Below are 57,145 nucleotides of genomic sequence, written 5' to 3'. Positions count from 1 at the left end.
GAGCGCCTCACCAATGCCCAGCGTCACGCCCGCCGCAGAGGCCGTCCCAATATCGCCGAGGCGAATTTCTCGCAGCGAGCGGATCAGGCCCACCACCGTCCCCAGCAGGCCCAGCAGCGGCGCCAAGGCAATCACCGCCTCCAGGATCTTATCGCCCCGGCGCATCGACGCCAGCTCATCATCCGCCGTCGACTCCAGCGCCAGCCGAAACACCTCCGGATCGGCATCTTTCAGGCGCAGAGGCGCGTAGAGAAACCGGCCAATCGGCTGCTCAAGGGACTGGCGCGCTAGCTCCGTCGCCGCCGTCCAGTCCTCCTCGGCCGCCGCCAAAATCCGCTCCACCAAGCTTTTCTCTTTGGTCAGCACACCAAACCAAAAATAAAGTCGCTCAATGATGGCACCCAAAGCCAAAACCGACAGCAGCAGCAGCGGCCACATGGCCACGCCACCTTTGATAAACAGATCTGAGATATTCACAGTCCTCTCTTTGCCTCCCTAAAGTCCTCACAGGTCTTGGCGGACCGACGGCGCAGCGAACCTGCCCCGCCCCAACGAGAAAATCGCTCAGCCAGTCTCGGGGGCCGCGCATAGTTCACTCTCCCAGAGCATCTTAAATTCTAGAGTGAACACTTAAGAAGGGGCGCTGACCAATTGCCCTTGGGCGAGGCTGTTGACGTCAGCTGCGGGGAGGAGGTGCCAGATTTAGGCCCGAGATTTCGCGGGAATGGGTAGAGGACTCGCATTGTTCGGAGGGGTTATCCACACCTGAAGAACTGCAATGGATTTGTCAAGATCAAAAGCAATGTGGAGGACACACCCCTATGAAATTTTCGCCTCAGTCGTTTTACAACTGGTACCGGGAAACGCTACGCAACCCCAAGTACCGCTGGTGGATTGTCCTGGGCAGTTTGTTTTACCTCTTCATGCCCTTCGACTTTTTGCCGGATTTTATTCCAGGGGTCGGTCAGCTAGATGATGTCGCCATCATGATGCTGCTGGTCTCAGAGGTGTCCCAGATGATGATCGAGGGCTTCAAGACTCGTCAGGCGACTCGCACTGTGGCGAATTCTGGGGTGTCTTCTCCCGATGAAGCGGTCGATGTGGAAGCAGAGACTGTTTCCTAGGGGCTAGCCCCAGGCGCTGCCGGGATGCCTCGTCTGTAGGGTTGCTCAATTTTGAGAACGTTTGTGTGGAATGCTTGGGGCGTGACGCTCCTACACCAACCTACCGGCATGGTGTAGGCTTCTCAGGCATTCCGAAGAATGCGTAGAACTTCCTTGGAGGTAACATCGGTGATAGAACCAACTATCGCGATGTTACCTTTACGGCGTTTTATCGTGGGGAACACGTCCAGCCCCACTCTTTTGACGTTGATAGCGGCGTTGACGTCCCTATCAACCAAAAGCTTTTCAGACTCATCCCAATAGTTGCGAATGGTCGTATCAGTGAAGATCACCTCATCCCGGTACGAGAGCAATTGAGAGGTGTAAGCGGGATTCTTCGCAATCACTACAGCCCCAGCTTTTTCAGCTATGTGTCCGAGGATTTGGAAGAATTGAGCGAAGGCGGCATCTGCCCAACTCAAGTTGAGTCCAGACTTGGCAGACTGGCCATTTGGAATGAAGGCACCCGTCTCATCTTGTTTGGGTGCATTGCGCCTTGATAGACCCTTAAGATTCAGGTCTTCATGAAAGAAAACTTTCTTGCCCGTTCTCACCAATTTGTGAGCGGTTTTGTATTGGAAGTCCTTACGGCATCTGGCAATCTTTTGGTGCTGCCGTCCCTCTCGTTTTGCTAGTTTGCGGCGGGCCTTGGAGCCGCGCTTCCGAGCATTCTTTTTCTGCGAGATGCGGGTCAGCTTGTGCTGGCTTTTCCGTAGCGCTTTGAGCGATGGCAGTTTCACCCCTTCCGAGGTGGCAAGGTAATCCTGCTCATGCAGCACCGCATCTATCCCTAACGAATTCTCCCAGGTTGGCAGAATCGAATCAGGGGTTATCGCTGGGACGGCTGGATCTTCGAGCCGCAGATTCACAAACCAACCATCGTTTTTCTTGATGAATTGAAGCTGCTTGAGAAGCGCGCCATCAGGCAAATGACGATGGGACCGAATCTTAATCAGTCCGATTTTCGGCACTTTGATATACAAATACCTGCCGCCAACCGAGCAGGAATGCAGCTCAAGGCCAGCTCCTTCAATCACCATTGAGCGATAGCGGGACTGGGGTTTGAATCGGGGTTTGCCGCTTCGATTGCCGTTGCTGTCACCTGCGACAAACCTTTCAAAGGCTTTATCAACTCGCTTGCAAACTTCTTGCAGGGTGTTTGCTGGAACGCGTGAAAAGTCCAGCGCTTCACCCGACCATTCAACCGTTACAGTCTCCTTTTTGAGTCCTGGCAGATACTTTTTCTGGTTGTAATAGTTCGGTCTGTCGCGCAATTTAGGCAGCGATGCAACCAGCGGACAAGCGTTGACGGGTGAGCGGTTCATCTCCCACCAATCAAACCTATCGCCCAGTTGGCGGTTGTACCAATACTGACAAATCCGCAGCCAGAGATTTAGCTCTAGTTTTTGGTCTGTGGTGGGAAGTGCTTTGTATTGGTAGGTGTATTTCATACTATGATTGTACCGCACTATGCAACACAATGAAGGCATGGCCAGTAAAGAATCTGTGAATATTCGACTACCCAAACATGAAAAAGAGAGGTTGGACCGATATTGCAAAACGGTTGGCAGATCCCAGACGGATGTGATCCGGGAGTTCATTCGTTCACTGCCCGATTAAGTTGGCTGCTCCGCTTCGCTCCACAGCCGCGCATTCCTCTCACGCCAAATCAGAGATTCTGGCGTGAGGCTCCTGCTGACCTAGCTGAAGCTGAAAATGCTTCAGGCTTTTTTTGGTGGGTTAGCGATCGCGAATGGCAGCCAAAACGCGATCGTGAATGTGGCCATTGCTGGCGACAATGCCTTGGTTTTGGCTGAGCTTGCTGCCGTGGGAAAATTCGAGGGGCTGGCCAAAGAGATCGCTCACGCGGCCCCCGGCCTCTTCGATCACAATGGCGCCGGCGGCATGATCCCAGATGTTTTCCCGGCGATCGCTCGAAGCGGGCTGGGGCAGGCGCAGATACAGATCGGCGTCTCCTCGGGCCACGGCGCCGTACTTGGCCTGACTGTCCATCCGAATGGGTTCCTCGACCATGCCCAGGCTTTGGGCGATCGCGGCTTGGCGGCTGTGGTCGCCATGGTCCACTTCGACACTTTCGATCAGGCGCAGGGGCTGGCCGCTGGCATTGACGTGGATGGGGTGGGGGTGTTCGTTGGCCAGGGCCATGGCTTGAGCGCCTTCGCCCCGCGTCGCCAAAAACAGCACGCCGCGATCGCCCTCGGGCTGCTGGGGGTCCACCGGGAGAGCCGGACAGGCCATCAGGCCCAAGACCACCTGTCCCCCCTCGATCAGGGCCAGGGCAATGGCGTACTGGTCACCCCGGACATAGCCCTTGGTGCCGTCGATGGGGTCGAGGGTCCAAAAGCGATCGCTGGGCTGGCCGTCGCCGCGGTTGATCCAGGCGGCCACCTGCTCTGGCGTGGCCGTCGGATCGACCATCTCGACATAGCGGGTCACCTGGGCCAGACGCTCCGCCATGGCGGGCTTCTGGAGCAGGGCCGCGTCTTCTTCGCCCACCACCGGGTCGTTGCGGAAGGTGGCGGCGATCGCCCGACAGATCACCGCCTGCGCCCCAAAGTCCGCCACCGTCACCGGGCTGTGATCGGCCTTGGTCATGGCGTCGGGGCCGCGATCGTGGCGAACCTGTTCGCAGAGGCGCGCGGCGGCCTTGAGGGCGGCGATCGCCACATTTTTTTCGTGTTCGTAGGCCATCGATGGGTCCTCCCGTTGCCAGTCTTTCCCCAAGATTGTCGCCACAGATGGCCGCGATCGCCAGTCCCTTCTCCTCGCCTGCCATGAGTTTCGCTTTGGGGCTAGGATCAAGAACAGTATTGCTTAGCGAGTCAATTCACCGAATGCAGCACAGCGTCTTGAGTCCAACGGTTGGTTGCCCGAGCAGCGAGATTGTCCTACGTCGTGGCGAGTGGGCATGGTAGCGTCATCCACGATTCAGCTTCCCAGCGTTGAAAGCGCCCTCGCCCTCGCCGGTTATCAAGAAGAAAATCTCAAAGTGCTGGCCCGCCAAACCGGAGCCACTGTGGTTTTGCGAGGCCAAGACCTCCTGATCTCCGGGACCGAAAAGCAAATCGAGCGCTGTAGCGATCTCGTTCGTGCCCTGGGCGACCTGTGGACAAGGGGCAAGGCTGTCAGCACCGTGGACATCTTGACGGCCCAGCACGCCCTCAACACCGATCGCACCGAAGAGCTCCAGGCCCTGCGCGAAGACGTGCTGGTGCGCACCCGGCGGGGCGAAGAGATTCGGGCCAAGACCTTTCGTCAGCGCCAGTATATCCAGGCCATTCGGTCCCACGACCTCACCTTCTGCATTGGTCCGGCGGGCACCGGCAAGACCTTTTTGGCAGCGATGCTGGCAGTCCAGGCGCTGCTTTCCAACCAGTTCGAGCGGCTGATTTTGACCCGTCCCGCCGTCGAAGCGGGGGAGCGTTTGGGATTCTTGCCCGGTGACCTCCAGCAAAAAATCAATCCCTATTTGCGGCCGCTCTACGATGCGCTGTACGAGCTGATCGACCCCGAAAAGATCCCGAGCCTGATGGAGCGCGGGGTGATCGAGGTCGCGCCCCTGGCCTACATGCGCGGCCGCACCCTCAACAACGCCTTTGTCATCCTGGATGAGGCCCAAAACACAACGCCCGCCCAGATGAAAATGGTGCTGACGCGTTTGGGCTTCCGGTCGCGCATGGTGGTGACGGGGGACGTCACCCAGACGGACCTGCCGAGCAATCAGGCCTCCGGGTTAGCAGTGGCTCAGCGCATTTTACAAAATGTTGACGGCATTGCCTTTTGTCATCTGACCCAGGCGGACGTGGTGCGCCACCCGCTGGTGCAGCGCATCGTGGCGGCCTACGAGACTTACGAGAAAAACGCTTAGGGGGAAATGGGGCGCGCGATCGCCCCTGAACAGGCGATCGCGGGGAGCACAAGCAGATTTAATTTGCTGGGTACTATTGCTTAAGCATTTGTAATTTTGTATCCTATGTAACAGTTTTGCGTGACGACTTGTGAAGTTGCGCGCTGTTGCAGCGGGTTGGAGTGCTTCGGCGATCGCCCGAGGAAACGCTTCGCACCGGCTGCCGTGACTGCTGTCCTGCCTACCCCCTTGCCTGTGAAACCCCATCAAACTGGCTCAAGGTCGCGATCGCTCCGGAAGTACCCGCTTGTGCGAGAAGTGCTGGAGCGCAGTTTCGCCAAATCTGCCCAGCGTCATCCTCTGACTCGCCGCACTCGCTTCTATCTCACCAAAATGCGCGGCGGCCGGGGGCGTCCCCCAAAGCTGCGTTTTCGCTATATTTTCTGGTCCTGGCTGGGGGCCTTCATCGGCATCACCGCCACCAGCTACCCCTCGGCCTGGGTCGGTGCCCCCCTGCTGATCGCGCCCTTTGGTGCGACCTGCGTCCTGATTTTTGGGGCACCGGACAGTCCCCTGGCTCAGCCCCGCAACGTGATCGGGGGCCACTGTTTGGCCACCTTGATCAGCTTGACCCTGCTGCACACCTTCGGGGCTGAGTGGTGGGTGATGGCGCTGGCCGTGGCGACCTCCATCGGCATCATGCAGATCACCAGCACGCTCCATCCGCCTGCCGGGGCGACGCCCCTGGTGGTGCTGATGTCCAAGGCGTCCTGGAGCTTCCTGTGGATGCCGGTGCTGCCGGGAGCGATCATCCTGGTGAGCTGCGCGGTCCTGTTCAATAACCTGGCGCGAGATCGGGTCTATCCCAAGTACTGGTTCTAGGCCCCGGCAAGCAGCCCGGACGTCACTTCAGGTAGGCGGGCCGGGCCTGCTGCTGGGCCTGGAGCTGCTCGTGCAGGGCGTCCCACTGTTCGTCCTCGATCAGATGAATCACCTGGTCGAGGCGATCGCGGTAGGCCCGGAGCGATCGCACCAAGGCCGCTTGGTTATAGCGTGCCATCATTAGCCCCAGCTCAGGGTTGCCGCCGCCGACTCGGCTCGTGTCCCGAAAGCCCGAGCTAGCAAAGCACTGGGCCATTTTGTGAACCAGAGGATCGCGCTCGCCTTCGCAGGCGGCGATCAGGCTGCCGCTGACCATGACCGGCAGGTGCGAAATCCAGGCCACGGCCCGATCGTGAATATCGGGGGCGCACTCGTAGACCTCCGCCTGGAGAGAGCGGGCGATCGCCGCCACGGTTTCGCAGGCGGTCGGAGGGGTCGTAGCGGTGGGCGTCAGCACGTAGGGCCGGCCCTCAAACAGACGCCGCTGGGCCGCCTCGACGCCGCTAAATTCGGTACCCGCCATGGGGTGACCGCCAATAAAATTGGGCCACAGAGGCGCGATCGCTTCCACAATGGGCGCCTTCACTGAGCCAACATCCGTCAAAATAGTTTCAGGACGCAAATGAGGACGCAGCGCCGCTACGGCAGGGGCGATCGCCTCAATGGGCGTACACAAAAACACCACCTCCGCTTGGGCCATAATGGCCAAGTCCGGACTCGCTTCATCCACCACGCCCAGCTCTAGAGCGCGATCGCCCGTCTCGGGCCGCCGACTCGATCCCACCACCCAGTGGCCCAAAGCCCGCAGGTCTAGCCCCAGCGATCCCCCAATGAGCCCTAGGCCGACAATTCCAACTTTCATACCGACGCCTCGCGATCGCAGCGATTCCTGATCCTAGCCCACGGACTGCTTTGCCTAGGCTACTGTCACAGTAGAGAGAATCGATGACGGCTAGGCCAAAGGGGTCCGCCAAGGGCGATCGCCCTTAGTGAGCACTAGGGCGCAAATCCCGTTTTTCCTGCCGGGCTGGGCAAAAACCCTGGCCAAAACTTGCGATAATTCGCCAACAACCGCTGGGACGTAGAAACGGTGTATGAAAGCTGAAGAACTTCTGAAGCGATACGGGGCTGGTGAGCGGAATTTTGGGGGCATGGACCTGCGGGAAGCCAACCTCAGCCGCGCCAACCTCAGCCATATCGACCTCAGCGGTGCCGACCTCAGCGTAGCCAATCTCAGCGGCGCGAATCTCAGCGGCGCGGACCTGCGAGGAGCACGCCTCAACGTCGCCAAGCTCAGCGGCGCCAACCTCAGCGGCGCCAACCTCAGCAGCTGCATCCTGAATGTCGCCAACCTCGTGCGGGCCGACCTCACCGGAGCTAACCTCAACCAAGCCGCCCTGATCCGCGCCGAGCTCATGCGAGCCGACCTCAAGCAGGCCACCCTCGACAGCGCCGATCTGGGGGGCGCCCAGCTCCAGGAAGCCCAGCTCCATCAGGCCAACTTCAGCCGCGCCAACCTGAGCGAAGTCAACTTTCACCGGGCGACCCTGGCCGATGCGGTCTTCGACCAGGCCAACCTGCGCGGGGCAGACCTCAACCGCGCCAATGCCACCCGCGCCAACTTCCGAAATGCGGAGCTGCGGCTGGCCAACCTGAGCGAAATCCTGCTGATCGGCGCCGATCTCCACGGGGCCAACCTGCGCTGGGCCAATCTCACCGGGGCGCGCCTGCGGGGGGCGGACCTGACGGAGGCCAAGCTCAGCGGCGCCGCCATTGTGGGGGCCGACCTGCGCAATGTGAACTTGACCCACGCCAGCTTGATCCACGCTGATTTGTCCCGGGCGAACCTGATCGGGACGGACTGGATCGGGGCGGAGCTGACCGGGGCGACCCTGACGGGGGCCAAGCTCCATGGGGTGTCTCGCTATGGGCTCAAAGTCGAAGATTTGACCTGTGAGTGGGTCGATCTGAGCCCCCAGGGGGACAACAGCCAGATTCAATACCTCTCTCAGGAAGACTGCCGACAGTTTTTTAACGAAACGCTGCCGACGGTGCAAATCACGGTGGATGCGCCCCTCGATCCCGATGCGGCGGTATCCCTGGCGGTGATCTATCGGCAAATCGCCCGGCGATCGCCCGTGATGGCCCATCCGCCCAGCATCCAGGTGGGCCCCCGGCGAACGGTGATCTTGTTTCAAGTCGCCAGCAACGTGCAGCTGTTTGCGACCGCCTACAGCGCGATTTTGCCCTTTGAGGACGCGGCGGTCACCCAGACAAATCTTCTGGAAATGGTGCGATCGCTCCAGGACGGCAGTGCAGAAAGCAACACCAAAACTCCCCCCGAAACCTTCAGCGAAGTTCTGCACCAGCTCGCCGCCCAAATCGACGGCGTGACCATCCTCGACAACCTGCCGCGCCTCGCCCAGCGGGGTGCCTTCTTCCAGACGCCCACCCAAACCATGCTGATCAACTCCAGCAACCAGCGCCTCACGGTCTACCACCATCCGGCCTTTGGCAAGCGCTTTATGAGCGAGGTCGAGGCCTCCCCGAACCCGACCGCCTCCCCCCTGCCGACGCCCCCACCCCAAAAAGCCGCTCCCTTTTTGCTGCCGCCCCTCAGCGTGACAGCCGACTTTGTGCGGCACTTCCACGACTTGTGAAGTTGCGGCCGCGCGCGATCGCAGTCAAAGCACTCGCCTGGAGTCCGCCACTTCCTCCGAGGGACGCGAGTGAAACTGCTCAAAAATGGGCATAACTAAAACCAAGTATGTTTTTTTAGCAAAAGCCTTTTTATTTCGCAGTCGGCGATCGCGCCCGAGCTGCCCTGTCCCCCAGCGGTCTGCTGTCTGAACTTTCTTTGCTCAGCGGTGATCCTTCTCTCGCCCAAGGCTGCCTGGGAAATCCGTGAAAATACGGCTTCCATCGAAGCTGTCAAGCACTCAATTGACGCTGGGTGTGAGAGCGTCGTAGGAATGGCAAGAGCACGATGGGCAACGGCTGGGGGAAAGGCTGGCATCAGCCTGGAAACGGGGCCTTTGGGAAAGCGATCGCGCTCAGCAGTGCGCAAAAAGCTTGCACTGGAGGCGATCGCCGAAGGTGCGGTTGGTGAATAGACTCAGTGCGTTCAGGGCATCCCAATGAACATCACGGAACTCTTGGATCGGTACGCGGCGGGAGAACGAAACTTTACCGCCCTAGAGCTTCGCGAGGCCAATTTGAGCCAGGTCAATCTCAGCGGCGCCGACCTGAGAGACATCAACCTCAGCATTGCCAACCTCAGCGGCGCCAACCTCAATCGGGCCAACCTCCAGCGGGCCAAGCTCAACGTCGCCCGCCTGAGCAGCGCCAACCTCAGCGGCGCCTGCCTCAACGAAGCCGTCCTCAACGTCGCCAACCTGATTCGAGCAGACCTCAGCGAGGCGCAGCTGGTGCGCGCTCAGCTAATTCGGGCCGAGCTCATCCGGGCCAACCTCTCCGAGGCCAACCTGCTAGAAGCCGATCTCACCGAGGCTGACCTGCGCGAAGCCCAGCTGCGCCTCGCCAACCTCAACGGCGCCAACCTCAGCGGCGCCAACGTTCAAGGGGCCTCCCTAGCCGCAGCCCACCTCGAGCAGGCGATGCTCCACGGCGCCAACCTCAACCGGGCCAGCCTGCGGGCTGCCAACCTGCGGGGCGCCGAGCTGCGCCACGCCAACCTGGGCCGTGCCAACCTCAGCGGCGCCAACCTCAGCGGCGCCAACCTGCGCTGGGTGGACCTCAGCGGCGCTGACCTGCGCTGGGCAGACCTCAGCGACGCCAAACTCAGCGGGGCCAATCTCATTGGGGCGAACCTCAGCCACGCCAATCTGCTCAACACCAGCTTTGTTCACGCGGACCTGACCCAAGCCACGCTGATCGATGCGGACTGGATCGGGGCGGATCTGAGCGGCGCTATTCTCACAGGGGCCAAGCTCTACGGGGTGTCCCGCTTTGGCCTGAAGACCGACGGCATGACCTGCGAGTGGGTCGATTTGAGCGATAAGGGCGACAGCAGCCACATTCACCACCTCAATATCGAATCGGCCCGCCAATTTTTTAATGCGGTGCCGCCCACCATCGAGCTGGAGGTAGATGCGGCGCTGGGCTATGCCGAGAACTTCGCGCTATCGGAGGCCTACCAGCGCCTGACCGAGCGCTATCCCCAGCTGGGGCAGCCTCCCAGCGTGGAGGTGTGCCGGCGCCGCACGGTGCTCAAGTTTCGGGCCAAGAGCGATGAGCATTTGCTGCTGCTGGCCTATGCCTTCATCATGCCTTTCAAGGATGGGGGAGCCACCCATCGCAATATCGAGATGATGCTGACGATGATGCAGGAGACGGTGGCCAACCGGCCCAAGGAGCGGGCTCACTTGCAGATGATGGAGTATCTGCTGGGGGAGATGGTGGCCGCCTTTGAGGGGGTGGAGATGCCGGCGCGGGTGTCGGAGCTGGAGTTTTTCCGGGTGCCGACGCGGGTGTCGATTACCAATTCCAGCGATCAGCAGCTGTTGGTGCATCGGCACCCGGATTTTGGCCGTCGCTTGATTTCGCCCCAGGGGGTGGTGGAGGAGGTGCTGGTGACGGCGCGATCGACGCCGATGGGCCAAATGCCTTCTGCTAATACGGTGCGGGAATTTTTGCAGGGGTTCTATTACCAGGAGCACGGGACAAGTACGCATCAGCGCTGAGGCGCAGGGCGATCGCGCTGGAAGGCCAGGAGAGCTCGTCCGGCCTTTCCGGGGGGTTTGGGTTAGGCTAGAGTCACGCTTCGGTGAAAAGTTGGCAGCGAGGCTGCTGCCTGGCTGAAGCGGGTCCCAGATCGTGGGTTGAGCGATCGGGGGCGATCGCAGACCGCGGCGCAGGGAACTTTGCCCTTGTGGGGTCTGTTCTATCAACAAAGTTTTTGCACTCCTTGCCATATTGCCGATCTGTGATTGAGGTAGAAGTTCATCAGCAATTGCGGGCTTTCCTGCGGGAACAGGGAGAGCCGTTTTGGCCCCATCACTTGACGATGGCTCGGCTGGTGGCGCGGGCACTGCGGCTTGGACGGAGTGCGCTGCTACAGGCGGAGCCGCCATCGGGGGGCTACGGTCGCTATCGCCTGAGCTATCTGATGCCGGTGCTGTGCTGGCCGGAGTCGGTGGTCATTGTGGCGCCAGAAGGGGTGCAGCAGCGGCTGCTGATGGTGGAGATCCCGCGGCTGCAGCAGTGGATCTCGAGCCCCAAGACGATCCGGCGGGGCGATCGCTGGCCAGGGGACGATTTTCAGGGACTGCTGCTGATGTCGCCGGAGGCGTGGCTGAGCGATCGCCTCGCCGCGCAGCCGACGATTCCAGACGGGATTCCGACGATTCTCGACGGGGCCGATGACCTAGAATCCTGGGCCCACAGCCATTTGACGGTGCAGGTCCAGCCCTTGGCCTGGAATGATTTGATGCTGGCCTGTCCGGAGCAGACGGAGCTGATTCGCGATACGCGGGTCTTTTTGACGCGATCGCTATTTCAGCACCCGAGCAATCCCTACGGCTGCCACCTGGTCGAGGCCCCCGAGCAGTCGGCGCTGGAGTACCTGCGCACCGGGCTGCCAGCGGTGCCGGGCGGGCTGCCCGAGGTTTGGCAGCGCTTTTGGCAGGCTTTCGCGGCGGCGAATTCGCTGCTGTGGGCAACGGTAGACCGACGCGCGGGGCAGTTTACGATCCAGGCCAGCCCGGTGGAGCTGGCGCCGACCCTGCGGGGGGTCTGGGAGCGCCAGCCGGTGGTGGTGATTGGCGGGGCGCTGGACCTGGAAGCCGAAGCGCCCATCTATCGCCAGCGCCTGGGCCTGGGCGAGCTGACGTGCATCAAGTTTGCGCCCGATCGCCAGACGGAGCTGATCCAGCTGTATTTGCCGGAGTCTGTGCCGATGCCCAACACGCCGGAGTACCAGGGGGCGGTGGTGCGCGAGCTGCGATCGCTCCTGAGCGCTAGCGCCGCGGCGCCCGGTCCGGCGGTGGTCCTGGTGGGCGATGTGCCCCTCAAGGCTCAGCTGGGGTCGCTGCTGGCCGCCGAGTTTGGGTCGCGGGTGCAGGTGGAGCGCACCTGCCTAGACGAAAAAGGAATTTTGGTGACGGGGTGGGAGTTTTGGCGTCAGCACCAGAGCGTCTTGCCAGCGCCGTCGCTGCTGGCGATCGCCGCTTTGCCCTTGCCCTCCCTGGAGCATCCCTTGGTGGCGGGCCGAGTCACCTACTACAAGCAGCAGCGCCAGGACTGGTTTCGGCTGTATCTGCTGCCCGAGGCCCTAGCAGCGCTCCAGCGGGCGATCGCCCCGGTGCGCGAGCGCCAGGGCGTCGTGGCCCTCCTCGACAGCCGCGTCATTCACCGCACCTACGGCCAGCAGGTAATGACCGCCCTCAGTCCCCTGGCGCGGATCAACTACCTCGACCCAACCCTGTTCACCCAGCCCTAGAGGCTTGGTCTCACGGCGTCCTGGGCGATCGCGGCAGATCTCGACACAGCGTGCGATCGCCCGGCTCCACAGTGGGATTGGTCCGCAAAAAATCGCCCACCCAGCCACAGGCATACTGCAACGGATCTAGAGACAAAATCTGATTGAGATCCCACAGCATCAGGGTTTGGTCATCGCCCGCCGACGCCAAGATCGGGGCCGTCGGATGAAACGCCACGCTGCGCACCCCCGACTGATGGCCTTCTAGGGTGGTGATCAGCTGGCCATCGCGCCGCCAAAGCCGGATCGTGGCATCAACGCTGGCCGTGGCAATCATCTGCCCATCGGGGCTAAAGGCAATTCCCCAGATCGCGGCTTGATGGCCCGCTAGCGTCGCGACTAGCTGCCCGTCTCGGGTCCACAGCTTGGCCGTTTTGTCGCCGCTGCCCGTGGCCAACAGCTGACCGTCCGGGCTAAAGACAACCTTCCAAACGGCGGCCTGATGCCCCTCCAGCGTGTGCAGCAGCCGTCCCTCGCGGCTCCAGATTTTCGCGAGGGAATCATTTCCCCCGGAGGCGAGCAGCTCCCCATCGGGGCTAAAGCCCACGTCCCAGACCGATGCTCGGTGGCCGCGCAGCGTTTTTAGGCGGGTGCCATCGGCGCTCCACAGCAGGATGACTCCCTCGACGTCGCTCGAGGCCAGGGACTGTCCATCGGGATGCCACACCACGCTCAAGGCAGTACTGGTGTGTCCGGTCAGGGTCTTGAGCGGGGTGCCGTCTCGGGACCAGAGCCGAATCGTTTTGTCTTCGCTGGAGCTGGCGAACTCCTGGCCATCGGGGCTGATGTCAATACTCGTGAGGGAGCCCGTGTGGCCGCTGATAGCCTTGAGGGGTCGCCCATGGGAGGTCCACAGCTTGATGGTTTTGTCGGTGCCCACCAAGGCAATAGAGGCACCGTCAGGACTGAAGAGCAGCTTGCGCGTGGAGCCCGTCAGGCCATAGAAGCGCTGCTGAAAATCACTTTGGGTTTTCCAGAGAATCACCGTGTTTTCGGCCCCGGCAGAGGCGATCGCCCGGCCATCGGGGCTGAACGCCATCCCCCAAATGGCCGCGTCATGACCCCGCAGCGTGTTGAGCAGCCGTCCATCACGGGTCCACAGCTTGATGGTTTTGTCCCAGCTCGCCGAAGCGAAGCTCTGGCCGTCGGGATGGAAGCGCAGTTCTTTCACCATGGTCTCGTGGGCGGGCAGGGTGCTAAGGAGGGTGCCGTCCTGCTGCCATAGCTTGATGGTTCGATCGTCGCTGCCCGAGACCATCAGCGCTCCGTCGGGGCTAAAGGCCAGAGACTGGACTGGGCCGTCGTGGCCGCGCAGGGTTTGCCGCAGCACGCCATCGCGGGTCCACAGCTTGATCGTGTTGTCCATGCACCCGGCGGCGATCGTCTTGCCATCGGGGCTAAAGGCAACGGCCCGCACTCCCACGTTCGTCTCTCGCAGCGTCTGGATCAGCGGCCCCCTGATGCTGTGCTCCTCGATCAGGTCGTTGCTGCCACCGACAATCAGGCTGCTGCCGTCAGGGCTAAAGTCCAGGCTCCAGATCCCGCCGATTTGGGTAGGGATGGTCCGCACCAGATCCCCGCTGGGGGTCCACAGCTTGATGGTTTTGTCGTCGCCGGTGGAGGCAAACAGATCTCCGCGAGGGCTAAAGCGCACGACTCGGATGACGCTCTGGTGGCCCTGGAGGGTGCGCAGCAGGTGGCCATCGCGCCGCCAAAACTTGAGGCTGCCGTCTACGCTGCCGGACACCAACTGCTGACCATCGGGGCTAAAGGCGACGGTCAGCACTGCGCTGCGGTGACCGCTGAGGCGATTGGCTTCCTGGATGCTCAGCAGGACGCGGCGCAGGCTGGCATCGAGGGTGTCGCGCAGGTCAGGGGCAGAGAAGTCCAGGCGGCGCAGGCGCTGCTGGCCTTTGATGGCCTGGATCAGGGCGTCTAGCCGCTGGTTGGAGGCGAAGAGGGCGTCGGAGGACAGGGCGATCGCCCGCAGTTCGCTCAGAGCAGTGCGCTGATATTGACTGTAGGCCAGCAAGCCAAAGGCGATCGCCATCACCATCGCCCCGCTGAGCACTCCCAACAGCGTGCGCTGACGGTTCAGGCTCTGGCTCTGCTCCAGGCTGCGTTGACGCTCGAGCTCCAGCCGAGCTTCGACCTCTTGGAGCCGTTCCGCCTCTAGGTGCGCCTGCACCTCCTGGCGATCGCACTCCTGACTGGCCGCCATAAACCGGTAGTCCAGATCGCTCAGGCTCCTGCCCTCTGCCCAGGCCAGCACTTCTTGCAGCGCCTGACCCCGCAGCAGGCGAGAGCTGTCTGCGAACCCCGACTGAGCCCACAGCCGGAGGTTGGGCGCGTAGGGCCGCAGGGCGTCCAGCTGTTTGGCCACCCACCCAGGATTGAAAACCGCCTGATAAATTGGATTTTTGATGCTCAGGCCGCTGCCGCGCCGCTCCACCAGCCCCGAGAGCAGCAGCGCCGTCTGCTCCGCAGAGTTATCAAACGGCACGCTCTCAGTGGCCACCGGAGGCTTGAGAAATTTTGTGGTCAGCTCCTCTGGCTCCAGCGGCCCCGAGACTCCCAGCAGGCGCTGATAGAGGCCCAGCAGTCGGCCCGTTTTGGCCTCGTCGTACAGCAGGCGATCGCGAATCGTTTTGAGGTGCTCGGGCTCATCTTGAGCCTCCCAGTTCTGGAGGATACGCGCGTACACCACCCAATCCACCAGCGCCTTACCCGCCAAAGGCGGCGTCTCAGGACCTGCCGCGCCCTCTTGGCCAAGCTGGCGCGCGATCAGATCGCAGAGCTTTTGGGTCAAGAATGGCTGTCCCCCGGTCCAGGTCAGCACCCGGTGCAAGATTTCCGCTGGCGACGCGCTGATCTGGCCCAAGCCGGTCAGCAAGGGCGTGGCCTCAGCGAACTGAAAGCCGTCGAGCTCAATGGCGCGGCCAATATTGAACGGTGTGCGGGTCGGATCGGCAATCAGGTCGCGGGGCGTCGCCACCCCAAACAGCGCAAAGGAAAGCCGCCGGTACGCTTCCTGCTCGGCCCGGCGATTGTAGCAGGCGCGGATCAGGGCAAAGAAATCATCCACCGAAAACGGCAGGCTCAGAACGCTGTCGATTTCATCGATGAAAATCACGACGGGCTCCCCAATCTGGCAGAGCAGCACCGACTCCAGAAACTCCCCCAGGCGGCTGATCAGCGAGAGATGGGCGCGATCGCGCCACCACTGGGCCAGAGGCAGCGTCAGGCGAAATTCCTTCACCAAAAAGCCAATCACCGACGCGTACCACTGCTCCGCCGTGATCTCGTGGGTGCCGATCGCCGTCATGTCCAGCACCCCACACCGCACCCCCCGCGCCTGCAATCGGTGCAGCGTTTGCACCCGCAGACTCGACTTGCCCATCTGCCGCGCGTTGAACACGTAGCAGAACTCTCCGTTGAGCAAGCCGGTCAGCAGATCCTCATCGGCTTGGCGGCGCACATAGCTGGCCGAATAGAGCGGCAGACTGCCCCCGACCTGATAGGCGTAGTTGGGATTTTGGGAAGCCAGCATGGGCGCAAAGGGATGCTACGACAAAATCAACAAACGGCCTCACCCACCGGGGCAGATCACTCCGCGCCCAAGTCCAGAACATGGGCAAAATACATCTGGTAGAGCTTGCAGGCGGCCACTGCGGCAGACCCCTGGAAGCGAACCAACCCCATGCCCTGGAGCTTGACCGCGTCAGTGGGATAAATTTCGGCTCCCTCAGGGGACTGAACGACTCGCTGCATCGCGGTTTTGAGGCCCGGCTGCTCTTCCAAGAAGCCCAGCAGACGCCGCAGGTGACCGTTAAAAATACCCTGGGGGGCGATCGCGGTCTTCGGTAAATCGGCCAAAGAGACCGTTTGGCGGCTGAGGTGAAACAGCGCTAGCTGCGTCAGATAGGGGTTGCCCCCCAAAAGCGCCATCAGCGCCTGGGTGTACTCTTCGCTGGGGGTCAGGCCGTAGCGGTTGGCAAGCTCTTGAATTTGCGCCTCGCTAAATCCAGAGAGCTCAATCAGCAAGCCCACGTTGAAGGGAGACTGGTTGAGCTTGATCGGCAAGTAGGCCTCGGTGGAGTGCACAATCACCAGGCGCAGCTGCTGCCACAGCTCGCTCCCTGCCGTGCCGTAGCGCGATCGCTCATACCACGATCGCAGCATGCCAAAAAAATCTGCGGCGATCGCCTCATGATCAAAGACTCGATCCACCTCATCGATCACTAGCAGCAGCGGTCGCCCATCCGCTGGCAAAATATAGCTCTCGAAATAGTCATTGCAGCTATAGCTGCTGCCAAACAGATCGCTCCAGTAGTCCTGAAGCCGATTGGGCATCTCCAGATAACGTGTCACCATGGCACACAGCCAGCGCAGAAATTGATCTAAGCTACTAAAGACCCCCTGGTCCGCCATCTCCAGACTGATCATGGCCGTCCGAAACCCGGACTCCTGACTTTGGCTGACGATTCGCGCTGCCAACGACGTCTTGCCAAACTGGCGAGGCGCCTTGATCCGAATCAGCGCCCCCAGCTGAAACACCTCTCGCACGCACAGTCGCTCTGCTGGGGCACGATAGACGTAGAACGGCGAATCCACGGCGAGCTGTCCCTTCAGCGGAGCCTCTTGCAAACTGCTGAGCGCTACGCTAGAGACTTCTACATCTGACAAATCCTGACTAATGTAGTCGTCAGCCCCTAGTGCAAGCTCAAACGCCTCGAAATAAGCCTCAAGGGTCGGCTGATCCACCGGCTTTTGACGATGACGAACCTTGGTCAGCGTTTTGGTACTCAAGCCTGTGCGCAGACTCAGCTGCTCCAAGGTGTAGGGACGCCCTGCATTTTCTCGGATAGACGACAAATGCTCGGCTGCTTGCAGACGCTGCCATCCCTGGGCGCTCAGTACTGTTCCTCGTCTGCGAAACCGAACAGATTTAGGCTGATCAATCACGTCCTCACACAAACCCCGCTGGACCAGAAAGCCGGATGCGGCAGCCCCCATCCTCTGGAAATAGTACCGTTTCCCTTTTTTTAGTGGCTAAGTTTCGCCGCGAAACCCTTAAGTTACAAGGTTAACGTTCGATCCTATCTGGTAATTAAAAGTTACCGAGGTTAACAATGGAGTTAATTTCTTTCTTTTAGGGGATGCTAGAAAGCCTTTGCTTTATTGAATCATCCCGAAGCCTTGCCCTATCTAGCGATCGCCGCGATAAACTTTCTTTCTGACTGGGGATTGCGATCGTTCAACTGAGTCGCGAGAGTCCCCATCCCTCTTCAGGGTAGGGAGGAAGAGCGGGGTGTATTGGGAGCTCAATGCCCCCCAATACACCCCAATAGGCTATGGCTAGAACAAAAAACTTCACGCTTTAAAAATGCCTCAAGTCCTCACGGTGTCTTGCAAACTGGAAGTATTGCCGCAACAGGTTGAAAAGCTTGATGCGGTCCTTTCTGCCTTTGCAAAATGCTGTGAGTTCGTGAATGCTCAGACTCCCGAGAAACTGATCAATCAGATCGCCGTTCAGTCCCTGATTTACAAAGAGGCTAGAGCGCATTCAGGTCTGTCTGCTCAGATGACCATCCACGCCATCCGGCGGGTTTGTGCCAATCGAAAGACAGCCAAGCAAAAAGGAAGACCCGTCAAAGGATTTGCTCCCACCTCAGCCACCTATGACGCCCGAACATTCACCTTCAAAGAATCCGGCTGGATAGTCAGCCTGACGATGCTGAAGGGGCGAGAAAAGTTCAGACTGCATATCGGCAACTACCAAAAGCATCTCTTGCAGGGCCAGAATCCCAAATCAGCCACCCTGGTCAAACGAAAAGATGGCAGCTTCTATCTGCAAATCCAGCTAGAGTCTGAGCCCCCTGAGATTTCAGAGACAGACGAAGTATTAGGCGTAGATCTGGGACGAACAGACATCGCCTGCACCTCTGAAGGTTCAAAGTTTAGCGGCAAGGAGGTCACAAAAGTCAGAGACCAGTACAGTCGTGTGCGGGCTTCGCTGCAACGCAAAGCGTCCAAAGGCACAAGGTCTACTCGCAGACGAGCGAGACAGGTCTTGCAACGGTTGAGTGGACGAGAGCGAAGATTCCAAGCATGGCTCAACCACACCATCAGCTATCGGCTGATCCAGCAAGCAAAAAGCAACCATCAAGCCATTGCCCTAGAGGATTTGACCGGCATTAGAGAGCGCACCAATCAGATGCCCCGCTCCAAGACAGAGCGCAGACGCAGCAACAGTTGGGCGTTTTATCAGCTACGCCAATTTCTGACCTATAAGGGCGTGAAGTTTGGCGTCAGCATCCGGTTTGTAGATCCTCGCTACACGTCTAAGACGTGCCATTGCTGCAAGGTGATTGGCAGCCGACAGGGCAAAAAGTTTGAGTGTTTGAACCAAAATTGCGGCTGGATTGGAGATGCGGATGTGAATGGGGCAAAAAATATTGCCACTTTGGGGCGCATCGTAAACGCGCCTAGAGGCTCCGAGATGATGTCTTGTTCTTTGCAGGATGTCGTTTTGAGGGCTACTGAAAGCCCCGCCCCTCTTAGGGCGGGGTAGTTTACAAACCTAAATCAATAAGAAGAACCAACACGACTCCTGAGGTTGATAAACGGTTTTTTCGAAGGCACTCATGCTGGAATTTTCTGCGCCCTTCTATCTACTGACTAATCAGTTCATTCCCCATGGCCATTGCTACCTATGGCAAACGCCCTTGGTAAGCCTCCATGTGGTGAGCGATGCCCTGATTGCGATCGCCTATTTCTCCATTCCAGCCATGCTGGTGTACTTCGTCCGCAAGCGCCAGGATGTTCCCTTCTCCAAAGTTTTTCTGCTCTTTGGCAGCTTCATTGTCCTGTGCGGCACCGGGCATCTCCTCGACATTTGGACCCTGTGGCACCCCAACTACTGGGTCAGCGGGATCGAGCAGGCTCTCACAGCCATCGTGTCTTGCTTCACAGCCTTTGCGCTCCTAGAGCTGGTGCCCCAGTTCCTCGCCCTGCAGTCTCCCGAGCAGCTCCAGACCATCAACCGGGAACTCGAAACCCAGATTGCTGAGCGCCAGCGAGCCGAAGAGAGCCTGCGGGCCATCGTGGCTGGGACCGCGTCAGTGACCGGGGGAGAATTTTTTTCGGCCCTCGCTGCCAACTTGGCCTCGGCCTTGGGGGTCAGCTACGTTATGGTGACGGAGCTGATCCATGGCGATACCCAAACCATGCGCAGTCTGTCTCTGTGGGCCAAAAATCAGCTGGTCGAAAACTTTGAGTATCCCGTCGCCGGGTCCCCGTGCGAAGTCGTCCTCACGACGAAGCAGTTTTACTACGTGCCAGACCACCTGTGTGAAATATTCCCGGACCTGGAAGTTTTGCAGCAGGTAAGCGCAACCAGCTATATCGGCGTGCCGCTGACGGATTCTGACCAAACCGTCCTAGGCAACTTGTGCATTTTTGATAGCAAGCCCCTGCCCATCGACGAAAACACCAAAGCCATCATTCAGGTCTTTGCGGCTCGGGCGACGGCAGAGCTCCAGCGCCAGTGGGCCGAGGAAGATCGCCGACGCGCTTATGAAAAGCTGGAAGTGCGCGTGCAGGAGCGCACCGCCGAGCTGACGACGGCCAATGCGGCGCTAGAAGCTGAAGTGCGGGAGCGCATTGCGGCGGAGGCGGCCCTGCGGCTGATGGCGCATCAGGAAATGGCGATCGCCCGAGTGGTGCAGCAAATGCGCCAAAGCCTCCAGCTGGATCTGATTTTTGGGGCGACCACCGCCGAGCTGCAGCAGGCCATGGACTGCGATCGCGTCTTGATTTATCGCTTCAATCCCGACTGGAGCGGCATCGTCGTTGCCGAATCCGTCGACGCACCCTGGTCTCGCCTGGAGACCTCCACCTTTGCCGAGCGCGTATACCGCACCACCGAACAGGACAACTGCGCCGCCAACCGCTTCGACAGCAGCGGCCTGCTGATCCAAGACGTTTATCTCCAGGACAACCAAGGCGGCTTTTATCAGCAAAAATCCAGCTACTGCTGCATCAACGACATCTATGACGCAGGCTTTGCCCCCTGCTACATCAACCTGCTCGAATCCATCCAGGCCCGGGCCTACATCATCGCCCCCATTTTTTGCGGCAGCAGTCTTTGGGGACTGCTGGCCATCTACCAAAACACCGGTCCTCGCCACTGGCAGCCCCCCGAGATTCGCATTGTGACCCAGGTTGGCAACCAGCTCGGGGTGGCAGTGCAGCAGGCTGAGCTGTTTGCGCAGACCGAGCAGCAGGCCGCCGCTCTCCAGCAGGCCAAGGAAGCCGCCGACGCCGCCAGCCGCGCAAAGAGCGAGTTTCTGGCCAATATGAGCCACGAGCTGCGCACGCCCCTGAACGCTATTTTGGGGTTTACCCAGCTCATGCTGGGCGACAAAACCCTTAGTCAAGGCCAGCAACAATACTTAGAGATCGTCAATCAAAGCGGTGAGCATCTTTTGTCTTTGATTAATGACGTTTTAGAAATGTCAAAAATCGAGGCGGGACGCACCACGCTCCACGAAGAGGCTTTTAACTTATATCAGCTTCTCAGAAATGTCGAGGCCATGTTTCAGCTCAAGGCAAAGTCAAAGGGCCTGAGACTCATTTTTGACGTTTCTCCTCAGCTTCCCCAATATATTTTTGGTGATGAAAAGAAGCTGCGCCAAGTTTTAATTAATATCTTGGGAAATGCCATTAAGTTTACCAATCTTGGCTTCGTTAAGCTCTCAGCCCATTTATTCGCCGAGCTGGTCAATCAAGAGACAAATGCGAGGAAATATGTCCTCAGTTTTGCCGTTGAGGACACGGGACCTGGCATTGAGTCCGAGGGATTACGGGCACTTTTTGAAGCTTTCAAGCAAACTCAAACGGGCCTAGACATCAACGAGGGAACGGGGCTTGGTCTTCGCATTAGCAAGAGTTTTGTCAACTTGATGGGTGGCGAAATTTCGGTCAAGAGCGAAGTTGGCCGGGGCAGCGAGTTCAAGTTTGAAATTCAAGCCGGTCCTGTCCAAACAGACGTCAAAGATTTGCTGAAGTCAGAAGCTCAGACGATGGCAATGACGATCGAGGCGGGTCAGCCCAGCTATCGAATTTTGATTACCGATGATCATCCGCTGGTGCGTTTGCTGCTCAAAAAAATCTTGACGTCCGCTGGCATGGAGACCCAGGAAGCGGTCAATGGCCAGGAAGCTGTCGAGATTTGCCGGACCTGGCAGCCTCATCTCATCTTCATGGATATGCACATGCCGGTGATGGATGGCTACACCGCAACGAAGATGCTGAAAACAAGGCCCCCAACGGCGATCGCCTCCAGCGCCAGCGGAATTTCCCAGGCTGCGATCGCCCCTGAACATCTCGAGCGATCGCCCATCATTATTGCCTTGACCGCCAGCGCCTTCGAAGAGCAGCGCCAGGACATTCTGGCCGTCGGCTGTGACGATCTCGTCCGGAAACCCTTCCGCAAAGAAGAAATTTTCAGCAAACTTGCCGAGTATTTGGGCGTTTCTTTTATTCAGGAAAGACCCGCTGTCTCGCCCCTCTTAAATAGCAGTCAAAAAACCAGTGACAACCAAATTTCAACGCGGGCCGATCTGGCATTCATGTCGGAAGAATGGATCACAAATCTGCGAGAAGCGGCCATTCAGGGCAATGATTTAAGAAGTCTTAAACTGATTGATCAGATTCCACAAAGCCACGCGTCAATCATTAAGAGCCTGGTAATCTTGGTTGAGAACTATCAATTCGATCGAATCATTAGCATTCTAGATTCATAGAATTCATCAATCATCAATCTTGGCTTTGTTTAATCAATCGCCTTTCTCCAGGAAAATGGTATGGAAAAACACATCAGTATTCTGATTGTTGATGATGTGCCTGACAATTTGCGCCTTCTTTCCAGCATGTTGGAGAGCCGAGGTTACAGCACGCGCAAGGCGATTAGCAGTTCGATGGCCCTGTTATCCATTGAAGCTTCCCCACCCGATCTCGTGCTGCTGGATATTCAGCTACCCGGCATGAGCGGCTATGAAGTTTGCCGCTACCTAAAGCAAGATCCCCGCTTCGCCGAAATTCCGGTGATTTTTTTGAGCGCGCTGAATGACATCGGCGACAAAGTTGAAGGGTTCGAGGCGGGCGGAGCAGATTTTATTACCAAGCCTTTTCACATTGAAGAGGTGCTCCGGCGAGTGCAGCATCAGCTTTCGCTGCGGCGAGCGCAGCTCGAAATCCATCAGCTCAATTCTCAGCTCGAGGCGCGGGTTCGAGAGCGGACCCAGCAGTTAGAGCTCGCCAATTCTCGTTTGCTGGAAATGGCGTTTCAAGACTCTCTAACCAGATTGCCTAACCGAGCTTTGTTGATGGAGCAGCTTCAGGCTTGTTTGGATTATGCCCAGCGATCGCCCGACCATCAATTTGCCATTTTGTATTTAGATTGCGATCGCTTCAAAGTCATCAATGACTCTCTCGGCCATCCTGCCGGAGATGAGCTCCTCGTCGCCATCACCCAGCGCATCAAAGCTTTGTTGCGCCAAGACGACTTTCTAGCGCGCCTAGGGGGTGATGAATTTGTCATTCTCCTGCGCGACAGCAGCGATCGCAGCGCGGCAATCCTCGTCGCCGAGCGTATTCTTGATGCCTTCACAGCCTCCTTTCCGCTGCGGGAGCGCGATGTGTTTATCTCCTTCAGCATCGGCATCACCTTCGGTCACGCCTGCTATCAACAGCCCGAAGACCTCCTGCGAGACGCCGATACGGCGATGTACCACGCCAAATCCTCGGGCAAATCGCAGTACCAGATCTTCACTCCCGCCATGCATGAAACAGCCTTGAAACGATTGCAAATTGAAACCGATTTACGCAAGGCCGTTAAAAATCAAGAATTTGAAATTTACTATCAACCGATTATTAATCTGCAAAACGGCACCATTGCCGGGGCCGAAGCTTTACTGCGCTGGATTCATCCCACCCACGGCATGATTTCGCCCGCCCAGTTTATTCCCATTGCAGAAGAGACCGGCCTCATTTTGCAATTAGGAAACTGGGTTCTGTGGCAGTCTTGTCATCAACTCAACTTTTGGCAAACCCAACAGCTCGTTTCCTCCGACTTTTTCGTCAGCATTAATTTGGCCGCCGCCCAATTTGCTGAGCCCAATTTTGTTCAGCAAATTGACGCCGTTATTGCCGAAACTCAAATCGCGCCGGAGTGCCTCAAACTCGAGATCACAGAAAGCACGATTTTGGAAAATACAGAGGCTTCAGAGCGCGTGTTCCAAAACCTGCGCGATCGCCAAATTGAAATCAGCATCGATGACTTTGGGACCGGCTACTCCTCCCTTTGCTACCTCAGTCTCTTCCCCATCAACACCCTCAAAATCGATCAGTCTTTCTTAAGAACCGTCGAAGACAACGCCCGAAAGCGGCGCCTACTCACCGCCATCGTCAACATTGGCGACACGATGGACATGACCCTGGTTGCTGAAGGCATCGAAACCCCTCAGCAGCTCTCCTTAGTGCGAAGCCTCGGCTGTCAGCTAGGTCAAGGATATCTATTCTCAGCACCTATCAATGTTCAGAATATGAATCATTTCTTGACTAACCAAACTCGAGTTATCAAAAGCCATCTAGAATCCAGCGTTTAATCTATTTGAAATATCTGGGAAGCTATCGTAATGCTGACTGCCGTGAAGCCTGAAGAGTTTAAAGCAGATATCCTAATCGTTGATGACGTCCCAGAAAATATTCGCTTCTTATCAAGCTTTTTGGGTCAGCAGGGCTATCAAGTGCGGAAAGCAATTAATGGAAAATCCGCTTTTGTTGCCATCGAATCTCTGCCGCCAGAGCTGATTTTACTTGACGTCAATATGTCGGAAATGGATGGCTACGAAGTCTGCAAAGCTCTCAAAAGCAGCCCTCGAACCGCAGAAATTCCCGTTATCTTTCTGAGCGCTGGCAATGACCTCAATGACAAGGTCAAAGCCTTCGAAGCAGGAGGGGTCGACTACATCACCAAACCCTTTCAGCTCGAAGAAGTGCTGGTCAGAATCGAGACCCAGCTCCGCATTCAGTCACTCCAGCAAAAGCTTCAAGAGCAAAACCTCCAGCTCCAGTCGGCGCTTACTGATTTGCAGAAAGCCCAAGCAAAGCTGGTGCAGCGCGAAAAAATGAGTAGCGTTGCCCGCATTGTGGGCGAGATATCCCACGAAATCAATAATCCTTTAAGCTTTATTTTGTGCAACTCCAAGCCAGCTTGCGACTACGCAGCTAAGCTTATTGCGCTACTCAAGCTATATGATGAAGAATTCTTAGGGCAGTCAGAAAAAATTGAATCCTTCAAAACTGAGTTTGATCTCGATTTCATCATTGAAGATTTTGAAGGGCTAATTGATTCCATTAAGTCTGGCGCCCAGAGAATTAATTCAGTTGTGAAAGCTTTGCGAGTTTTCTACAACATTGATGCGCTGACCCTAGAAAAGGGCAATATTCAAGACTGTATCGATGATGCCATCAAGCTAGTTCAGGGGCGCATAGATTCTGAAGGCCAGGGCCAGCCAAGAATCGAAGTGCTGCGAAAGTATGCGCCTATTCCCTTGATTGAGTGTCATATCAATCAGCTTAGAAAGGCTTTTTTTAATCTCTTGGAGAATGCGATCGAATCTTTGGAAAGCCGCCTCAAAGCTGAGTCAGGTTCTTTTCAGCCTCGCATCGAGATCGAAACGGCTATCGATGAGCAGCAGTCTCTGCTGCACATTAGCATTCGTGATAATGGCTGCGGCATTTCCAAAGAGGATCAGTCTTGTTTATTTGAGCCCTTTTTCTCAACAAAGACCGGCGTCTGTGGCGTTGGTATGGGCTTATTTATAAGCTATCAAGTGATTGTGGAGATGCATAAAGGAAGCTTGACTTACCAATCTGACCCCGATGTGGGTTCAGATTTTGTGATTTCTCTGCCTCTGATGCCTGCCGTATGAGCTTGGGCTGGCTTTATGTTTTTCTGGGTAGCACCGCTGGCTCTGATAGGCAGAATTAACTGTGAAAGTGTTTAAGACACTTGCTCGAAACTTCACCACAAATCTTGTTCGTTTATGCTGCGGAGGATTGCTGTGACTGTAGTTTTGTCACGGAACAAACCAGGTTGGATTTTCCAGCGCTATGGTCAAGCTGAACACACTATTTTGTGGGAGAGGTCAGTGCCTTTGCGGTAGGACAGCTTTCGGTAGACTAGAGGCAAACGGGTTCACTCGTTGTTTTGCTCATGTCTATTGAGTGAAAAGCGCTTGCCCTCGGGCGGGCAAATCCACACAAAACTTCACATACACAAGTCCTATGGGTGAGGCAAAACGTCGTAAAGAGGTACTGGGCGATCGGTACGGTCAGGAGAAAAAGGAAAGCATTTTACCGGGCGTGCCTGTAACGAAGGGCCAGGCAGAGCGCTTTGTAAAGTGGAGTACCAAGGGTGCTTGGATTGGCATTGGGCTCTTGGCAGCTTGGTGGGTGACGGTGATGTTTATTGGCCCGGCCCTGGGCTGGTGGCAACTGGGTTCCTAAGTTAGGGATTTCTCTGCGATCGCCAACTTGTTATGAAAATTTAACAAGGGGCGATCGCGTCCGGAAAGTGCTTCAAAGTTGCTGATCTTTAAGAAGAGTAACGCTTTTCCTTACTAGATCTTACGGTTTCTCATTCCGCAGCGGTAAAATTTGAAGCCTGTCCTGTGAGCCTCCAAGGCCGCTTGGACGCCAAATCTCAAAACATTCTTTTCCTTCTCAACTCTGTTGTTCTTGATACTCCAGCTAGGAGCGCGAGTTCGCTAACGTTAGGCAAAATCACCGTTGGCCTTGGCCGTCAGTTCGGGCAATCTGACCCAAGAATCGATAAAGTTCGCAAATTTCATGGAGTTGTGAGCCCAGAAAACCAAATCCTTAAAAAAATATAAACAAGGTTAAAATTGGTGAGGTGACTGGAGGGCCGCCGTGTTTCTTAGACTTGCAAATCAACACCGTCAATTTGTGCAGGATCTGGTGATGAATCTCCAGGCCCTAGCCACTGTGCTAGAGCGCCGGGGATATTTAGCATCCTGCTACACCTGCGGGGGGCAGATGACTAGCGCCTCGTTTATGGTCAGCTTGGGTGACAATCACCTCATTCGTTTTTTGGTCTCCGACTACGGCATCACCTGGACGGAGATGCGGGACGATCGCGAGCTGATGAAGCTAGAGGGCGCAGAGGCCATTAGCCAGCTGCAAGAACTAGCAAATTTGGTCAAAAATCAAATCAACCCCGCAGATTATCGACCGGTCATCGCTCGCCATTCCTAGTCTCTCTTTGTAGGGATCTAGGCAGCAGGTCAAAGGCGATCGCAGCATCATTCTCACATCAGCTCCTGATCGCGTCGCCACCGCTCCAAGGGTCCCCGAAGACGGGATACCGGCCTTGCTGCTTAGCGGCTGATGTATCGGCGATGACATTTCGACACCATTCACGGGAATAATAGGGAGACAGTGAATCTCCCGTGCACTCGTTGTTCTTGTTCTACCCAGCCACGCTGGCGTAGCGCCAAGCGTCATCCTATTGGGCGATCGCTCAGCCCAGTCGCTCAGCCTAGCAATGAGAAGCCAAAACGGGAGAGAAGGTCGCTCAGACCCTTCAGAGCGCTGAGCATCCCCCGTAGCCCTTGCACCCAAGATGAGCACTTCCATGACGGCTTTGGCCTCTTCTAGCTGGCAGCACTGCTTTGTCGAAACAAACCGCATCCGTCTGCACTGCGTGACGCAGGGAGAGGGAGATCTCGTCGTTTTGCTTCACGGCTTTCCAGAGTTTTGGTACTCCTGGCGCTATCAGATTCCCGCGCTGGCACGTCACTTTAAGGTTGTGGTGCCGGACCTGCGGGGCTACAACGACTCCGACAAGCCCCTCAGCGGCTACGACCTTGACACCCTCACCGCCGATATCCACGGCCTGATCCAAAATCTGGGATATCAGCGAGCCCACGTCGTTGGTCATGACTGGGGCGGGGCGATCGCCTGGCATCTGGCCCACAAGTTTCCCCAATCGCTCAACCGACTGGCCATCCTCAACGCGCCCCACCCCTACCGCTTCCTCAAAGAAATCGCCAGCAACCTCGATCAGTTTCGGCGCAGCTGGTACATCTTCGCCTTTCAGATTCCAGGGCTGCCCGAGTGGCTGATCCAGCAAAACCTGCGGGACTTTGTCAAAGCTGTCTTCCAAGAGCAGTCCATCCGCAAAAGTGCCTTCTCAGCCGAGGCAACGCGCATCTACCAGGCCGCCCTCGAAAAGCCCGGCGTCTTGGCAGCCGCTCTCAACTACTACCGTCAGTTTTGGTCGCCCCAGAACTGGCGGCGCAACTGGGGCAGTTCCCCAACCCCCATCACCGCACCGACGCTGGTTCTATGGGGCAAGGACGACGCCTTGCTCAGCCACAGCCTGACGGACAACCTAGAATCGCTGATTGCGGCACCGTTTCAGCTCAAGTTTGTGGCAGATTGCGGCCACTGGATTCAGCAGGAAGTTCCCTACACTGTGAATCGAGAACTTCTTGAATTTTTGCGGCCTGACTAGAGACTCAGTATCCGTATCCCGTGATTCCCGGACAGGGACTTCCCGTAATCGTGCGGTTCTGAGAAGACCGGCGGACAGCGTAGGGTGAGAGAGAGAAGATCCCCTGAGGAAAGTGCTCTCGGCGAGCGTTTTTCAGGAGCCTCTCTCCCCAAAGGCTGGTCCAAGAGAACGAGACTCAGGGTGTTCAAAGCATGGATAGGGCGATCGCCAGGATCGCCCAGTGGGCAGCAAAACCAGCCAAACAACTTGGGACGATGCAACGTCAATGCACTGTAGGTGTTAAGCCGAGGTTGTGGATGGCGCGATCGCGCTTTTGTGCTTGTACAGTCTAGATAGACCCCGTCAGCCGGGTCACGCTGATGTCTTTTGTCAGCGTTCCTCGAGTCATCGCGCGCTGCGTGAAGCTGAGGGCTAAGAGCAGAAATAGCAGTGCGGGCTGATGCCTCCAACTGACCCTTCACAAGCCAGCTAGCCGTCTGGAAATACCTCAATGCTGCTGGTTACTACTAGTAGGTGCGCTACGTACCTGCTTGGATGCACTGTTCAGACAACGCTTGTGCCCATCTAAATCCTTCCGTTGTTGCCGTGTTACTGAAATGGCTGGACCCATATGATTGATCCTCATTCTCTAGCCGCTTATTCCCTTCAGATTTTGGATTCTTCAGAAAATGCGGAACTGGAGAAACGTCTGGGTCTCTACCAGGTGTTTTTGCGGTTATACGATCACCACCGCAGTCTCCTAGACGAGATTCTGGAGCTGGAGAGCTTTGGCAACCGAACCCTGTCCAAGGTTTCGCTGCAATATATCCAGGGCGTGGTCCATAACGACCAGGTGTATTTGATTACAAATTTGCTCAATCAAGGGCAGACGCAGTCGCTCTTTCAGCCGCAGCATGTGTGGCTGCTGGGGCGCGATCGCCACGCGGCCATTTCGATCCCGGACAAGCGTCTGTCCCGTCGCCACGCAGTCGTGCAGTACCGACCGGGAGAAGGCTTTTCTGTGGTGGATTTGAGCAGCACCAATGGAACCTTCGTCAACGGGGAGCAAATCCAGCAGCGCCGCTTGCTCCAAGATGGCGATCGCGTTCGGCTGGGCAGCTTGTCTTTTGCCTTCTTCCTGTGCGATCGCGCCCAAGAGGTGCCAGAAGTCCCCAGCGACCTGCTCGAACTGCTCCAAGACATCCCCCTCAAGCACTGCGACGAGGAAGACACAGCTTCTATGGCCTCGGGTAAAGCACCGGAATCTTCCCCCAGCGAGCCCCATGTCCCGCCACAGGAGCAAACCTTTTTGTACTACAAAAGCGGCCAGCCCTCCAGCCACCAGGCTTCGGTTCCGCCATTCCTTGGAACCAAAGCCCCCCAGCTCAGCTCTGCGCAGCAAGAAGCGATCCTCGATCGCGCCCTGCGGCGGCAGGGCCTCGATGGCTGCCTGCCGCGCTAGGACGCCGATCCCAGCGCGGTAGGCAGCGGTTTACGCGTCTTCTTCGAGGATCTCCTCTTCGGCTAGACCGTCCTCCGCAGTTGGGGCAATGGTGTTGGCAGAAACCGTTGCGCCCGTGTCGAGCTTTTGCCGGACCAGCTGCTCCACGGTTTGCGCCAGCTCAGGGTTCTCTTCGAGATACTTGATGGCGTTGTCGCGTCCCTGGCCGATGTTGTCGCCGTTATAGCTGTACCAGGCTCCCTTGCGGCTAACGACGCCGGTCTCTTCGGCCAGATCCATCAGGCAGCCCAGGCGCGAGATGCCTTTGCCAAAGATGATGTCAAATTCGGCAATCCGGAAGGGCGGGGCGACTTTGTTTTTGGCGACTTTGACTTTGGCGCGAATGCCAAACTCTTCGGTGCCTTTTTTGAGGGTCTGGATGCGGCGAATGTCGAGGCGCACCGAGGCGTAGAACTTGAGGGCGTTGCCGCCGGTGGTTGTTTCGGGGTTGCCGTAGCTGATGCCGATTTTTTGGCGCAGCTGGTTGAGGAAAATCACGGTGCAGCCGGATTTGCCGATGTTGCCGGTGATTTTGCGCATGGCTTGGCTCATCAGGCGAGCCTGGGAGCCGACCTGCGCGTCGCCCATTTCCCCTTCGATCTCGGCGCGGGGGGTGAGGGCGGCGACGGAGTCGACCACGACGATGTCAACGGCGGCGGAGCGCACCAGCTGATCGACGAGTTCGAGGCCCATTTCACCGGTGTCGGGCTGGGAAACCAGGAGGTTCTCGATGTCGACGCCCAGGGCCGCTGAGTAGGAAGGATCGAGGGCGTGCTCGGCGTCGACGAAGGCGGCGACGCCTCCAGCTTTCTGGACTTCGGCGATCGCGTGCAGGGCGAGGGTGGTTTTGCCGGAGCTTTCGGGGCCGTAGATCTCGATGACGCGCCCTTTGGGCAGTCCTCCACCGAGGGCAAGATCGAGGGTGATGGCACCGCTGGAGATGGTCTCTACTTTCATGCGGCTGGCATCGCCTAGGCGCATGATCGATCCCTTGCCAAAGTTGCGCTCGATTTGGCTGAGCACAAGGTTAAGGGCTTTTTGCTTTTCGGTGTTTTCGGAGGATGTTTTGGGAGCCATGAGCGCCTCGGAATGGAACGTTCTGCAGCGATCGATCGGTGGAGGAACACCCTATTGTAGCCACCCTGTTTGGGAAATGACTTGGGTGCACAGACGGGGGAATCGCAGCGAGGAATACGACCCGAGCAGGCGTCCTCCGGCTACTCTAGAGGCATCGTGAGGGGCTTTGAGCAACCGGGCGATCGCCTCTTGCGCAGGGGATCGCGCTGATTCGGGTCATAATGGTTATTTTATCGCCAAATTAGCACAATTGTACTAAAAAGTAAGATTAGAACCACAGCATTATTTTCATGATTTGACGGCGCAAGCTGGGACTCTCTGCCGATCGCGATCGCCCCAGCCGTCGCCCCTTTAAAACCCTTCTTTCATAATCTTCATTAGGCCACCATGTCTTATTTGCCCAACCTGCTGGTTCCTGATAGTGCGCTGTCGGTGGCGGGTCTGACCCGATATATTCAGGCGCTGCTTGAGCAAGACCCCCACTTGCAGCAGGTATGGGTGACTGGGGAGGTTTCCAGCGCGTCGCAGTACCCCAGCGGCCTGTTTTTTACGCTTCAGGACCCGGACGCCAAGGCCAGTGTGGCCTGTGTGGTGTGGAGCAGCCGCCTGCACAAGCTGGCGACGGTGCCGGAGCGGGGGGAGCAAATTATTGTTCTGGGCCGGATCCACTTGCACGCTCAGCGGGGCCAGTATCAGCTGGTTGCGTGGCAGGTGCTGCCCGCCGGGGAAGGGCTGCGGGCGCTGCGCTACCGGCAGCTGCGCGATCGCCTGGCGGCGGAGGGGCTGTTTGATCAGATCCGCAAGCGATCGCTGCCTGCCCATCCCCGCACCATTGCCGTGGTGACCTCGCCGCGAGCGGCCGCCTGGGGCGACATCCAGCGCACTCTCAAGCGGCGCTATCCGGGCCTGCACGTCCTGTTTTCACCGGCTCTGGTCCAGGGCGAGCAGGCCCCCAGCGCCATCGCCCACGCCATCGAGCGGGTGGTGCGCGATGGCCGAGCGGAGGTGCTGATTTTGGCCCGGGGGGGCGGCGCGGTCGAGGATATGGAGTGCTTCAATGATGAGCGGGTGGTGCGGGCGATCGCTGAATGCCCGATCCCGGTGATCGCCGGGATTGGCCACCAGCGCGACGAATCCCTCGCCGATTTGGTCGCCGACGCCTACGTTCACACGCCCACCGCCGCCGCGGCCCAGGCCGTCCCCCAACTCGAAGATCTGTGGGCCGAGCACAGCGAACGCACCGAGGGGCTGCGCAGCGCCGTCCGGATCTATCTCGATCAGCACCGCAATCGGCTGAGTCGCCTTCAGCAGCGTCTCCAGCAGCGCCGTCTGGATCGGCAACTCCAGGAAGAGCGCCAGGCGATCGCCTGGCTGCGGCGGCGCTTGGTGCAGGCAACCCAGCAGTGTCTCCACGAAGCGACCCAGCACTGCCAGCTGCTCCAGCAAAAGCTCTCTACCCTCGACCCCCAGGCCGTCCTCCATCGGGGCTACGCCGTCGTGCGTCAGGAGGCTGGCACCATTGTGCGATCGCCCGCCGATTTGCAGCCCGGCCAGGCAATCTCGATTCAGCTGGCCGATGGCCACTTCACAGCCATCGTGACTGCGGTCTCCACCGACTCTCCGCCCCCTGAGCAGAACCTCGTTTAGGCCGCCCCAATCACTCTTCTCGCCCCGATCACTCCCAATCAAAGGCATTTTGAAATTCGCTATGAACGCTTTCCCCGATCAGCCCTCTTTTTTACCAGCCTCCGAAACTCCGCCGCCCGCGGCTCTGGCCCCAGACTGGAACTACGAACGAACCGTTGCCGAAATTGAGACCATCGTGGCGCAGATCGAGGCCGGCGAACTGGAGCTCGCTGACGTCTTTAGCCAGTTTTCGACCGCTGTCGAGTACCTGCGTCAGTGCGAGCACTTTCTGGAGCACAAGCAGCAGCAAATGGACCTGCTGCTGGAGGTTTTGTCCGACGACGAAGAGCCGTGAGCGATCGCCCTGTCGCTAGGCGATCGCCCCAGCAATGGCGCGCTATCAGGAGCAAGTTAAGGTTTTGGCATAGGGTGAGCTGCAAGGTCTGAGGAGTCTGTTAATCTCAGAGCCAATGCCTGAGAGATCACCGCCTTGAGTTACTCCATCAGCCAAGCTCAGCCTCCTTTGACGTTTATTCCCCCCGCCCTCAATCCGTGGGTTTTGCGGTTTGTGCAGGGCGTCCTGCCGCTCTGGCTGCGATGGCAGGGGGGGATCATTCAGGTCGAAGCCGAACATGCAGAACGCCTCGCGGACCTATATCACCAGTTTCAGGACGGCAAAATCCGGTTTTTGATGGCCTTTCGCCACCCGAATGTGGACGATCCCGCCTGCATGGCCTATCTGTTGTCGCACTTGGTACCCGCAGCGGCCCAGCGTCAGGGCCAAAAGCTGCGATCGCCCGTCCACGCCCACTTTATCTACGACCGGGGCATTCCTCTGTGGGCCGGGACCCAGGTGGGCTGGCTCTACTCGCGGCTAGCAGGCATTCCGATCCACCGGGGCAAGCTCGATCGGGTTGGGCTGCGGGTGGCCCGGGAGCTGTTTGTGAGCGGCGATCTTCCCATGGCCGCGGCCCCCGAAGGTGCCACCAACGGCCACGGCGAGCTGATCAGTCCCCTAGAGCCGGGCGTCGCTCAGCTTGGGTTTTGGTGTGCCGAGGATTTGCACAAGGCGGGCCGCAGCGAGAGCGTCCTGGTGGTTCCCATCGGCATTCAGTATCACTATGTGGACGCGCCGTGGCAGGAGCTGGCGGGCTTGCTGGGCCAGCTAGAGCGAGACTGCGGCATTGAGGCGGCGCCCTTACCCATCGACGGTGTCTCCATCGACGGCATTCCCGAGGTGCTGTACGAGCGCCTCTACAACCTGGGTCAGCACCTGCTAGTGCGGATGGAGGCGTTTTATCGCCGCTTTTATCACCAGGATTTACCAGAAACCGACGCGGCGGACCTGCGCGATCGCCTGCCCAATGAGGTCTTCTCGGAGCGATTGCAGCGGCTCCTAGACGTGGGGCTCAAGGTGGCGGAGCAGTACTTTGAGCTGCCGGCCAAGGGCAACTTGATCGATCGCTGTCGCCGCCTGGAGCAGGCGGGCTGGGACCGGATTTATCGCGATGATCTGGGCAACCTAGAGACCCTGCCGCCCCTCGAGCGCGGCTTGGCCGATCGGGTGGCCGAGGAGGCGGACCTGCGGATGTGGCACATGCGGCTGGTGGAGAGCTTTGTCGCGGTGACCGGCGCCTACGTGAAGCAAAAGCCGACGGCGGAGCGCTTCTCGGACACGCTCTTTTTGGCCTGGGACATGGTGACGCGCATCAAGGGAGACAAGGTCTTTCCCCGGCCCAAAATTGGTCAGCGCCGGGTCAAGATCACCATTGGCGAGCCTCTGTCGGTGAGCGATCGCTGGGAGACCTACCAGTCCAGCCGCCGCGCCGCCAAGCAGACGATCGCCGACTTTACCCAGGACCTCCAGAGCGCCCTCGAAACCATGCTGCTTTAACGTTTTTCCGTCCAAAAACAACAAAGCTGCTTTCAAAGGCTTGAAAGCAGCTTTTTTTTATTAAATTGATACCGTCAATGGATGCTCAGGGAATTCACAAAAATTCGAGAAACTTGTTAGCTAAAACACTCGAAAAGCCTGCAAAACGCCTCAAGAAAACCTAGATAGACAGCTCAACTGGCGTGATTAAACGTTCGAGTTGCTGGATTCGATGACGATGATTGACAACCGTCGAAACTAGGTCAGGCATTTCCTGCCAGCAGCGAGGGCAGAACCAGTAAACACCATTGCGACGGGCATGACGAAGTAGTTGGTTTGAGCAGCAAGGACAATTATTCATGACGGTCTTAAATGATTTTAGGTGAAGAACATGGGCACTATCGTCAGGAGTCACATTTGTAGAGAGCAGTGATAAAGCCTGAGACTGGGCACTGGATCTGATATTTAGATTAATGAGATCTGGGTGAGATTACAGTAGGCGTTCTACCTAATTAATGGGGGAACCTACCCAGTAGCGGCATTAACTTTAATATCAAATACCTCAGGACAGCGAAGAAAAATTTTCCAAGAAAGTTAACAATCTTGCCAATTGGAAGCCAAGTCGAAGATGAAAAGATTTACGCTTTCGAAGCGGTATCAATTCACACCTTTTTCTGTCCTTCAATGTCAGGTCTAGGCTTTAGGCTATCTGCCTCGGTCATTTCGGGATCAGCAATAAACCGTAGGTTATATAGGTAAAAATATGAATTTTGTAATTTTCTAGACTCTATCCCTAGAAGGATCTCGTAGAAAGCTAAGAAATTAGTGCGCCAAAATTCACTTGAAGAAATGTTTTTTAGAGAAAGCAAGAGCGGGATTAAGAACACTTTTTGGGAGTTCAGATAATAACTGTTTGGTTTCTTGATGATGAAAGGGGCTCCGTAACCCAAGGCGATCGCCTTGGGTTACGGAGGAGCAGGAAGTACCGGGATGGGGTGGTGGGCTAGCGTAGGGGTTTCTACGGAGGCGGTGGGCCGTGAGAGGGTCAGCGCTGGGGGAGCGATCGCCGCTGTCTAAGGGCTGTAAAGTATCGAAGACTGCTAGAACCTAGGAACAGACATGGCATCTTCTGATTGGATAGAGCTGACTCAGCGGCTGGTGTTGGCGATGGTGGTGGGGGCCGCGATCGGCTGGAATCGCCAGAAATCTGGCAAGTCAGCTGGCCTAAGAACCCATATGCTGGTGAGCTTGGGGGCTGCGCTGTTTGTGTTGATACCCTCTGAGATCGAGGGCAGCCAATCAGCGGATGCACTGAGCCGTACAGTGCAAGGGGTAGCAACGGGGGTCGGCTTTTTGGGGGCGGGGGAGATTTTTCAGCAGTCCCAGGCCGACAATGGCCGTCGCCGGGTCAAGGGCATGACGTCAGCGGCGGCCATCTGGGTGGCGGCGGGTCTGGGGGCTGTCGTGGGGTGCGGTCTTTGGCAGATCGGCTTGGTGGGCATGGTGCTGACGCTGATTACCCTGGGAACGATCAAGCGGATGGAGCAGTGGACCTGGATTCGGCGGGGCCGGGATGATGAGGAGGAGTAGAATGCGGCGCTCGAGCAGCGGGGGACAGTGGGATGTGCTGTGGAGCACGGGACTGCTGGGGCTGGGGCTGGTGATGTTTTGCGCAGATATCGGGGGGGTGCCGCTGCGGGACTGGGACGAGGGAATCGTGGCTCAGGTGGCGCGGGAGATTGGGCGATCGCCCCTGGAGTCGCTGCGGTGGCTCTACCCGACGCTGTTTGGGGAGCCCTACCTCAACAAGCCGCCGCTGATGCACATCCTGATCGCCCTGAGCTATCACCTCGGGGGCGTCAGCGAGTGGACGACCCGCCTGCCGGGGGCGCTCCTGTCGGCGATTTCGGTGCCGCTGCTGTATGGAGTGGGCCGGGAAGTGTTTCTGGGCCGGACGGCGGCGGTGCTGTCGACGCTGGTCTACCTGACCTCTTTGGCAGTGGTGCGCAATGGGCGGTTGGCGATGCTAGACGGCGCTGTGCTGTGCTTCAGCTTGGGCATGCTGCTGTGCCTGCTGCGATCGCGCCGGGACGTGCGCTGGTCCCTGGGAGTCGGGGTGGCCTTTGGGCTGATCTGCCTGACCAAGGGGATTTTGGGGCTGCTGCTGGGGGCGATCGCCCTGGGCTTTTTGGCCTGGGACACGCCGCGGCTGCTCTCGACGGGCTATTTTTGGGGCGGCTGGCTGGTGGGGGCCATTCCGGCAGTCGGCTGGTACCTTGCCCAGTGGCTCCACTACGGCGCTCTGTTTTGGAACAATAATCTGGTCGATCAATCCTTTAGCCGCGTGTGGTCCGCCGTCGAGAGCAACGCTGGCCCGCCGTGGTACTACCTGCTGGAGCTGCTGAAATACGGCTGGCCCTGGCTGATCTTTTTGCCCATGGGGCTCCGGCTGGCCTGGGAGCACCGCTCCCTGAGCTGGGCCAAGCTGGCGATGACTTGGGGGGGTGGCTACTTGCTCGTGATCTCGGCCATGGGCACCAAGCTGCCGTGGTACGTCCTGCCGGTCTATCCGGCGATCGCCCTGGTCATCGGCGCTGCCCTGCGCGAGGTCTGGCACCAAGGCACCCTGACCCCCGCAAAGCCCCACGTCGCCCCTGACTATCCCCGCGCTTGGTGCCTCAGCTTTGGGCTCTTGGCCCTGGTGGCCTGGGCAGGCTGTCTGTACTTTAGCTTCAGCGCCGAAGCGGACGCCGACCTCCAGCTCACCTTTGGCGCCCTCGGCCTCACCTTCACCGCCACCAGCGCCCTGCTGTGGCGCCACGACCTGCAATTTTTGCTGGTGCTGCTGAGCGGCTGCTATCTGTCGCTGGTGCTGCTGGGGCAGTCCGACCACTGGGTGTGGGAGCTGGGCGAGGACTACCCGGTCAAGCCCGTAGCGGCCATGGTGCAGCAGCACACGCCCACCGGCCGCACCGTGTACACGTCTCACCCCTATCACCGGCCTTCACTCAATTTCTACAGCGATCGCCCGATTCGGCCCGCCAGCCTGGAGCACCTCCAGCAGATCTGGCAGCAGGAAGCTTCTCCCTACTTTCTCCTGAGTACCGGTGCTGCCACCGCCCTCAAGCTCAAGGACGCCCAAACCGTCGCCCAGACCCACACGTGGCAGCTCGTCACCCGAGCCGCCGCCGACAGCCTTGCTGAGCCACCCAGAGCAGCGTTTCGGACGGGGGGCGATCGCCTCAGCTAGGCGGCGCGAGCGTCCCCCAGGACTCCGGCTTCGGGACCTCAGGCAGCAGCGGCCCCTCCGCCATCGAGAAGGTCAGCCCCAGCAAAACCAGCCCCCCCACGATCGCCCAAAGGGGCGAGTGGCGCGCTAGCCCCACATCCCGCAAAATCCGGGCCAGGGGTCGGCTCTGGCGGCGCAGCGATCGCCCCATCGCCAGCTTCTGCAAAATAAACGGGTCGCGCACATAGTGGCCGCTCCAGCTCACCACTACCCGCTGGCGACAGTGCTGACAAGTGAGCAGCCCCTGATGGGGCGATCGCCCGTCCTCCATCTGATCCCAAAAGACCCTCGCGAACTGCTCTCCGAGGGGGCGGGCTGGATGCCCCAACCCCCGATGACAGACCGGACAGCTTAGCGGCCGATACTCAAAAAGATTCGCGTCCATGGACATGATGCGGAGATGGTCCTGCCCTACTACCGTCAGTTTGACAAAGCCGAAAGCCCCAGAGCAACCGAAAATACTCGCCTGCCGTTCTGACTTCCCAAGACTAGCAGCATCACCCCGCATCGCACCTTGCGCGGCGATCGCCCTTCACGGCCCAATGTCTAAACCCAATAGTCGGCAGGTGGTGTGAGAGGAAACCAGCAATTTTGAGCGCCACGACTTCCCGATGCCAGAAACGGCCCAGGCGTGCCTTTCGCGGTCCTTTTCTCAGCCCAAAGACCGCAGAATTCCCATCGCGTCAGTCGTCCACGGGGGCCTCAAAAGTTGCCTGACAACTACTGTGACATACTCCCCCACCCAAAGCCCAGGGACTCACCCTGCCAAACAGCGATCGCCCCTGAGCAGGCCGCTTTTCTAGGAGCCTTGACGCTCTAGGACCGCCTCCATGGCGCTGGTCAAGTAGTGTCCCGCCATAATGCCACTGGACAGATGGTAGGTGTCATCGTCTAGCCGACGCAGCGTTTCAAAGCCACTGCGCCGCTGGCGATCGCCCAACACCCAATAGCGCTGAACAATAGAGTCGGGCGCAATCCAGCCCTCTCCCTCCACCCGGCCCAGCAAGCTGTGCTGAAGGACAAACGTATACTGACGCTCTCCCGCATCGAGGCGACCGCGGTACTGCATCGAAATCTCTTCGCGCTCCGTCCCCGGAAACTCAAACTTGGTCACCATCGTGAACCAGTCATCCCGGCCCCAGGCAACCAGCGTCTTTCCTTTGACTGTAACTAAAACGCCATCTCGCTCCAGCCAGTTTCCCTGAAGCGTCCAACGCCCCCCCTCCATTAAAAAGGTATGAGCCACAGTGCAACTACCTTACAGAATTTAGAGCAAAACCCACCATGAAAAGCGGTGGTACATAGCATTCGCAGCTTAGATCACCCCGTCAACCCCTAAGAGAGCTCAACGGTCAATCAACGCAAGGCACAAGTCCAGTCAGGATAAATCTTTGAACTCTATCAGCCCAGCTTTTGAGTCGCAACACCGGATAGGCCAGAATCCATGAACAACCGAAGTCCGGCCCTAGTCCTGACCGGCACCTCAGCCTCCTGGGCGTGAGCCGTGGCCGGAACCAGCCGAGTGCTTGGCCCAGCCCATACCGAGATGGGCCTCTATGCTAGCACGGGCCAGATCCGCCTACGTAATGGATTTCCCCTAGAGGTACCGACTGCTGAGCCCCCGTCACCGAGGGCAAATTGCCCGGCAGGTGATGGTGTCGCCAGTAGGCGAGCACGGCAAAGGCAATGGCCTCCTTGAAGTCAGCGCTCAGGCCCGCATCGTCGGTCGTGAGCACGCGAGCTGAGGGCAGCCGCGCCTGTAGGCGATCGCGCAGGTAGCAATTGCGACTGCCGCCGCCGCACAACAGTATTTCCTCGGGGCTGACGGCCAAGCGCTGATATTCCTGGGCGACGGAGGCCGCTGTCAGCTCAGTCAGGGTCGCCAACGTGTCTGCTGGGGTCAACTGATAGGCCGCTGCGTCTTCCAGGCACTGGGCCAGGTAGGCCGGCCCAAACAGCTCTCGCCCCGTGGACTTGGGGGGCTCCTCCTGGAAAAAGGGCTGCTGCAACCACCGCTGCACCAGGGGCTCACAGGGCTGTCCCTGAGCGGCCCAGGCCCCGCCTTGGTCGTAGCGCTGCGCTCCCTGGGAAAAGTGCTGCACCGCCAAGTCCAGCAGGGCATTGGCGGGGCCGGTGTCCCATCCGCGCACCGCTTCGTCGCAGGTTTGGGGCGGGAGGTAGGTGACGTTGCCGATGCCGCCGAGGTTCTGGACGCAGCGGTAGCGGGTGGGGTGGCGCAGCAAGATGGCGTCCACGGCGGGCACCAGGGGCGCTCCCTGGCCGCCCGCCGCGATGTCGGCGGCGCGGAAGTTGGTGATGGTGGGAAGGCCGGTGCGGTGGGCGATCGCCGCTCCCCGGCCCAGCTGGAGGCTGTAGCCCAGGCGATCGGCGGTGGCGGGCCGATGAAAAACGGTCTGGCCGTGGGAGCCGATCAGGGCAGCGGGTCCATGGTCTTGCTGGAGGGCGATCGCCGCTTCGGCAAACTGAAGGGCGATCGCGTCGTCCAGCTCCGCCAAAGCCGCCATCGACAGCGGCCCATCAGCGCACACCGCCAAAATCTGCTCCCGCAGAGCCGCCGGGTAGCTGAAGGTGTGCCCCGCCACCAGCGTCGCCTGGAGATCTGCCTGAGTCCCCGAGATCTCCACCAGCGCCGCATCGATGCCGTCCACCGACGTCCCGCTGATCAGGCCAATCACGCGCATTCCAGCACCCTTTTCCATCGAAACGTTCATAGCGGTTCTCGTTTTAGATCGGGAGACGATCGATGTCTCGGTTGGAGCCAATCACCACCATCGCCTGCCCCTTAAATAGGCGCGTATTCGAGCTGGGATTAATGGCAAATTTGCTGTTGTTGCCCACCGCCAGCACATTCAGGCCGTAGCGGTTGCGCAGCTCCAGCTCAGCAATGCTCTTGCCGTTGAACTTTTCTGGCACGATCAGCTCCACAATGCTGTGGTCGGGGTCAAGATCAAAGCGATCGAGAATGCTCGGCTTGGTGAGCGATCGCGCCAAGGAGCAGCCCATCTCGTGCTCTGGGAACACCACATGATCTGCGCCCACTCGCTTGAGCAGCTTGCCGTGAATCTCCGAGGACGCCTTGGCCACCACGTGGGCCACCCCCGCTTCCTTCAGATTGAGCGTCGTGATGATGCTTTCTTGGACATAGTTACCAATGGCCACAATCACCGTATCAAACTCGTACACTCCCGCCTCTTTGAGCGCCGTCGGGTCCGTGGAGTCGAGCTGCAGGGCGTGGGCCGCGATCTGGTCGCTGAGAGCCTGACTGACCCGGCGATCGTCGGAGTCGATGCCCAGCACCTCGTAGCCTAGGCGATGGAGCGTGGTGGACACAGCCCGCCCAAAACGCCCCAGGCCAATCACAGAAAACTGTTTGGTATCGGCGCGCAGGCTATGAAAAAAATTCAGAGCAGATAAGTTCACGCGTAATTCCCGAGCAAATGTAGAGGTTTAGAAGGCGGCGCAGTGCGATCGCAGGCTTGAGGAGACAAACACACCCTAGAGCGCACCTCGCATCCACCCAGTGAAGATGATTCGGGCCTGTTGATAGCTTACCGCTTGGTGGGGAAGGCCCGGATCTCCCTTAACCCACCAGCAGTTCTTCTTCGGGATAGCGCACCACGCTCGGCTTCGGATCGCCCAACAGCGCGCTCATCAGCAGCAAAACGCCCACCCGTCCCACATACATCGTCATGATGAGGACTAGCTTGGTCAACACCGACGTATCCGCCGTAATGCCCATAGACAAACCCACCGTGCCAAAGGCCGACACCGCCTCAAAGAGAATCTCGATGAACTGCAAATCGGGATCAAACAGCGAAATCAAAATCGTCGAGCCCACCACCGTCGCCATGGAGCCCACCACCACGCCCACCGCCTTCAAAATCAGCGACAGCGGAATCTGGCGCTGGTAGCAGTGGACGTACTCTTTGCCCTGGAGGACCGCCTTGGTACAGACGTAGAGAATGCGCAGGGTCGTGGTTTTGATGCCGCCGCCGGTACTGCCGGGGCCTGCCCCCACAAACATGAAGGCAATGGAGGCAAAGAGAGACGCCGTCTCCATCTGGCCAACGCTGATGGAGTTGAAGCCCGCAGTTCGGGTAATCACCGAGTGGAACCAGGCGGCCCAGAGCTTGCCGTTCCAGTCCAGAGCGCCCAGCGTGGCGGGGTTATCAAACTCGACGCAGAAAACCAGCACCGTACCGCCGATCAGCAGGACCAGCGTGGTGCTCGTGACGATCTTGAAGTTGAGGGAAAACACCACGCACTCGGGCCGCCGCAAGAGGCGATCGCGCAGCCAGAGAAACAGCTCCATGATCACCTGGTAGCCGATCCCGCCCCAGATCACCAGGCCCGTGACCGCGATATTGACCAGCGGCGACGAGACATAGCCCACGAGGTTATCCGGAAAGAGGCTAAAACCCGCATTGTTAAAGGCGCTAATGCTGTGAAAGATCGCCAGCCACAGGCCGCGATCGAGGCCGTAATCTGCTGAAAAAGCAGGCAGCATGATGAAAATGCCGGTGAGCTCAAAAATCAGCGTCGTAGCAATAATGGAGCGCACGAGCTGCACGACGCCCTTCATGCCGGGCATGTCCAGGGACTGCTGTAGCGCGAGGCGATCGCGCAGGCCAAAGCGGCGGCCCAGCAGCAGCAGCAAAAAGGTCGTGGCGGTCATGTAGCCGAGGCCGCCCACCTGGATCAGCAGCAGCAAGATGCCCTGGCCCAGGGTCGAGAAGTAGGTGCCCGTGTCCACCACCGCGAGGCCGGTCACACAGACCGCCGAGGTGGTCGTAAACAGAGCCGTAATCGGATCGCCCCAAGTGCCGCTCGTCACGGAGAAGGGCATCATCAGCAGCAGTGATCCCAGGGTAATCACTGCCAGAAATCCTAAACAAATCGTTCGAGAAACGGTCATGGGAAACGCAGCGCAGGACAGCGATCGCAAATTATTTAGAGCTTACTGCTCAGTGAGGATGAACTTAGAACTTGCGGGATTCTTCTTAGCTGCCTAAGCGTTTGTACTTATTAGATTTGTTCTAAGCGTTTGTACTTATTAGATTTGTTCAAGGTTTAGTTTAGGCACAGCAGGGGCGATCGCCCCGTCCCCCGTGGCCGATTGGCGGCTTTCTCGACGGCTGTCTTCTTTAGAGGCGATCGCTCACGCCTAGCCGTTCCTTTGAGTCAGCAAACCCTAACTTGAGCGTGTAAAAATTCCGCCATATTCCTGATAAATAAATAAAGCTTTTTAAAAGCTTCTAGAATTCTCTGGACGAACTCCGGGAAATTGCGGAGGATAGTTTTATTCTTGCTTTCGCTTTATTGCCCAGAGATGGGTTATTCAAGCATTTGGTAGCTGCCTATTGATTAGGCTAGCGATTGAAGCCATCTCAGCCCTGATTCATCCTTTTCGACACTGGAAGTCCAGTCTGTTTTCCAGAAGCAGCAGAGGCCTCCATCAGAAAATTTCCCGTTTTCGCTACAGTCTCCTTTTTGAGAAGAACGGGTGCTTTTCCCATCATTTGCCTTGCACAAATCGCTTTACAACAGGATTAGAGATGATTGCGACTCATACTCCGGCGATCGCGGGCTTCGCGATGCGCGACGGAATTTATTTTCCGGCTGAGGGCTACAGTCCCCAAGCCCTCGCCCAAAAGCATCTATGGGACAAGCTGGGCAAAACTTACTACGACAGTGCCAAAATTGAGCAGCTAGAAATATCTCCTGAATTGCACCAAGACCATACCATTCTTGCTGGGAAACTGGGGCCATTTTGGCAAGATTTTCCTGAGTTTTTGCAGGTTGAAAACTTACTCGATATTGGTACGGGTTATGGCTTGTTGCCTCTGCGTCTTTCTAAAGAAAAATCTTTGAGATGCGATCGCTTTTTTGGCATTGATATTTCCGAATCTTTGCTGCGCAGACTGCAAACCTTTAAGGCAGTCTATGACTTTTTGCCGGGATCAGATTTTTACTTATTTTGTGCTTCGGCGGAGACGCTGCCGATCCCCAATCAATCGATTGATTTAGTGCTGTCTAACTGCGTTTTTATGCACCTCACCGAAGGGCAGGTCAAGGCAGTTCTCGCCGAAGTGCGGCGGGTGCTCAAACCGGGCGGGGCCTTTGTGTTTCACCACTCTTTTCACAATCGCCGCTGTCCGGCCCACCAGGTCGCCAATGGGCTGCGGAGACTCCTGGGCCGCCACCTCAATCCCCTGTATCTTCGGCAGTACAGCGCCTCAGAAATCGATGGCCTGATCCAGGCGTCGGGACTGGCAGCGGTGTGCCCGCGCTATCGGGTCGCGCCGACGACGGAGTATGCCCTCTTGCCGCGCCATCTGCGGGGGCGCCCGGTGCCGCTGGCCCAGACGGTCAACCACTGGGTCCGCCGTCCGCCCAGGGCTTGGCGCGATCGCCTGGCCTACGGCTACTCGGTGTACAGCGAGCCCCTCGGCCAGCCCCAGCGCTGGGAGGCCAGCGGGTGATCTCGCAAACCTGAGCTTCGAGGTTTTCCAAGTTGCATCAAGGACAAAGTCGGGCTGTGCTGATTGGCACAGCCTTTTTTTGGGTTTTTTGGGGATTTTTTGGCCAAACTGCCCCAGGAGAGACGCGCAGCGGGGCAACTCAAGCTAGGTTAGAGGCAATTTGCGATCGCGCTCTTGGACCGCGCTGGGGCGATCGCGCTTTGGTTTCTCACTCACCGCCTACCGAGCTATGAGCACCCCGCTTTATCAACGAATTCAGCAGTTTTATGATGCGTCCTCCGGCCTGTGGGAGCAGACCTGGGGCGAGCACATGCACCACGGCTACTACGGCCCCGGCGGCAAGCTGCCCAAGGACCGCCGCATCGCCCAGATCGACCTAATCGAGGAGCTGCTGGCGTGGGCAGGGGTCGAGCAGGCCGGCCGCATTCTGGATGCAGGCTGCGGCATCGGCGGCAGCTCGCTGTACCTGGCGGCCAAGTACGGGGCGCAGGTGGACGGCGTGACCCTGAGCCCGGTGCAGGCGGCGCGGGCGACGGCGCGATCGCGCGAGGCGGGATTCGGCGATCGCGCCCGGTTCCAGGTCGCGGACGCCCTCCATTTGCCCTTTGCCGACGACACCTTTGACCTGGTGTGGTCCCTCGAAAGCGGCGAGCACATGCCGGACAAGGCCGCCTTTCTCCAAGAGTGCTGCCGCGTGCTGAAGCCCGGCGGCGTCTTCATTTTGGCAACCTGGTGTCACCGGCCCATCGACGGCGTCCCCTTGAGCGCTGACGAAGAGCGCCACCTAAAAGAGATTTACGACGTTTATCACCTGCCCTACGTGATTTCGCTGCCGGAGTACGAGGCGATCGCGCGATCGCTGCCTTTCAAAGAGCTGCGCACCGCCGACTGGTCTGCTGAGGTCGCGCCTTTCTGGGACCGGGTGATCGAGTCGGCCTTCAACCCTTTGGCCATCGTTGGGCTGCTGGCCTCGGGCTGGGAAACCATTCGCGGGGCCTTGGCCCTGGGCCTGATGAGCCAGGGCTTCGAGCGCGGGCTAATTCGCTACGGCCTGCTGCGCGCCACCAAGTAATGCCTGCGGGGCGATCGCCCCTCCCCCGCCTTGCCAAAAAATTCTGAGCTGAGTCCCCATGCACCGCACGTCTTCGCCGGAGTCTGTTCGTCCGTCCCAGCGCGCCCGCACGCCCCGCCAGTGGCTCTACGCCCTCTGGAAATTTTCTCGGCCCCACACGATCATCGGCACCAGTCTCAGCGTGCTGGGGGTGTACCTGGTGGCCCGCTCCTACGGCGGCACCAGCACCAGCTGGCTGTGGCTGCTGGGCGCTTGGTTGGCCTGCATTTTCGGCAATGTCTACATCGTGGGCCTCAATCAGCTCGAAGATGTGGCCATTGACCGGATCAATAAGCCCCATCTGCCCCTAGCCTCGGGGGAGTTCAGCCTGAACCAGGGCCGAGGCATTGTGCTGGGGACGGGCATCGCGGCGATCGCCCTCGCTAGCGTGCAGGGGCCGTTTTTGCTGGGAATGGTGGCCCTGAGTCTGGCCATCGGCACGGCCTACTCGCTGCCCCCCATTCGCCTGAAGCGATCGCCCTTTTGGGCCTCGCTGTGCATCTTTTCGGTGCGGGGCGCCATTGTGAATCTGGGCCTTTTTCTCCACGCGACCCAGAAACTGGGCCTCCCGCTGAGATTTACGCCCGAAATCATCGCTTTGACGCTGTTTGTGCTGGTTTTCACCTTCGCGATCGCCATTTTCAAGGATATTCCCGACCTAGAGGGCGATCGCCAGTACAACATCTCCACGTTTACCGTCCGTCTGGGGCCACAGGCGGTGTTTGACCTGTCGCGGTGGGTGCTGACGGCGTGCTACGGCGGCATGGCCCTGGGGGCGATCGCCCTGCCCGGCGCCAACGCGCCTTTTTTGGTGGCGACTCACCTGGGCGCGCTGGGGCTGTTTTGGGCGCTGAGCACGCGGGTCGATCTGCAAAGTCAGCGGGCGATCGCGGACTTCTATCAGTTCATTTGGAAGCTTTTTTTCTTGGAATACCTGCTGTTTCCGGCGGCCTGCCTCCTCAGCTAGCGTCGGCGTAAATTTTGATGCAGCGGTGATTCTCTTGGCGAGGCGCGATCGCGACAATAGAGGTATCGAGTTGTGTATCAGACAGGGTCCGTATGCACGCCGCCACCTATTCCCAACGGGCCGCCAACGGCTGTATTGATCTGATTTTGCTGTTCCTTCTGCTGCGTATCGTCTCTTGGATGCTGCCTGGATCTGCCCTGATGCTGCTGCTGGTGGCTTTCGCCTACTACGCCTTGCCAGAAGCCCTCTGGGGCAAGACCCCCGGCAAGTTTTTCACCCGCACCCGCGTCACCACGGCCAGCGGCCGGACGCCGACCCTCCAGCAGATCCTGCTGCGGACCGCAGGGCGCTTTCTGTGGCTGGACTGGTACTCCTACCTCTACAAGGAGCACCCGGTGGGCTGGCACGACCTGATTTCCCAGACGCGGGTGATGGCAGAGCCGATCGCTGAGCTGCAAGACGCCTCGGTCTGAGGCTTGGGCTCTTGGTCCTGCGCGGCGATTTCCACCTGGGCCAGGGGGTTGGTGCAGGTTGGCCGGGCAGGGGCACCCAAAATCTGCTTTGATGGGTCGAGAGAAGAGAGTCAACGGAACGATGACGACCCAGGGATTTGTCTACTTGGTCGGGGCGGGTCCCGGCGATCGCGCGTATCTGACGGTGCGGGGGCTCCAGATCCTGGGGCTGGCGGAGGTGCTGATCTACGATGCCCTGGCCGATCCGCGCCTGCTCGATCCGGTGCCGGAGACCTGTTTGCGCCTAGAGGTGGGCAAGCGCGGCGGGGAAGCGAGTACGCCCCAGGCCGACATTAATGCGCTCTTGGTGAAGCACTGCCGCGAGGGCCGCCGGGTGGTCCGGCTCAAGAGCGGCGATCCGTTTATTTTTGGCCGATCGAGCGCCGAAATTCAGGCCCTGGTGGCAGCCCAGTGTCCCTTTGAGGTGGTGCCGGGGGTCTCGTCGGCGCTGGCCGCGCCCCTGCTAGACGGCATTCCGCTGACGGACCCGGCCATGAGCCAGTGCTTTGCGGTGTGTACGGCCCACGAGCCCGATCGCCTAAACTGGGCGGCCCTGGCGGAGCTGGACACGGTGGTGTTTCTGATGGGCGGGCGATCGCTGGCCGAAATCGTCCACCAGCTGGTGCGCCACGGGCGATCGCCCCGGACCCCCATCGCCATTATTCGCTGGGCGGGCCGGCCCCAGCAGCACACCTGGGTGGGCACCCTGGGGGACATCGTGGAGAAAACCCAGGGCGAGAAGCTTTCGCCCACCGTGATCGTGGTGGGGGAGGTGGTACAGTTGCGGGAGTTTCTGCGATCGCCGATTTCCGTGCCTCAGCCCCTTTCCAACCAAACCATTCTTGTCACGCGCGCAGCGGGCCAGTCCAGCGCCTTTACCCAGCAGCTCCAGGCCGTGGGGGCCTCGGTGATCGAGATGCCCGCCCTGGAAATTCGCCCGCCTTCGAGCTGGGCACCCCTGGACCAGGCGATCGCCCATTTGCGCGACTTTGACTGGCTGATTTTGACTTCTAGCAACGGCGTAGATTATTTCTTTGATCGCATGGTGAGCCTGGGCCGGGACGTGCGCCAGCTCACCGGGATCAAGCTGGCCGTCGTGGGCAAAAAAACCGCCGCCAGTCTCCAGCAGCGGGGGCTAGTGCCGGACTTTGTGCCGCCGGACTTTGTGGCTGATTCGATGGTGGAGCACTTCCCAGAGCCGCCGAAGGGGCAGCGCATCCTGTTCCCGCGAGTGGAGAGCGGGGGCCGGGAGGTGCTCGTGCAGTCCCTGGGCGCGGCGGGGGCCGAGGTGGTGGAGGTGGCGGCCTACGAGTCGGGCTGCCCGCAAACTGTGGACGCCGCTGCGCTGCACGCCTTGCAGAATGGCGAAATCGACGTTGTCACCTTCGCTAGCTCCAAGACCGTGAAGCATTTTTGTCAGCTGCTCGAGCAGGCGGTGGGGGAAAGCTGGCCGACGCTGGTGCAGTCAGTGGCGATCGCCTCCATTGGTCCCCAGACGTCGCGGGCCTGCGAGAGCGCCCTGGGCCGGGTGGACATCGAGGCCCAGGAGTACACCCTGGAGGGGCTGACGGCGGCGATCGCGGCCTGGGCGGCCCCGTGAAGCAGCGACGCATCGGCTTGACCGGCGGCATCGGCACCGGCAAGAGCACCGTGGCCCGCTATCTGGCGGAGCGCTACGGGCTGCCGGTCCTGGACGCCGATATCTATGCGCGGGAGGCGGTGGCCATTGGATCGCCCATTTTGGGGGCGATCGCCGCGCGCTACGGCCCGGGGGCGCAGCTAGCGGACGGGTCCCTCGACCGGCGGCGCATCGGCGAAATCGTGTTTCACGACCCGGCTGAGCGGCGCTGGCTCGAGCAGCAAATCCACCCCTACGTGCGCCAGCGATTTCACCAGGCCCTAGAGACCCTGCCCGAGGATGCCGCCACCGTGGTGCTGGCGATTCCGCTGCTGTTTGAGGCGGGGCTGACGGGCCTAGTGAGCGAAATCTGGGTGGTCGCCTGCCCGCTGGCGGAGCAGGTGGCGCGGCTAAAGGCGCGCGATCGCCTCAGCGACAGCCAGATTGTCGCCCGCATTGCCAGCCAGATGGACCTCGAGCAAAAAGTCGCCCAGGCTGACGTGGTGTTGGACAATTCCCAAACCCCAGAGGCCCTGTACGCCCAGGTCGATCAGCACATGGCCCGGGGCTGATAGCTGGCCATCACTCGGCCAAAGCCCCGCAGCTGCTCCCAGTAGCGATCGCCCACGGGCTCCCCGGTCTGACCCAAGGGATCAATGCCGATCCCGTTGCGCCCCAGATCTTTGCCGGAGCTGTGGAGGTAGCGCCCGTCCCCGAGGCACAGGCCCACGTGGGTCGCCTTCTCGGGCGGACCAAAAAACACCAGATCCCCGGGCTGCACCGCTTCGAGGGCGATCGCTTGGGTAAAGGCTTCCTGCTGGTAGGCGTCGCGGGGCAGCTGCACCCCCACCGACCGAAAGGCCGCCTGCATCAGGCCAGAGCAGTCGTAGCTCGGCCCCACGGTCCCTCCCCACAGGTATTCGTGGGGCTGGGCCATGGCGGCCTCCGCAAAGGCGATCGCCCCCGGCAGGCGCGCTTCGATCTGCGATCGCGCAAGCACGGGAGCCTGGTAGGGCTCGGAGGCCAGGACCAGCGCGTCTAGGTCGGCGATCGCCAGCCAGCCCGGGTAGTCGTCCTCGCACAGGCTCACCCACACTGCTCGCAGGTCTTCTTCGTCGGGGATCGCCGTCACTCGCAGATGGCGCCCCGCTGCGGCCTGGGTGACCAAGCTCTCTTGCTGCGGCGTTTTATAAAGATTGAGGTCGCGCTGGCATCGATACTCCGCAGAGTAAGATCGTTCAGAAGATAGGGCGGTTCGTAACTGTTGCAGAGATACCATTCGGCGATCGCTCGTGCAGTTCAGCCTGCTATTTTCAAGCATCTCGCAGACATCGCGCAATGACTTTTTTCTCCAAGGACGACGCACTCGAAACCCTGGGCGATCGCGTCCTCGAAGCCACCTGGAATCAATTTTCCTCCCTTGCCCGCAACCAGATCGCCCTCACCTGGCTGGTCTATGACCCTCCCGCCCCGGTCAACACCGGCGGCGCTCTCAGCCCGGACGCCTTCTGGCAGTATCCGGTCCGGGGGTTCCAGTATCGCGGGGTCGAGCGCATCTACCCGGCCAGTGTCGTCAAGCTGTTTTATCTGGTCGCCGTCCACGAGTGGCTGACCAAGGGGATGATCCAGTCCTCTGCCGAGCTGGAGCGGGCCGTGCGAGACATGATCGTGGACTCGGGCAACGACGCCACCAGCCTGGTCGTCGACGTGCTCACCGGCACCACCAGCGGCCCGGAGCTGCCCCCCGGCCCCTTTGAGACCTGGCAGCACCAGCGAAATCTGGTCAATCGCTACTTTCAGTCCCTGGGCTGGCCCGACCTCGACAGCATCAACGTCAACCAAAAAACTTGGTGTGACGGGGCCTACGGCCGCGAGCGTGCTTTCCTGGGCACCCTGATGGAAAACCGCAACATGCTGACCACCAACGCCACGGCCCGCCTGCTCCACAGCATCGTGGGCGGGGTCGCGGTCTCGGCCCCGGCGTCCCAGGCCATGATGGACCTGATGGCCCGCTCCCTAGACCCCGCAGCGCTTGCTGCCGATCCCGAAAACCAGGTCACGGGCTTTTTGGGGGCGGGGGTGCCGACCGACGCCAAGGTTTGGTCCAAGGCTGGCCTGATGAGCACCGTGCGCCACGACGCGGCCTACATCGAACTGCCCGGCCAGCGGCCCTACGTCTTGGTGGTCTTCACCGAGGGCAAGGCCCAAAGCAAGAGCGAGGAGATCTTGCCCTTTGTGTCTCGCCAGATTGCAGAGGCGATCGCCACTTTATAGGGCTCTTTTGAGGGGCGATCGCTCTGCCAGAATTGCCCTCACCCCTTTCCCCTCTCCCAAACTTGGAAGAGGGAAACAGAATGTCAGCTCCCCTTCTCCCAAACCTGGGAGAAGGGGCTTGGGGATGAGGGCAATACCAAGGCCTGCGGCCCTTTTCAGACGTCCTCTTAGCTAAAGCAGCAGAAGCCTCACGCCATCATCTTTGATTTGGCGTTGAGATGAATGCGAGCGAGCGAACGACACTCCTCTGACCTATGCCACAGGCGCGAGAAGGGGAGATGGAGGAAACGAGCAAATCTCTCATGATGCAAAACGGGTGTGATAATCAGGCTAAGGGTTTGAGCTAATCGCCGCCCTGAAACTTGAACCTTGACAACCTGGAATATGGGGTTCTGCCTAGAAACATACGATTCGTCGTCCCATCTGTGGGCAGGTAAAATTCCAGCAGTACAAAGGAGAGAACAACACTCTTTGTATTGTTCCGGTGCGGTGGGGCATCCCGTATCGTCAATAAAGCTCAGGAAACGCCCGATGGGATACCAGGGGTCACTGAGAAGCCTACGCTGCATACGTCAGTATCAGCGTAGGAGTATGTCACAGGGCAGGGTTCACCTTACCGACGACGCCAATGCCGCCATTTTCCTGGACGGTCCAGACGTCGTAGGCGCCCACCACGTCCCCGTTGGCGTCAAGGTCAACGTTGCCGCTGGCGCCCTGGTAGTTGATGTCTTGGCCGCTGGCGAGGAGCTTGAGTCCTTCGCAGACGTCCGTCACTTCCTGGCCGGGCGCGTTGGCCACGTCGCGCAGCTTGGCCGCGATCGCCTCCCCGTCATTGGATTGGGCTGCTTGGGCTGCCAGGGCGATCAGCGCCGTCGCGTCCCAGGTATGGGGCACATAGGCCCCGGGAGCCTTGCCCTTCTTCTCCTGCCACAGCTTAGTAAAGTCTGCTAGGGCCGCGCCGCTGGCCCCCGGCACCGTCCCGATCGCGTTTTGCAAAATAAATTTGCCGTCGCTGGTCTGGCCCACCTGTTTGGGGAATTCTTCGCTCTGGACGCCGTCCGTGAGCATCACCTGCACTCCATCCATCAAGCCCTGCTGGTAGGCCGACTTCAGCAGCAGGCTACCGGTTTCGGCGTAGAGGACCGCTGCCACGGCTTCTGGCTTGTTGGCGAAGGCCGCTGCGGCTTCTGTGTCAAAGGTGGTGGCGTTGGGGTCGTAGCGGGTGGGGTTGCTTTCGTTGATCACCGTGCCGCCCAGCTTCTTGAAGGCCGCCACAAACTGCTTCTCAAAGCCAACGCCGTAGTCGTTATTGATTACGACGGTCGAGACCCGCGTGAAGCCGCGATCTTTGGCGAGCTGAGCGAGGGCAGCTGCCTGGTAGTCGTCGGGGGGTGCAGTCCGGGCCCAGTAGCCGCCGAAGTCACCTTTGGCGGCCCGCTCTGTGAAGACGGGGCTGGTGCTGCCGGGAGAAACCATGGGGACTTTGTTGCGCACAGCCACGTCGACGGCGGCGCTGGAGACGCTGCTGGCAAAGGAGCCAACGACACCGCCGACGCGATCGACTTCCGCCAGCTTGGCCATGGCCTGGGTACCGGCGCGGGGATCGGTTTGGTCATCTTCGGCCACCAGGGTGACGGGCTGGCCGTTGACGCCGCCGCACTGGTTCACGGTTTCCACCAGCAGGGGCACCGCCTGAATCATTTCTTGGCCAATGGGGGACAGATCGCCCGTCGCTGGCAGCAGGGAGCCGATTTTGAGGCCGTTGCTGCTGGAGCCGCTAGCGCCATTGGGGGAAGACGCGCCGCCTTCAGAGGGAGGATTTTGGCAGGCGGTGGTCAGCAGGCCAGCAGCAAGGGCGATCGCCGCGCCTCGCGAGAAGAAAGGGATGGGGAACCAAGATCCCACAGGGTCGACTACGCGTTTCATGACCAAGTTTGACTCCTCAACATTGCACGGCGGGGGCGATCGCCCGAGGCGTTGAACACCCGCTCTAGATATTGAGCTTGATTTTACGGCAAACTTCGAGAGCGTCTTTGGCCCAAAAAGCGATCGCCCTTGTTCCAGGAATCGAGAAACAAGGGCGACTAGCTGCGAAAACTTGATTTTGGAACGGAGAGGGAGGGATTCGAACCCTCGGTACGGAGTTACCTGCCGTACAACAGATTAGCAATCTGCCGCTTTCAACCGCTCAGCCACCTCTCCAAGCGGTGTAGGAAACCATAATAGCAGATCTTGTCCAGCACGCTGCCACAAAACCTTAAGGAAATTGAAATTTCTCTAGACATTCCTACACCCCATTTTGCCTAAGGCAGCCTCAGGCCGTCGCCGTCGAAGGCTCGAATCCTCTCGCTACCAGGTGTTTCTCCCAGCTCCAGGTATCCAAAAAGAACCGCTTGGTGCTTTCATACCCCACGCGGTACAGGTCGTCCTTGATGCCATTGGAGAGATTGAACTGGGTTGCCGTCACATTGGCAGTGGCCACGTTGATGTTGATCACTCGGCCCTGATCGGTGTGGGTCAAGTGATAGCGATCGCGCGCCACCATCATCGTGCGGAACATCGCCCCCAGCAGAGACAGCGGGCCGCCGACCTTGGCCGCGGTCGCGTGGCCGTGCTCCTCCACCAGGCGCAGACCAAAGGTCGGCCAGCGGGGCACGCGCCCAGGACCATTGGGCCTCACGTCATAAATCCACAGCGGGAAGTTGCTGAGAATGCCGCCATCGACAATCAGGCGATCGCCCAGCTTCCCCGGCGCAAAGAAAAACGGAATGCTCATTGACAAGCGCACCGCCTCCGCCACCGAAAACTCTTTTCCGCTCATCAGCCCCTGCTCGCGCAGCTTCTGGGTTGTCGCCGCATCCAGACAGTCAAGATCATCCGGCAGCACCAGCATCTGGCCCCGGCTAATATCCGACACCACCACCTTGAGGTTATGGGACTCCCGCTGCTTTTCGAGATCCGCAAACTCCTGGATCCCCTGAATAGCCAGCGTCTGGGCCAGCCAATCGCGAAACGGGTCCGAAGAATACTCCCCCAGCTGCCGAGCCAGCAGCAGCGACAGCACCATCAACACCGGCATCTGCAAATCATTGGCCGGATCCCCATTCCAGATCAGCGGGCTCATCTTGCGCGAGAGGAACTTCATGTAGTCCAGCTCCCCCAAGATCTCCTCCAGGCGATCCATGGGAAACTCCGCCGCCAGCAGGGCCGCCGTCACTGCTCCCGCCGAGGTGCCCGCCAGCTTGCACCAGCGAATATTGAGGTCATGGCAGCAGCGCAGCGCCCCCAAAAAGGCCAAGCCCCGGACGCCACCCCCCTCGAAGACCGCATCCGCGTTGTAGTACCCATCCACGGGGGGAGGCATTTTGCTCCAGATGAACTGCTTTTCTTCTTCCGTCAGCCGTAGCCCTGGCTCCGCCAAGACTTTCCCGGGATTCCAGAGACCCATGGCAAAATGCCCCTCGTGTTTGCAGCAACGTTGTCAGATTTATCAAAGGCGATCGCCTTTGACCACCTTTCATCCTTCTCCCACAACCTAAAGATTTGAGATTCCCGATTGATCCCCACAAATCCCTCATTCTTTAGGCTGGTTTTCGCGTATCAAACAGCCGACAAACCGGCCCCAATTCCGCAGCTTTCGGCCCAATGTTCCAGCAGTTCAGCACCGATAAGCGATCCCCAAACAGACTCATTAGACTTTTGGAAAACTCTTTGAACTAATGGCCAATAAGGGTACTTTACGTCTGACCTAATGCTCTGCCGGAATGCCAAAAGGGATACCGATGGAGGAATTAGACACCGGTAGTATACTACTGATTAATTGACTCGATCAGGGGGGTCAACAGCCCTATCAAGTTACTTTTCACCTGCCTTTGAAGCCCCTTCGATTCTTGTTTCTTTAAGAACAGCAGGAAATTAAATTAATCATGCTAGAATCCCCTCCATAACACCAAACCACGGTGCAACAGGAGGTGTGAGACGTTTGTCGCCTGACTGAGTTCTTGGAAATCAGTAGGTGGAATCGCAACCCTCATGCTATTCCCCACATCATTTCTTAACTTTTATGCCTCGCGATTGAATCAACAGAGCAGAAATTATTTCTGCTGACTGATGCTCCCAGAGGCCCAGAGCTTTTAAGTTATAGGCAAATCTCACCGCCAAATCATCGTTTTTTATTACATCGCTAAAGCTCTGGATGTTCTTTTGAGTTTGGACGTGCCTCAGAGCGTGTCGAATTTTGGTATATCAAGCCATGAGTTCTCTTCATCAAAAACGTGTTGCGTTAATCTCCGTTCATGGTGACCCCGCCATTGAAATTGGGAAGGAAGAAGCGGGGGGACAAAACGTTTATGTTCGCCAAGTCGGTGAAGCCCTCGCTCAACAGGGCTGGGACGTAGATATGTTTACGCGGCAGACCGACAGCGCTCAGCCGGCGATCGTGGAGCACGGCCCGCGCTGCCGCACGATTCGCCTGGTGGCAGGTCCCCAGGCGTTTGTGCCGCGCGACGAAATCTTTGAGTATCTGCCGGACTTTTTGGAGGCGCTGCTGGCGTTCCAGGCCCAAAGCGGCGCTGAGTATCCGTTGGTGCACACCAACTATTGGCTCTCGGGCTGGGTCGGCCTAGAGTGGCAAAAGCGCCAAGACATTCGCCAGGTGCACACCTACCACTCGCTGGGAGCCGTGAAGTATAAGTCGATCCCAACGGTGCCGATCATTGCCAAGACGCGCCTAGCGGTGGAAAAAGACTGCTTGGAGAAGGCGGACTGCGTGGTGGCAACCAGTCCCCAGGAAGAAGAGCACATGCGATCGCTGGTGTCCCAGCGCGGCAGGATCGAGGTGATTCCCTGCGGGACCGATATTGAGCGCTTTGGCCACATTGACTCCCAAGAGGCGCGACAGAAGCTGGGCCTAGAGCCAGATGCCAAGGTGGTGTTTTATGTAGGCCGCTTTGATCCGCGCAAAGGCATTGAGACGCTGGTTCGAGCGGTGCACGCGTCGCAGTTCCGCAACGATCCCGAACTGCGGTTGATTATTGGCGGGGGCAGTCGTCCGGGGGCGAGCGATGGGCGAGAGCGCGATCGCATCGAGAGCATTGTCGATGAGCTGGGGATGGGCGCGTTTACGACGTTCCCCGGACGCCTGGGCGATGAAGACTTGCCGCTGCACTACGCGGCGGCGGATGTGTGCGTGGTGCCGAGTCACTATGAGCCCTTTGGCCTGGTGGCGATCGAGGCGATGGCCTGCGGGACGCCGGTCGTCGCTAGCGCCGTGGGTGGCTTGCAGTTCACGGTGGTCCACGAAGAGACGGGCCTGCTGGCTCCGGCCAAGGATGCGGCGGCCTTTGGGGCGGCGATCGACCGCCTGCTGGCCAATCCCCAGTGGCGCGATCAGCTGGGTCAAGCGGCTCGCCGACGCGTGGAAGAAAACTTTAGCTGGCAGGGTGTGGCCAGTCAGCTCGGGAATCTGTACACCCGCTTGGGCGACACGGCGATCGCCCCTGACACCCTAGACGCAACTGCGTAGCGGTGACTCAGTTTTTCCCTTAGCGCCTGGAATGGGAACAGGGCGGCGATCGCCCAGCGTTCTTGATTCCAGGCGCTTTTGGCAGGCGTCAGCGCCCTAGATCCGGAGAATCGACGCTTCCCGAGAAGTTTGAGGCTGGCCGACAGCCACTCGGGGCAGGCGATGCTTGAAGCCGCACAGGATTTCCCAAGAGATCGTGCCCAGCAGCTCCGCCCAGTCGTCGGCGGTGATGGCCTGGGCACCATCGCGCCCCAGCAAAGTCACGATTTCGCCCACCTGCGGCTGGTCGATAGAAGTCATGTCCAGCATCAGCTGGTCCATGGTCACCGAGCCCAGCTGGGCCACAGGCTGCCCCCGCAGCAGCGCCGTCATCCGGTTCGACAGGTTGCGGGGCACGCCGTCGGCGTAGCCGATCCCGACTGTGGCGATATCCATGGGCCGATCGGCCACGAACCGGTGACCATAGCTGACCCCCGTCCCGGGCTGGATGTGCTTGACCTGGGTGATGCGGGCCTTGACCTGCATGACGGGGCGCAGGGGCAGCACCGACCGCAGGTGGGGCGCAGGGTAGAGCCCGTAGGTCGCAAGACCAACGCGCACCATGTCGTAGTGCAGGGAGCGATCGGCCAGCGTGGCGGCGGAGTTTGCCAGGTGCAGGCGCGGCAGGGGAAGATTGGCGGCCCGCACTTGGGCGATCGCCACCTCAAAGCGCTGGTGCTGCTGGTACAGGATGGTCGGATCGGGATCGTCCGCCGTCGCCAGATGGGAGTAGACGCTAGCAATCCTCAGATGGGGCAGGTCCTGCACCGCCTGGACAAATTTCACTGCCTCCTGCCAGGGCATGCCCAGGCGGGACATCCCTGTGTCGATCTTCAGGTGGACCGGCAGGTGCCGATCGAGGGACGCCAGAGTTTCGGAAAATGTTTGGGCCTGCTGGGGCGTGCACAGGGTCGGATCCAGCCGCCAGTAGGCGATCGCCCGAATTTGGTCCGGCGTATGGGTCGCCCCCAAGATCAAAATCGGCGCTTCGATCCCGGCCCGCCGCAGCTGAATGCCCTCGGAAACCGTCGCCACCCCCAGCCAGGTCGCCCCTGCCGCTAGGGCCGTGCGGGCCACTGCGATCGCGCCGTGACCGTAGGCGTCCGCCTTCACCACCGCCATCAAATCCGTCTTGGGGGCCAGCCACTGCTTTAGCTGGCGCACGTTGTGGGTCAGCGCTTCCAGATTGATTTCGACCCAGGCGCGATCGCACTGCATCTGATCTTGCAGCTC

The 57,145-nt window shown here is 59.1% G+C and carries 46 protein-coding genes and 1 tRNA gene (1 of these 47 cut by a window edge); 29 read left to right on the top strand and 18 right to left on the bottom strand.

What is annotated here, in order from left to right; genetic code table 11:
* A protein-coding gene (locus GEI7407_RS00515) for a MotA/TolQ/ExbB proton channel family protein (protein WP_015170174.1) crosses the window boundary here: on the bottom strand, nt 1–477 show its 5' portion. It extends 213 nt beyond the left edge of the window; only the first 477 of its 690 coding nucleotides appear in the window; it begins with the start codon at nt 475–477; its stop codon lies off the left edge, out of view.
* Between the two features lie 344 nt (nt 478–821).
* Between GEI7407_RS00515 and GEI7407_RS00510 the strand changes: the two genes are divergently transcribed.
* Nucleotides 822–1,124 carry a YkvA family protein gene (locus GEI7407_RS00510; RefSeq protein WP_015170173.1) on the top strand — a complete coding sequence of 101 codons (303 nt, stop codon included), beginning with the start codon at nt 822–824 and terminating at the stop codon, nt 1,122–1,124.
* A 122-nt stretch (nt 1,125–1,246) separates the two neighbouring features.
* Here the strand turns inward: GEI7407_RS00510 and GEI7407_RS00505 are convergent, their stop codons facing one another.
* Nucleotides 1,247–2,614, bottom strand: a complete 1,368-nt coding sequence (locus GEI7407_RS00505) for an RNA-guided endonuclease TnpB family protein (protein WP_015170172.1) — start codon at nt 2,612–2,614, stop codon at nt 1,247–1,249.
* Between the two features lie 19 nt (nt 2,615–2,633).
* On the opposite strand from GEI7407_RS00505, the gene GEI7407_RS20505 reads away from it, so the two are divergent.
* Nucleotides 2,634–2,783, top strand: coding sequence for a ribbon-helix-helix protein, CopG family (locus GEI7407_RS20505; RefSeq protein WP_315863832.1), 150 nt, complete (start codon nt 2,634–2,636; stop codon nt 2,781–2,783).
* A 120-nt stretch (nt 2,784–2,903) separates the two neighbouring features.
* Here GEI7407_RS20505 and GEI7407_RS00500 read toward each other — a convergent pair whose 3' ends face one another.
* Entirely contained in the window at nt 2,904–3,875 is a 972-nt protein-coding gene (locus GEI7407_RS00500) for a 3'(2'),5'-bisphosphate nucleotidase (RefSeq protein WP_015170170.1), read from the bottom strand.
* Between the two features lie 217 nt (nt 3,876–4,092).
* Between GEI7407_RS00500 and GEI7407_RS00495 the strand changes: the two genes are divergently transcribed.
* Both GEI7407_RS00495 and GEI7407_RS00490 read left to right on the top strand, forming a co-directional pair.
* Nucleotides 4,093–5,052, top strand: a complete 960-nt coding sequence (locus GEI7407_RS00495; protein WP_015170169.1) for a PhoH family protein — start codon at nt 4,093–4,095, stop codon at nt 5,050–5,052.
* Between the two features lie 288 nt (nt 5,053–5,340).
* The gene (locus tag GEI7407_RS00490; RefSeq protein WP_015170168.1) at nt 5,341–5,913 is read left to right on the top strand and encodes an HPP family protein; all 573 of its coding nucleotides are present in this window, start codon (nt 5,341–5,343) and stop codon (nt 5,911–5,913) included.
* Nucleotides 5,914–5,935: 22 nt separating this feature from the next.
* Here the strand turns inward: GEI7407_RS00490 and GEI7407_RS00485 are convergent, their stop codons facing one another.
* Nucleotides 5,936–6,775 (bottom strand): prephenate/arogenate dehydrogenase, encoded by an 840-nt coding sequence (locus GEI7407_RS00485; RefSeq protein WP_015170167.1) that lies wholly within the window; start codon nt 6,773–6,775, stop codon nt 5,936–5,938.
* Nucleotides 6,776–7,007: 232 nt separating this feature from the next.
* Between GEI7407_RS00485 and GEI7407_RS00480 the strand changes: the two genes are divergently transcribed.
* From GEI7407_RS00480 to GEI7407_RS00470, 4 genes are all read left to right on the top strand, one after another.
* On the top strand, nt 7,008–8,573 hold the full coding sequence (locus GEI7407_RS00480; RefSeq protein WP_015170166.1) for a pentapeptide repeat-containing protein: 1,566 nt from the start codon (nt 7,008–7,010) through the stop codon (nt 8,571–8,573).
* 312 nt (nt 8,574–8,885) lie between these two features.
* Nucleotides 8,886–9,026 carry a hypothetical protein gene (locus tag GEI7407_RS21240; protein ID WP_190274162.1) on the top strand — a complete coding sequence of 47 codons (141 nt, stop codon included), beginning with the start codon at nt 8,886–8,888 and terminating at the stop codon, nt 9,024–9,026.
* Between the two features lie 24 nt (nt 9,027–9,050).
* Nucleotides 9,051–10,616, top strand: coding sequence for a pentapeptide repeat-containing protein (locus GEI7407_RS00475; RefSeq protein ID WP_015170165.1), 1,566 nt, complete (start codon nt 9,051–9,053; stop codon nt 10,614–10,616).
* 242 nt (nt 10,617–10,858) lie between these two features.
* The gene (locus GEI7407_RS00470; protein WP_015170164.1) at nt 10,859–12,373 is read left to right on the top strand and encodes a helicase C-terminal domain-containing protein; all 1,515 of its coding nucleotides are present in this window, start codon (nt 10,859–10,861) and stop codon (nt 12,371–12,373) included.
* 10 nt (nt 12,374–12,383) lie between these two features.
* On the opposite strand, the gene GEI7407_RS00465 is transcribed toward GEI7407_RS00470, so the two are convergent.
* Complete coding sequence (locus GEI7407_RS00465) at nt 12,384–15,962, bottom strand: AAA-like domain-containing protein (RefSeq protein ID WP_015170163.1); 3,579 nt, start codon at nt 15,960–15,962, stop codon at nt 12,384–12,386.
* Between the two features lie 56 nt (nt 15,963–16,018).
* Nucleotides 16,019–17,428, bottom strand: coding sequence for an AAA-like domain-containing protein (locus tag GEI7407_RS00460; protein ID WP_015170162.1), 1,410 nt, complete (start codon nt 17,426–17,428; stop codon nt 16,019–16,021).
* 370 nt (nt 17,429–17,798) lie between these two features.
* Between GEI7407_RS00460 and GEI7407_RS00455 the strand changes: the two genes are divergently transcribed.
* The 8 genes from GEI7407_RS00455 to GEI7407_RS00420 all read left to right on the top strand — a co-directional run bounded on the left by GEI7407_RS00455 (nt 17,799) and on the right by GEI7407_RS00420 (nt 29,460).
* Complete coding sequence (locus GEI7407_RS00455) at nt 17,799–18,986, top strand: RNA-guided endonuclease TnpB family protein (RefSeq protein ID WP_015170161.1); 1,188 nt, start codon at nt 17,799–17,801, stop codon at nt 18,984–18,986.
* Nucleotides 18,987–19,059: 73 nt separating this feature from the next.
* Complete coding sequence (locus tag GEI7407_RS00450) at nt 19,060–22,221, top strand: GAF domain-containing protein (protein ID WP_015170160.1); 3,162 nt, start codon at nt 19,060–19,062, stop codon at nt 22,219–22,221.
* A 60-nt stretch (nt 22,222–22,281) separates the two neighbouring features.
* A complete protein-coding gene (locus tag GEI7407_RS00445; protein WP_015170159.1) occupies nt 22,282–24,084 on the top strand; it encodes a bifunctional diguanylate cyclase/phosphodiesterase in 1,803 nt (600 codons plus the stop codon).
* A 30-nt stretch (nt 24,085–24,114) separates the two neighbouring features.
* Nucleotides 24,115–25,413 carry a response regulator gene (locus tag GEI7407_RS00440; RefSeq protein WP_015170158.1) on the top strand — a complete coding sequence of 433 codons (1,299 nt, stop codon included), beginning with the start codon at nt 24,115–24,117 and terminating at the stop codon, nt 25,411–25,413.
* 355 nt (nt 25,414–25,768) lie between these two features.
* Nucleotides 25,769–25,990 (top strand): DUF2839 domain-containing protein, encoded by a 222-nt coding sequence (locus GEI7407_RS00435; RefSeq protein WP_015170157.1) that lies wholly within the window; start codon nt 25,769–25,771, stop codon nt 25,988–25,990.
* Nucleotides 25,991–26,413: 423 nt separating this feature from the next.
* The gene (locus tag GEI7407_RS00430) at nt 26,414–26,758 is read left to right on the top strand and encodes a DUF1815 family protein (protein WP_015170156.1); all 345 of its coding nucleotides are present in this window, start codon (nt 26,414–26,416) and stop codon (nt 26,756–26,758) included.
* Between the two features lie 379 nt (nt 26,759–27,137).
* Nucleotides 27,138–28,019 (top strand): alpha/beta fold hydrolase, encoded by an 882-nt coding sequence (locus GEI7407_RS00425; protein ID WP_015170155.1) that lies wholly within the window; start codon nt 27,138–27,140, stop codon nt 28,017–28,019.
* Between the two features lie 610 nt (nt 28,020–28,629).
* On the top strand, nt 28,630–29,460 hold the full coding sequence (locus tag GEI7407_RS00420; protein ID WP_015170154.1) for an FHA domain-containing protein: 831 nt from the start codon (nt 28,630–28,632) through the stop codon (nt 29,458–29,460).
* Between the two features lie 30 nt (nt 29,461–29,490).
* Here the strand turns inward: GEI7407_RS00420 and recA are convergent, their stop codons facing one another.
* Nucleotides 29,491–30,576, bottom strand: a complete 1,086-nt coding sequence (recA, locus tag GEI7407_RS00415) for a recombinase RecA (protein WP_015170153.1) — start codon at nt 30,574–30,576, stop codon at nt 29,491–29,493.
* A 387-nt stretch (nt 30,577–30,963) separates the two neighbouring features.
* Here recA and xseA point away from each other — a divergent pair, with 387 nt between their 5' ends.
* The 3 genes from xseA (at nt 30,964) to GEI7407_RS00400 (ending at nt 34,096) form a co-directional block, all read left to right on the top strand.
* Nucleotides 30,964–32,223 (top strand): exodeoxyribonuclease VII large subunit, encoded by a 1,260-nt coding sequence (gene xseA, locus GEI7407_RS00410; protein ID WP_015170152.1) that lies wholly within the window; start codon nt 30,964–30,966, stop codon nt 32,221–32,223.
* A gap of 61 nt (nt 32,224–32,284) precedes the next feature.
* Nucleotides 32,285–32,557 carry an exodeoxyribonuclease VII small subunit gene (xseB, locus tag GEI7407_RS00405; protein ID WP_015170151.1) on the top strand — a complete coding sequence of 91 codons (273 nt, stop codon included), beginning with the start codon at nt 32,285–32,287 and terminating at the stop codon, nt 32,555–32,557.
* A 135-nt stretch (nt 32,558–32,692) separates the two neighbouring features.
* On the top strand, nt 32,693–34,096 hold the full coding sequence (locus tag GEI7407_RS00400; RefSeq protein WP_015170150.1) for a phospholipid/glycerol acyltransferase: 1,404 nt from the start codon (nt 32,693–32,695) through the stop codon (nt 34,094–34,096).
* Between the two features lie 160 nt (nt 34,097–34,256).
* On the opposite strand, the gene GEI7407_RS21530 is transcribed toward GEI7407_RS00400, so the two are convergent.
* A complete protein-coding gene (locus tag GEI7407_RS21530) occupies nt 34,257–34,436 on the bottom strand; it encodes a hypothetical protein (RefSeq protein WP_071880867.1) in 180 nt (59 codons plus the stop codon).
* Between the two features lie 758 nt (nt 34,437–35,194).
* On the opposite strand from GEI7407_RS21530, the gene GEI7407_RS00390 reads away from it, so the two are divergent.
* Together GEI7407_RS00390 and GEI7407_RS00385 are read left to right on the top strand one after the other, a co-directional pair.
* Nucleotides 35,195–35,665 (top strand): MgtC/SapB family protein, encoded by a 471-nt coding sequence (locus GEI7407_RS00390; RefSeq protein WP_015170149.1) that lies wholly within the window; start codon nt 35,195–35,197, stop codon nt 35,663–35,665.
* 1 nt (nt 35,666) lies between these two features.
* Nucleotides 35,667–37,325: a glycosyltransferase family 39 protein gene (locus tag GEI7407_RS00385; protein WP_015170148.1), complete on the top strand. Its 1,659-nt coding sequence runs from the start codon at nt 35,667–35,669 to the stop codon at nt 37,323–37,325.
* Here GEI7407_RS00385 and GEI7407_RS00380 read toward each other — a convergent pair.
* From GEI7407_RS00380 to GEI7407_RS00360, 5 genes are all read right to left on the bottom strand, one after another.
* Nucleotides 37,318–37,749: a hypothetical protein gene (locus GEI7407_RS00380; protein WP_015170147.1), complete on the bottom strand. Its 432-nt coding sequence runs from the start codon at nt 37,747–37,749 to the stop codon at nt 37,318–37,320. The two genes, GEI7407_RS00385 and GEI7407_RS00380, sit on opposite strands and share 8 nt — an antisense overlap.
* A 414-nt stretch (nt 37,750–38,163) precedes the next feature.
* Nucleotides 38,164–38,610: a hypothetical protein gene (locus GEI7407_RS00375; protein ID WP_015170146.1), complete on the bottom strand. Its 447-nt coding sequence runs from the start codon at nt 38,608–38,610 to the stop codon at nt 38,164–38,166.
* Between the two features lie 313 nt (nt 38,611–38,923).
* Nucleotides 38,924–40,066, bottom strand: coding sequence for an anhydro-N-acetylmuramic acid kinase (locus GEI7407_RS00370; protein WP_041268212.1), 1,143 nt, complete (start codon nt 40,064–40,066; stop codon nt 38,924–38,926).
* Between the two features lie 43 nt (nt 40,067–40,109).
* Complete coding sequence (locus GEI7407_RS00365) at nt 40,110–40,805, bottom strand: TrkA family potassium uptake protein (protein ID WP_015170144.1); 696 nt, start codon at nt 40,803–40,805, stop codon at nt 40,110–40,112.
* Between the two features lie 160 nt (nt 40,806–40,965).
* Nucleotides 40,966–42,300, bottom strand: a complete 1,335-nt coding sequence (locus GEI7407_RS00360) for a TrkH family potassium uptake protein (protein WP_015170143.1) — start codon at nt 42,298–42,300, stop codon at nt 40,966–40,968.
* A gap of 640 nt (nt 42,301–42,940) precedes the next feature.
* Here GEI7407_RS00360 and GEI7407_RS00355 point away from each other — a divergent pair.
* The 6 genes from GEI7407_RS00355 (at nt 42,941) to coaE (ending at nt 48,647) form a co-directional block, all read left to right on the top strand.
* On the top strand, nt 42,941–43,867 hold the full coding sequence (locus tag GEI7407_RS00355) for a class I SAM-dependent methyltransferase (protein ID WP_015170142.1): 927 nt from the start codon (nt 42,941–42,943) through the stop codon (nt 43,865–43,867).
* A gap of 229 nt (nt 43,868–44,096) precedes the next feature.
* Nucleotides 44,097–44,939, top strand: coding sequence for a methyltransferase domain-containing protein (locus tag GEI7407_RS00350; RefSeq protein WP_015170141.1), 843 nt, complete (start codon nt 44,097–44,099; stop codon nt 44,937–44,939).
* Between the two features lie 58 nt (nt 44,940–44,997).
* Nucleotides 44,998–45,945, top strand: coding sequence for a homogentisate phytyltransferase (locus GEI7407_RS00345; protein WP_015170140.1), 948 nt, complete (start codon nt 44,998–45,000; stop codon nt 45,943–45,945).
* Between the two features lie 92 nt (nt 45,946–46,037).
* Nucleotides 46,038–46,418 (top strand): RDD family protein, encoded by a 381-nt coding sequence (locus tag GEI7407_RS00340; protein ID WP_015170139.1) that lies wholly within the window; start codon nt 46,038–46,040, stop codon nt 46,416–46,418.
* Nucleotides 46,419–46,539: 121 nt separating this feature from the next.
* Complete coding sequence (gene cobA / locus GEI7407_RS00335; protein ID WP_015170138.1) at nt 46,540–48,057, top strand: uroporphyrinogen-III C-methyltransferase; 1,518 nt, start codon at nt 46,540–46,542, stop codon at nt 48,055–48,057.
* Entirely contained in the window at nt 48,054–48,647 is a 594-nt protein-coding gene (gene coaE, locus GEI7407_RS00330; RefSeq protein ID WP_015170137.1) for a dephospho-CoA kinase, read from the top strand. The genes cobA and coaE overlap by 4 nt, the downstream gene beginning before the upstream one ends.
* Here coaE and GEI7407_RS00325 read toward each other — a convergent pair.
* Nucleotides 48,626–49,354, bottom strand: coding sequence for a C40 family peptidase (locus tag GEI7407_RS00325; protein ID WP_015170136.1), 729 nt, complete (start codon nt 49,352–49,354; stop codon nt 48,626–48,628). The genes coaE and GEI7407_RS00325 overlap by 22 nt on opposite strands.
* A 59-nt stretch (nt 49,355–49,413) precedes the next feature.
* On the opposite strand from GEI7407_RS00325, the gene GEI7407_RS00320 reads away from it, so the two are divergent.
* Nucleotides 49,414–50,349 (top strand): serine hydrolase, encoded by a 936-nt coding sequence (locus tag GEI7407_RS00320; RefSeq protein WP_015170135.1) that lies wholly within the window; start codon nt 49,414–49,416, stop codon nt 50,347–50,349.
* A 594-nt stretch (nt 50,350–50,943) separates the two neighbouring features.
* On the opposite strand, the gene GEI7407_RS00315 is transcribed toward GEI7407_RS00320, so the two are convergent.
* The 3 genes from GEI7407_RS00315 to GEI7407_RS00305 all read right to left on the bottom strand — a co-directional run bounded on the left by GEI7407_RS00315 (nt 50,944) and on the right by GEI7407_RS00305 (nt 53,797).
* A complete protein-coding gene (locus GEI7407_RS00315; RefSeq protein WP_015170134.1) occupies nt 50,944–52,275 on the bottom strand; it encodes an ABC transporter substrate-binding protein in 1,332 nt (443 codons plus the stop codon).
* A gap of 184 nt (nt 52,276–52,459) precedes the next feature.
* Nucleotides 52,460–52,551: transfer RNA gene (locus tag GEI7407_RS00310), tRNA-Ser, on the bottom strand.
* 112 nt (nt 52,552–52,663) lie between these two features.
* On the bottom strand, nt 52,664–53,797 hold the full coding sequence (locus tag GEI7407_RS00305) for a patatin-like phospholipase family protein (protein ID WP_015170133.1): 1,134 nt from the start codon (nt 53,795–53,797) through the stop codon (nt 52,664–52,666).
* An 804-nt stretch (nt 53,798–54,601) separates the two neighbouring features.
* Between GEI7407_RS00305 and GEI7407_RS00300 the strand changes: the two genes are divergently transcribed.
* Nucleotides 54,602–55,873 carry a glycosyltransferase family 1 protein gene (locus GEI7407_RS00300; RefSeq protein WP_015170132.1) on the top strand — a complete coding sequence of 424 codons (1,272 nt, stop codon included), beginning with the start codon at nt 54,602–54,604 and terminating at the stop codon, nt 55,871–55,873.
* A gap of 96 nt (nt 55,874–55,969) precedes the next feature.
* Here the strand turns inward: GEI7407_RS00300 and alr are convergent, their stop codons facing one another.
* Nucleotides 55,970–57,130 carry an alanine racemase gene (gene alr / locus GEI7407_RS00295; RefSeq protein WP_051030643.1) on the bottom strand — a complete coding sequence of 387 codons (1,161 nt, stop codon included), beginning with the start codon at nt 57,128–57,130 and terminating at the stop codon, nt 55,970–55,972.
* Nucleotides 57,131–57,145 lie beyond the last annotated feature (15 nt).

The sequence above is a fragment of the Geitlerinema sp. PCC 7407 genome (genome assembly GCF_000317045.1).
Taxonomy (GTDB): Bacteria; Cyanobacteriota; Cyanobacteriia; order PCC-7407; family PCC-7407; genus PCC-7407.
Note: the sequence above shows the minus strand (reverse complement) of the source record. Positions and strands in the feature narration are given on the sequence as shown.

What these genes read in the sequence shown, in the direction of transcription:
- GEI7407_RS00380 (WP_015170147.1), bottom strand. Translation starts at nt 37,749, where the DNA reads ATGGACGCGAATCTTTTTGAGTATCGGCCGCTAAGCTGTCCGGTCTGT.
- xseB (WP_015170151.1), top strand. Translation starts at nt 32,285, where the DNA reads ATGAACGCTTTCCCCGATCAGCCCTCTTTTTTACCAGCCTCCGAAACT.
- cobA (WP_015170138.1), top strand. Translation starts at nt 46,540, where the DNA reads ATGACGACCCAGGGATTTGTCTACTTGGTCGGGGCGGGTCCCGGCGAT.
- GEI7407_RS00495 (WP_015170169.1), top strand. Translation starts at nt 4,093, where the DNA reads ATGGTAGCGTCATCCACGATTCAGCTTCCCAGCGTTGAAAGCGCCCTC.
- GEI7407_RS00360 (WP_015170143.1), bottom strand. Translation starts at nt 42,300, where the DNA reads ATGACCGTTTCTCGAACGATTTGTTTAGGATTTCTGGCAGTGATTACC.
- GEI7407_RS00370 (WP_041268212.1), bottom strand. Translation starts at nt 40,066, where the DNA reads ATGCGCGTGATTGGCCTGATCAGCGGGACGTCGGTGGACGGCATCGAT.
- GEI7407_RS00465 (WP_015170163.1), bottom strand. Translation starts at nt 15,962, where the DNA reads ATGCTGGCTTCCCAAAATCCCAACTACGCCTATCAGGTCGGGGGCAGT.
- GEI7407_RS00500 (WP_015170170.1), bottom strand. Translation starts at nt 3,875, where the DNA reads ATGGCCTACGAACACGAAAAAAATGTGGCGATCGCCGCCCTCAAGGCC.
- GEI7407_RS00315 (WP_015170134.1), bottom strand. Translation starts at nt 52,275, where the DNA reads ATGAAACGCGTAGTCGACCCTGTGGGATCTTGGTTCCCCATCCCTTTC.
- GEI7407_RS00355 (WP_015170142.1), top strand. Translation starts at nt 42,941, where the DNA reads ATGATTGCGACTCATACTCCGGCGATCGCGGGCTTCGCGATGCGCGAC.
- recA (WP_015170153.1), bottom strand. Translation starts at nt 30,576, where the DNA reads ATGGCTCCCAAAACATCCTCCGAAAACACCGAAAAGCAAAAAGCCCTT.
- GEI7407_RS00325 (WP_015170136.1), bottom strand. Translation starts at nt 49,354, where the DNA reads ATGGTATCTCTGCAACAGTTACGAACCGCCCTATCTTCTGAACGATCT.
- GEI7407_RS00345 (WP_015170140.1), top strand. Translation starts at nt 44,998, where the DNA reads ATGCACCGCACGTCTTCGCCGGAGTCTGTTCGTCCGTCCCAGCGCGCC.
- GEI7407_RS00475 (WP_015170165.1), top strand. Translation starts at nt 9,051, where the DNA reads ATGAACATCACGGAACTCTTGGATCGGTACGCGGCGGGAGAACGAAAC.
- GEI7407_RS21530 (WP_071880867.1), bottom strand. Translation starts at nt 34,436, where the DNA reads ATGAATAATTGTCCTTGCTGCTCAAACCAACTACTTCGTCATGCCCGT.
- GEI7407_RS00445 (WP_015170159.1), top strand. Translation starts at nt 22,282, where the DNA reads ATGGAAAAACACATCAGTATTCTGATTGTTGATGATGTGCCTGACAAT.
- GEI7407_RS00485 (WP_015170167.1), bottom strand. Translation starts at nt 6,775, where the DNA reads ATGAAAGTTGGAATTGTCGGCCTAGGGCTCATTGGGGGATCGCTGGGG.
- GEI7407_RS00450 (WP_015170160.1), top strand. Translation starts at nt 19,060, where the DNA reads ATGCTGGAATTTTCTGCGCCCTTCTATCTACTGACTAATCAGTTCATT.
- GEI7407_RS00510 (WP_015170173.1), top strand. Translation starts at nt 822, where the DNA reads ATGAAATTTTCGCCTCAGTCGTTTTACAACTGGTACCGGGAAACGCTA.
- GEI7407_RS00320 (WP_015170135.1), top strand. Translation starts at nt 49,414, where the DNA reads ATGACTTTTTTCTCCAAGGACGACGCACTCGAAACCCTGGGCGATCGC.
- GEI7407_RS00425 (WP_015170155.1), top strand. Translation starts at nt 27,138, where the DNA reads ATGACGGCTTTGGCCTCTTCTAGCTGGCAGCACTGCTTTGTCGAAACA.
- GEI7407_RS00505 (WP_015170172.1), bottom strand. Translation starts at nt 2,614, where the DNA reads ATGAAATACACCTACCAATACAAAGCACTTCCCACCACAGACCAAAAA.
- GEI7407_RS00305 (WP_015170133.1), bottom strand. Translation starts at nt 53,797, where the DNA reads ATGGGTCTCTGGAATCCCGGGAAAGTCTTGGCGGAGCCAGGGCTACGG.
- GEI7407_RS00435 (WP_015170157.1), top strand. Translation starts at nt 25,769, where the DNA reads ATGGGTGAGGCAAAACGTCGTAAAGAGGTACTGGGCGATCGGTACGGT.
- GEI7407_RS20505 (WP_315863832.1), top strand. Translation starts at nt 2,634, where the DNA reads ATGCAACACAATGAAGGCATGGCCAGTAAAGAATCTGTGAATATTCGA.
- GEI7407_RS00440 (WP_015170158.1), top strand. Translation starts at nt 24,115, where the DNA reads ATGCTGACTGCCGTGAAGCCTGAAGAGTTTAAAGCAGATATCCTAATC.
- GEI7407_RS00420 (WP_015170154.1), top strand. Translation starts at nt 28,630, where the DNA reads ATGATTGATCCTCATTCTCTAGCCGCTTATTCCCTTCAGATTTTGGAT.
- GEI7407_RS00350 (WP_015170141.1), top strand. Translation starts at nt 44,097, where the DNA reads ATGAGCACCCCGCTTTATCAACGAATTCAGCAGTTTTATGATGCGTCC.
- GEI7407_RS00300 (WP_015170132.1), top strand. Translation starts at nt 54,602, where the DNA reads ATGAGTTCTCTTCATCAAAAACGTGTTGCGTTAATCTCCGTTCATGGT.
- GEI7407_RS00385 (WP_015170148.1), top strand. Translation starts at nt 35,667, where the DNA reads ATGCGGCGCTCGAGCAGCGGGGGACAGTGGGATGTGCTGTGGAGCACG.
- alr (WP_051030643.1), bottom strand. Translation starts at nt 57,130, where the DNA reads ATGCAGTGCGATCGCGCCTGGGTCGAAATCAATCTGGAAGCGCTGACC.
- GEI7407_RS00460 (WP_015170162.1), bottom strand. Translation starts at nt 17,428, where the DNA reads ATGGGGGCTGCCGCATCCGGCTTTCTGGTCCAGCGGGGTTTGTGTGAG.
- GEI7407_RS00390 (WP_015170149.1), top strand. Translation starts at nt 35,195, where the DNA reads ATGGCATCTTCTGATTGGATAGAGCTGACTCAGCGGCTGGTGTTGGCG.
- GEI7407_RS00480 (WP_015170166.1), top strand. Translation starts at nt 7,008, where the DNA reads ATGAAAGCTGAAGAACTTCTGAAGCGATACGGGGCTGGTGAGCGGAAT.
- GEI7407_RS00455 (WP_015170161.1), top strand. Translation starts at nt 17,799, where the DNA reads ATGCCTCAAGTCCTCACGGTGTCTTGCAAACTGGAAGTATTGCCGCAA.
- GEI7407_RS00340 (WP_015170139.1), top strand. Translation starts at nt 46,038, where the DNA reads ATGCACGCCGCCACCTATTCCCAACGGGCCGCCAACGGCTGTATTGAT.
- xseA (WP_015170152.1), top strand. Translation starts at nt 30,964, where the DNA reads ATGTCTTATTTGCCCAACCTGCTGGTTCCTGATAGTGCGCTGTCGGTG.
- GEI7407_RS21240 (WP_190274162.1), top strand. Translation starts at nt 8,886, where the DNA reads ATGGCAAGAGCACGATGGGCAACGGCTGGGGGAAAGGCTGGCATCAGC.